Here is a 57,671-nt window from a genome sequence, read left to right as displayed (position 1 = left end):
ACAACGATATTATTTTGCTGTTCGATTTGGGCTGTGAGGGCAGTAGCCGTATCTTGATAGGATTTGCGGCGCGTCAGTGCTTCCCGTGCTAACACGTCGTTCCCTTGCTGTAGGGCAAGTTGAGCGCGACGATACCATTCTTCAGAGTTAGATTGAGCTTGGTGAGCCTGTCTTTCGGTGCGCTTTTGGGTAGCGATCGCCTGTGCTACAGCCTGTCGCAGTTGAACTAAATCTTCCTGCATATCCATGACCGTTTGCTCCAGAATTTTTTCTGGATCTTCCGCTTGCCCAACCAAGGCATTAAAATTAGCGCGAATAACTCTGAGGATGCGGTCAATCAATCCCATGACAGCTCTCCATTCTGATGAACGATTTAATTAGTGTTGTTCTGACTTAAAGCTAAATCTCTCCAACCCGTCACTGGCAAAAGCTAAATTGCTCAACAACTAATTTAGTTAGAGTATTAAACACATGGTATCTTACCTGAGATTCAGTTATTCAGTTGTCAGTAAAGAGTGGTAATGGGTAATTGGTAATTGGTAATTGGTTGTTGGTTGGTAGTTGTTGGTTGACAGTTATTGCACCTGAAGCTCCCCTGCACCTGAAACCCCTCTGCTCCCTTGTCCTCCTTGTCCCCCTTGTCCCAATGCGTGAATTTTGAATTTTGAATTTTGAATTTTGTCCCCGACTCCCCATGTCCTTAAATTCTTTAGGAAACATATTAGATACTGTCAAACAGGAAAGTCGCTGGCAAGAGCAGCCGCTTCAAAGGGTATTACAGTGCTGGGTTGAGGCTGTTGGGGCAATGGTAGCTACTCATACTCGCCCAGTTTCCATTCAAAGACAAGTTCTCTGGGTCGCGACTTCTAGTGCTGTCTGGGCGCAAGAACTCGCTTTCAGACGACAGCGGATTTTGGAGAAGTTAAATGCTCAATTACCGCAACCTTTGCTAGATATTCGCTTTTCTAGCGCTCAGTGGCAGCAGCTGGCAAAACAGGATTTATTAATTGGCGATCGCACTTCTTCTAGTTCTGGGTTGGGGCGCGCTCATCCGAGTTGGGTTGGCAACGATTCAGCCGCAAAGGGCGATCGCCAGTTGCGCTTTCGCCATCCTCAAGCAGCGTTTAGACACTGGACTGAAGTTACACAAACGCGATCGCGTCACTTACCCTTATGCCCCCAGTGTCACTGTCATACCCCTGTAGGCGAACTGGAGCGATGGGGAGTTTGTTCGATTTGTGCTGCTAAGCAGTGGTAGGAATTGCTGCTGGTATTTCATCAAAAGCTACTTTTATTAGGATCTTCTTTCAGTATTTATTTAAGTCCAAAAATACTTCTAGCGATAGAGGCGAGATGATTTGTAGTAAATTTACTGTTGGCTAAAATTCCCTCTTCAGTTTCGCGCTTTTAGAGCATTTTTCTTTGTGAAAGTCAATGTAAGTTTTACGAGCTTAAGATTTTCTTCCAATTGATCCCCAATTGTTTTGGCTTGAATTTAAGTAGTTATTATTTGAGCCTGCTAGGACAAGTCTAAATAAATTCTAAAATTATTTTTAGCTTTGAGAGCGCTAGAACCTAGAGTGATTCTTCAGTTGATGCCTCTGAATCCCTAAAACCCTAGAGGCAAAATAAATGCTGTAGACCCATCCACAACAGCTACTTATATGACCAGCTGCAATCCTGCAACTTCTGCCTGTCGTTATTGTCAGCACTACCAGCCAGAAGGACGACGAGGAGGTAAGTGTCAGATTCTCGAAGTGCCAGTTCAGGGCAATTGGAAAGCTTGTAGTTTAGCTGTAACTGCTTTTGCTTCTAATTGGGAAAGTTTAGTAGAAGAAATGATGTCTTTGACTTCTGCTTCAGTGCTTGCTGCGGCTCCTGTCGCAACTACTCTCAAACTGCCTGAGCCTGAGTTATTAGAAACAGAGTTCAGTCACGTTCGGATTCAGAGACAGCAACAGGCGTTACTAGCATAGCTGTATCTTTACGTAACGATCTTTCCGCTCCGGCTGAATACACCAAAGACGTAATTTAAACCTAATTTAATTTAAAAAAATTCAATTAATCATTTTAAAGCCTACATCGCATCCCAATTTCAGTGGTGCGATTTTTTTATTGAACTAGATTAAAAGTTGTAGAGACATAGTTATGGTGCGTCTCTACAACTTAAGATTAAGGCAACCAAGGATATTGGCGAAAATCTGGTTGGCGCTTTTCTAAAAATGCCTGCTTGCCTTCGGTTCCTTCTTCTGTCATGTAGTAGAGTAAAGTGGCGTTACCAGCCAGTTCTTGTAAGCCTGCTTGTCCGTCACAATCGGCATTAAAAGCAGCTTTGAGACAGCGGATTGCCAAGGGACTTTTTTGTAAAATTTCACTTGCCCATTGAATTCCTTCTGTTTCTAGTTGTTCGACGGGAACGACGCAGTTAACTAAACCCATTTCTAAGGCTTCGGTAGCATTATATTGACGGCAAAGAAACCAAATTTCTCGCGCTTTTTTCTGTCCGACAATTCGCGCCAGATAGCTAGCCCCAAACCCACCATCAAAACTCCCAACTTTGGGACCTGTCTGTCCGAATATGGCATTATCAGCGGCGATAGTGAGGTCGCAAACGACGTGCAGGACGTGTCCCCCCCCAATCGCATATCCCGCTACCAAAGCAATGACAACTTTGGGCATGGAACGAATTAGGCGTTGCAAATCTAAGACATTTAAGCGGGGAGTTCCTTCATCATCGACATAGCCAGCTTTACCCCTAACGCTTTGGTCGCCGCCCGCACAGAAGGCATATTTACCATCTGTATGAGGTCCAGCACCCATGAGCAAAATAACGCCGATGTTCCTGTCTTCCCGCGCATCGCAAAATGCATCGTACATTTCAAAGATGGTTTTGGGACGAAAGGCATTGCGTTTATGGGGACGGTTGATGGTGATTTTGGCAATTCCGTCTGTTTTGTGATAGAGGATATCTTCGTAGGTTTTGGCAGTTTGCCAGTTAACTTGCATGGGTTTAAGGTGCGATCGCATTTTATCGCTTGAACTATGGCTTGAAAATTTTATCTTAGTATCTGGCGTTAGCGGAGCTAAACGAAGTTAGGCTGCTTCAGGTTACTGCCCAGACAGTACTTGGAGGTTATTAGGTGAGGCGATCGCTCTCTAACTGCCTCGCATATCATCACGATTTGACTCCCTTTGTGTCGTTTTCCGTGCCAAGCCCAGAAATGCTCTTACTGCTGGAGAGGAATCATGCTGCCGCCAAGCCAGATAAAGTCCGGTTTTAGGGATCTGTTCCTGCAAGGGTCTGTAAATGACTCCGCTTCTGTGGAAGTTTTGCAAGGAGGCGGGAACGATCGCAATGCCCAGTCCTGCTGCAACTAAGCCGACGATAGTTTGCATCTGAACTGCCTCTTGAGCCACTTGCGGACGAAATCCAGCTTGTTGACACATGTTAATAATCTGCTCGTAAAAGACGGGTCCCATTTTGGCAGGAAATAGAATAAATGATTCCGAAGCCAATGTGGAGAGAGACAATTGAGTCTGGGCAGACAACGGATGGGTTTGTGGCAACGCCAAGACCAATGATTCTGGCAAAAAGCACTCCACACTCAAACCTGGCTCGCTGATGGCAGAACGAACAATGCCGATATCAACCTGTTTGTGATGCAGAGCTTGAATTTGCTCTTGCGTCGTCAGTTCATGCAATTGTAGTTCTACAGCCGGAAACTGTTCTCGAAAGACCCTTAAAATCTCTGGTAGTAACGTATACATTGCAGAGTCAACAAAGCCGATCGCTAACCGTCCAATCTCACCCCGCCCGATCCGTTGTGTCACTGCGATCGCCTGGTCGAGTTGCGCTAACACTCCATAGGAGCGCTCTAAAAACACTTTGCCTGCTTCAGTCAGATGCACTTGCCGCTTCGTTCTCTCAAATAGCTTGACTCCTAGTTCATCTTCCAAACCGCGAATCTGCTGACTTAAGGGGGGTTGGGAAATGCACAACCGCTGGGCTGCTCGACTAAAATGCAGCTCCTCAGCCACCGCGATGAAGTAGTGCAGATGCCGTAGTTCTATCACACTTATATGTCTAACCTATTAATCTTAGTCAAATATATATTGGACAGTCACATGAGTGTCTCCTATCGTAAGAAATATGAGGCGCGTCTCATCATTTTTGTATTAGGGAAAACAAATGAACTGGGACAAGAATCCTGTCGCTCCTAAAGTTTGGTTGATTACAGGACATACACCCACTAAAGCTCAAGATTTCAGTCAGGAGAGAGGCAAATGATTCGACTCGACGATCGAGTAGCCATTATCACGGGCAGTGGACGCGGTTTAGGAGCAGCCTATGCCCGTTTGCTGGCAGCAAGAGGGGCGCGAGTCGTGGTTCACGACGCAGGCGTTAACAAAGAGGGGACGGGTTCCGATCCAACGGTGGCAGCTGATATCGCCAACAACATTCGAGAAATAGGTGGAGTGGCGATCGCCAGTGACGTACTCCTGAATAGTCGAGACGACTGCCGCAGCCTAGTAGAAATGACAATAGAAAAGTTCGATCGCCTCGATATCTTAATCCACAATGCTGGATGGGTTGCTTATCAGTCAATCCAAGACCTGTCACCTGATTTTCTAGAACGCGCCATCAACATCAACATAGAAGCACCAACTTGGTTGTCTCAAGCTGCCTTTCCCAGGATGAAGCAACAACACTATGGACGGATTGTGTTGACGACTTCGGATCGAGCGATTTATCAGCAATATGCTCTGGGCGGTCTTGCAGCTTACGCGATGGGAAAAATGGCACAGATAGGTCTAATGAACGTGCTGGCGGTTGAAGGCAAAGAGCATGGCATTCTGGTGAATGCGATTTCGCCAGTTGCCAAAACGCGGATGTGGAATGTCCAGGATGAACCAGAAGATTTACGACCAGAGCAAGTGGCTCCAGGAGTTTTATATCTCGCTTCTGGTGAATGCCGAGAGTCTGGATTTATCTTAAGGGCAAGCAATGGTCAATTCACAGCCGTGCGCCCCATTGAGCGATCCAACGTGAACTATCCATTCAACCTTGCCGCTGTTGAAAGTTTTACTGCGGAGGATTTGGCTACTCGCTGGCAGGAGATTGCTGCGGATGTTGCGTTTTAAGGAGGAGGCTTGTACTTCGAGATGGGATGTAGGGAAACAATCGAGATGATTGGTAGGGGCGTAGTTGAAAGGATGTGGGGAAGGGGCGATCGCTTCTTTTAAGGGGAATTATAAGAGTCTACGTTTTAAAAGTCCCCCTTGTTAAGGGGGATTTAGGGGGATCGTTAATCTTGTTTCATCCAGCTGAACATGGCGCGTAAATCTTTGCCAACTTCCTCAATTGGATGTTCGGCTTCTTGACGGCGCGTGGCAGTAAATCCAGGTTTACCAGCTTGGTTTTCTAACACGAATTCCCGTGCAAATTGACCAGATTGAATTTCTTGCAGCACTTTCTTCATTTCTGCTTTCGTCTGGTCGGTGACGATACGGGGACCGCGAGTATAATCGCCATATTCGGCAGTGTTGGAAATGCTATCGCGCATTTTTGCCAAACCACCTTCGACAATCAAGTCAACAATTAACTTGACTTCATGCAGACATTCAAAATATGCCAATTCTGGTTGATAACCAGCATCAACTAAAGTTTCAAAACCTGCTTTAATTAGCGCACTCAAACCACCACACAATACTGCTTGTTCGCCAAATAAATCGGTTTCCGTCTCTTCTCTAAATGTGGTTTCGAGAATCCCAGCGCGAGTCCCACCGATACCTTTAGCATATGCCATAGCGCGATCGCGGGCTTGTCCGCTAGCATCCTGATATACGGCAAACAAACAGGGTACGCCTTGTCCTTGTTCGTATGTCCGCCGTACCAAATGCCCTGGTCCCTTCGGTGCAATCATGACGACATCTACATCCGTAGGAGGCACGACCTGAGCAAAATGAATGTTGAATCCGTGGGCAAAAGCTAAGACTTTACCTTCTTTCAGATGCGGTTCAATTTCTTGCTTGTAGACGCTTTTTTGCACTTCGTCCGGCAGCAGAATCATAATTAAGTCTGCTTTTTGTGCTGCCTCAGCCACTGGATATACTGTTAAGCCCGCAGCTTTTGCCTTTTCTGCTGACTTGCTGCCAGGATACAGTCCAACTATGACATTTATACCACTATCTTTGAGATTGAGGGCGTGGGCATGACCTTGAGAGCCGTAGCCGATGATTGCAACTGTTTTTTGCGCTAATAAATCTAAATTGGCATCTGTGTCATAGTACATCCGAGCCATAACAACAACTCTCCTTGGGGGCAAGCATCTAAAGTCTGCAAACTTTCTATGATACCTGAAAAGGGGTAATTGGTAATGGGTAATTGGTAATTGGTAATAAATTTGACTTTTGTACGGGCGGGTTTTGCCAAAAAATCTTTTGGAATTGATAGAAAACTCAGCTAAACCCGCCCGTACCAATTTTTAACTTTTGACTTTTTATCCCTTACCCCTTGGTTGATGATGTTCGTGCCAGTGACGGGCAATGTCGATGCGGCGACAGAGCCAAACGCGATCGCGCTGCTGAATATAATCGAGAAAACGTGCTAAAGCCGCAGTCCTACCAGGTCTACCAACAAGGCGACAATGCAACCCAATACTCATCATTTTGGGGGCTGTTTCTCCCTCGGCGTACAAAACATCAAAAGCATCGCGCAGATAGGCAAAGAATTGATCGCCTGAATTAAACCCTTGCGCCGTCGCAAAACGCATGTCGTTGTTGTCTAAAGTATAAGGAATGACGAGATGGGGTTTGCCATAGTCATGCACCCAGTAAGGCAAATCGTCGGCATAACTGTCGGAGTCGTAGAGAAACCCGCCCTCTTCTACTACCAACTTGCGAGTATGGGGGCTATTGCGTCCCGTATACCAGCCGAGGGGACGGCTTCCCGTTGCTTGGGTATGAATGGCGATCGCTTTTTGTAAATGTTCTCGTTCTAAATCCTCGCCAAAATATTTATAGTCAATCCAGCGATAGCCGTGACTGGCAATTTCCCAATCTGCTTCTTGCATGGCGGCTACTGCTTCGGGGTTGCGTTCTAACGCCATCGCTACCCCATATACCGTAACGGGAATGCCTCGTTGCGTAAACAGCCGATACAGCCGCCAAAACCCCGCCCGACTGCCATATTCATACATCGACTCAATATTCATGTGCCGCGCCCCTGCTAAAGGTTCTGCGCCAATAATTTCTGACAGAAAGGCTTCAGAAGCCATATCTCCATGTAGAATGCAGTTCTCTCCACCTTCTTCGTAGTTAATCACAAATTGAACCGCTACGCGGGCTTGTCCTTGCCATTTGGGATCGGGAGGGGTACGACCGTAACCAATTAAATCGCGGGGATATGGTGTAGGCATTGTGTCTGTGTACTCATACGAGAAATTTCAGCGGAAGCGATCGTCCTTATTTTCAACGATAGTACTCGCGACCTAGAGAAAAAAATCGGCAAAATAGAGGGAGCAACGATTTACACCAAACCAAAAAATACTAAACAAACAACCGCCAAATGAATGTTACCCCCACACCGCTAGAACCAGATGCACTAGAACCAGCTACATTCAGCCACGTTCCTGTATTGAGCCGAGAGTTAATCGCTGGTTTGGCGGTGCGAGCGGGGGGACACTATTTAGATGCTACCGTCGGAGGTGGGGGTCATAGTCGGCTAATTTTGCAAGCTGCACCAGATGTGAAGCTAACAGCACTCGATCGCGATGCAGCCGCGATCGCCGCAGCCCAATCTCAACTAGCAGAATTTGGCGATCGAGTACAATTTTTACGGAGTAATTTCGCGACTTACACCCCTCAAACCGCAACTTTTGATGGTATTATCGCCGATTTAGGTGTAAGTTCATACCAATTTGATACAGCGGCAAGAGGCTTTAGTTTTCGCCATGATGCGCCTCTAGATATGCGTATGGACGATCGCCAATCGCTGACAGCGGCGGCAGCGATTAACACCTGGGATGAAAAAAAACTAGCAGATATTTTCTTTCATTACGGCGAGGAAAGATTTTCACGCCGGATTGCGCGGCGGATTGTGGAAAAACGCCCGTTTCATACGACGACAGAACTAGCTGCTGCGATCGCCTCTGCTGTTCCTGGTGCATATCGTCATGGAAGGATCCACCCTGCTACCCGCGTGTTTCAAGCATTGCGAATTGCTATAAATGACGAACTAACCTCCCTTGAACATTTCCTGCAACTAGCACCAACTTGGCTCAAACCAGGGGGAAGTCTTATCGTTATTAGTTTTCACAGTTTAGAAGATCGGATTGTCAAAAATGCCTTCCGAGCGTCCGAGCTATTACAAATTATTACTAAAAAACCACTCATTGCCCAAACAGATGAACTAGCCCAAAATCCTCGCTCTCGCTCAGCTAAGTTACGAATAGCAACAAGAAGAGATGGTAATGGGTAATGGGTAGTTGGTAGTTGATTGTCAGTCGTCAGTTGTCAGTGAAGAAAGGATGTGGGGTGTGGGGTGTAAAGATTTTAAATTTCTTTCTCCCTCAGCTTCCTCAGCTCCCAATCGCTCCCTCAGCTCTCTTTTCCCTTAGCTTGATTTTCGATGCGATCGTTCACAAATCCTTCACATCTTTTGCCTAAGCTCTAAACTAATTGGACTCAAGAGCTACAAAATGCAGGTTTGATGAGGGATATTCAAACTCCGCGATCGCATACAAAGGAAAACAAGTCATATGGATTCAGGCTGGAAACATAAAACTAAATTTCCGCTTCGTTTATATCTCAAACAACTATTTTTTGGTTCTCTAGATAAAGTTATTCTCAGCCCTACTGCTTTTTGGTATGCGTACCAGATCGAGCTTTTAGAGAAATGTTGGCTACAAGATATAAGCCAGCAATTAGAAGACTATTTATATGATAATTGGGACTTCTTTTTAATTGAAAACCACTGGGACTTTTATTGGATGTATCAAGTAGAACGCTGTTGGGAACGAGATTGCATAGAATTTTTAGAAAATTGTTGGCTGCAAGAAGAATAAAGTCAAAAGTTAAAAGTCACAAGTCAAAATCGAGGAGACAGGCGACAAAAGACAGAAGTTATGACTAACCACCGATCGTTGGTCACCGAGCGCTACTCACTTCCCAATAACTACAAATTGCCCAAAAGGAATGAATTAGAATGAGAATTCTCAAAGTTCAAACATTGCGGGGTCCAAACTACTGGAGCATTCGCCGCCATCAACTAGTTGCCATGCAACTAGACTTGCAAGAATTGGCAGAAAAACCATCTAATGAAATTCCAGGTTTTTACAAGGGTTTAGTTGAAGCACTACCCAGCTTAGAGGGACATTTCTGTTCTCCTGGGTGTCGCGGCGGCTTCCTAATGCGGCTACGAGAAGGCACGATGATGGGTCATGTAGTCGAACACGTAGCCTTAGAACTACAAGAACTAGCAGGAATGCCAGCAGGCTTCGGACGTACCCGCGAGACGGCTACTGCTGGGGTTTATCACGTTGTATTTGAGTACGCAAACGAACAAGCCGGACGCTATGCAGCCCGTGCCGCTGTAAGGCTGTGTCAAAGTATTGTGGATCTGGGATACTATCCCAAATCGGAACTAGAACGAGATCTTCAAGATCTCAAAGCACTTCACCAAGATGCGGCTTTGGGTCCTAGCACAGAAGCAATTATTCAAGCAGCAGAGGCGCGAGATATTCCTTGGATGCAACTCGGGGCGCGTTATTTAATTCAACTCGGCTATGGCAAACGGCAGAAGCGCATACAGGCAACTTTAAGCGGCAACACGGGTCTTTTAGGTGTCGAACTTGCCTCTGATAAAGAAGCTACTAAATATATTCTCAGCAATGCTGGCGTACCCGTTCCTAGAGGTACGGCGATCGATTATTTTGACGAACTAGAAGATGCGATCGCCTCTGTTGGTGGTTATCCCATCGTTATCAAACCGCTAGACGGCAACCACGGTAGAGGCATTACACTCGATATTCAAACCTGGGAAGCCGCAGAAGCCGCCTATGATGCAGCCAAAGCAGTTTCTCGCTCCATTATTGTCGAGCGCTACTATCAAGGGCGCGACCATCGCGTAGTTGTAGTTGATGGTAAAGTTGTTGCGGTTGCCGAACGCATTCCCGCTCATGTTGTGGGAGATGGTAGGAGTACGATTGAGGAATTAATCGAAATTATCAATCAAGACCCCGATCGCGGCGACGGACACGATAATATCCTCACCCGCATTCAGCTCGATCGCAATAGCGATCGCCTCTTAGCACAACAGGGCTACAGCTTAGATAGTATTCTAGACCGAGATGAAATTTGCTATCTACGAGCTACAGCAAACCTTAGCACTGGTGGTATTGCTGGCGATCGCACTGATGAAATTCACCCCGAAAACATTTGGCTAGCGCAACGTGTAGCAAAAATTATCGGTCTAGATATTGCCGGAATCGATATTGTTACCCCAGATATCAGCCGTCCTTTGCGAGAAGTGGGTGGCGTAGTGGTAGAAGTGAATGCCGCGCCTGGTTTTCGGATGCATACCCATCCCAGCCAGGGTAAGCCTCGCGATGTTGCAGGGGCAGTTGTCAATATGCTGTTTCCTCCAGGTAAATCCAGCCGCGTTCCCATCCTTGCTGTCACCGGAACTAATGGCAAAACCACAACCACGCGCTTACTTGCCCACATCGTCAAACAAACTGGTAAAACTGTTGGTTACACCACAACCGACGGGACGTATATCGGCGATTGTTTAGTCGATCGAGGCGATAATACAGGTCCTCAAAGCGCCCAGTTAATTCTACAAGACCCCACGGTAGAAGTTGCTGTATTAGAAGCAGCACGAGGCGGAATTTTGCGCTCTGGTTTGGGATTCAATGCCTGTGATGTCGGAATTATTTTGAACGTAGCTGCCGATCATTTAGGAATTGGCGATATTAATACAGTCGAGCAACTAGCTCACCTCAAGAGTGTAGTTGCAGAAACCGTATTTCCCCACGGCTATGCTATTCTCAACGCTGACGATCCTTTAGTTGCAGCAATGGCAAAACGGGTGAAAGCTCAAATAGCCTACTTTTCACTCAACCCAAATAATCCCATCGTGCGAGAACACGCTCGACATGGCGGCTTAGCGGCAGTCCATGAAGACGGTTATTTGTCAATATTGCAAGGAGAAATCAAACTACGACTCGAACAAGCAGTCAACGTACCGCTAACGATGGGCGGACGCGCCAACTTTGCGATCGCCAATGCCTTAGCTGCGAGTTTGGCAGCATTTACCCAAAAAATCCCCTTGGGACAGATTAAAGCTGGATTGCAGACATTTCAACCATCTGCCAGCCAAACCCCAGGTAGGATGAATTTATTTGAGTTAGGCGATTATCACGCATTAGTTGACTACGCCCACAACCCCCATAGTTACGAAGCATTGGGTAGCTTTGTCCGCAACTGGCAAGGAGAACGGATCGGCGTAGTTGGTGGACCTGGCGATCGCCGCGACGAAGACTTCATCACCTTGGGCAAACTCGCTGCCGAAATGTTTGACTTTATTATCGTCAAAGAAGACGACGATACGCGCGGTCGTCCCCGTGGCGATGCCGCAGACTTAATCGAAAAAGGCATCCGTCAAGCCAATTCCAACTGTCGCTATGAATCCATTTTGGCAGAGACAAGAGCTATTAACACCGCTCTTGACATGGCTTCCCGTGGTAGTTTAGTAGTCGTCCTCCCCGAAAGCGTCAGTCGTGCCATTCATTTGATTGAAGCGCGAAAGAGTGGCTAGTGACTAGTGGCTAGTGGCTACCGACCTCTTTTCACGCACCACGCACCACTCACTACACCCTACACCCTACACCCCACACCCCACACCCCAAGTTATGACCCCTCAACCCGCCCTTCTCGTTCTTGCCGATGGTACTGCTTATCATGGTTTATCTTTCGGTGCTACTGGTACTACTGTTGGCGAAGTCGTGTTTAATACTGGCATGACTGGGTATCAAGAAGTCTTAACCGATCCCAGTTATCGCGGTCAGATCGTCACGTTTACCTACCCCGAATTGGGAAATACGGGCGTGAATACAGATGATGAAGAATCAGATCGCCCGCAAGTGAAAGGTGCGATCGCCAAAAATGTCTGTTACCGTCCTAGCAATTGGCGCTCTACTGGCAGTTTGCCTGACTACCTCAAACAGCACAACATCCCTGGAATTTACGGCATCGATACCCGCGCCTTAGTCCGCAAGATCCGCGAAGTAGGATCGATGAATGGCGCTATTTCTACAGAAATTCTTGACGAAGCAGAGTTATTGCAACTCGTCCTCGCTGCCCCCAGTATGGCAGGATTAAACTTGGTCAGTGAAGTTACCACATCCACTGCTTATGAGTGGGCTGGAACTACTGATTCTGTATGGGAATTTAAACCAGTATCCCCAGATGGCGAGACTCTCACCGTTGTTGCCATTGACTTTGGCATCAAACGCAATATTCTGCGGCGACTAGCGAGTTATGGCTGTCGCGTCATTGTCGTTCCTGCTAATACGCCACCAGAAGAAATTCTGAAATACAATCCCGACGGCATCTTTCTTTCCAATGGACCTGGTGACCCCGCCGCCGTTGCCGAAGGACTTGAAACGACAAAAGCCCTTCTTTCAGCCCAGAAACCAATATTTGGTATTTGCATGGGACATCAAATACTAGGTCGGGCGTTAGGGGCAGAAACCTTCAAGCTAAAATTCGGTCATCGCGGTTTGAATCAACCTGCTGGCTTACAAAGGCAAGTCGAAATTACCAGTCAAAATCACGGCTTTGCGATTGATGTGGATTCCATTCCCGCAGATGTCGAAATTACTCATCTCAATTTAAACGATCGCACCGTAGCAGGGTTGCGCCACAAATCCCTACCTCTATTCTCAGTCCAATACCACCCTGAAGCTAGCCCTGGTCCCCACGACGCAGATTACTTATTTGCCAATTTCGTCGAATCCATGCGCCAGTCACGCACTGTAGGAGTGTAAAAGTCAAAAGTTAAAAGTCAAAAGTTAAAAGTCAAAAATCAGAAGTGTTTCACTAGTTGTTAACACTGATAACTGTTAACTGATTCTTGATTGGAGTAGCTAAATACTTAGCGATCGCACTTACCATAGTCCGAGGACACTGGGGAGGCATAGTTTGCCGAAACGACTGATAATAATCTTGACGCGATTCTTCAAATAGACACCGCAGTTCCACCAACGGATTCTCATGGCGATCGACACGCAAATCCAGATAGGGATAAACATCTTGATGCACCACATACAGCGCTGCCGATTGCCGTCCTCGCTTATCTCCCCCAGCCGCCTCGCCAGCCTCCAAAGCATGTAACAGGCGATCGCAAAACTCCATTTCCGCTTTGGCTTGATAGGCATCTGCCATCGCTATCAAAACTTGTTCGCCTACCAGCATATTTCCGGCTACAGAAAAGTAGGGATATGTCAAGTGTCCCGCCCAACCAACGCAATCTTCACCCGTCCAAGCTGCCGTATGACCTTGGCGATCTACCAAATGTAGCTGACGCTGGTGACAATTGAGATCGTCTTGCAGCAAAAGCTGTAATGTATCTTCAGCCGAAACTCCATGTTCTAGCAATTGCAGGCTGCAAATTCCCAACAACGGGTTAGTTTGACCTTGAGTCGCGATCGCCCCTATAGTTGCCTTAGCATGAGGTACGAGCGCCCCTACAGCCAGATGCTTAGTTGCCACTGCTACCCCAGTCATTTGCGTTGCTGCATCCCAAGCCACAATTGAGAAGGTCATAATTCCAGAGCGCCCGCTAGTCAAGTCACGTACATGAATGTTATTCCCAAATAACATTTATTTGCGATCGCTTACTGTTTTGGATTTAACAATTTTTAGGAAATAGTAACTATATGACTTTATCCATAACTTTGCCGCAGTGGGATGGATATGGATCTAGAGAGAGGCAACGGTATAAGTTTAGTTTTTTTTGGCTCGGCGATTGGTGAGAGCACATCTGTCTGGTGAGAGCATATCTATCTAATTATGTATTCGTGCTTGTGTTACTAAACATAAGGTTGAGCTTTTCTTCCCCAAATTTAGGGCAAATCTTTTAAGTGGTTGGGCAACAGGATACTGTCACGTTGCAAGATACTCTTAACGTAAGTATCAAGATCGTATGGCTGTAGTTTTGTCTGGGTTCTAATATAAAGTGGATGTCGAGGCGAACCGTCAATGTTTTGTACCCAAGTCATGAGGGGTCCCGTCCAGAGTTTTAGGCGACAAGATGCTTCAACTAACGCAGGCAGAAAGTGAAGCAAGTGACGACGATCCTTTGGTGTACGCCCCCAAGCTACACATACACTATCTCGCTCTGGAATCAGTTCTTCTTTTAGTACCTTGTCCCACGTTTGATAATTATCTACACCTAAAGGGTTTTCATGCACCCAAATATCAGAAGGGTTAGTAGCACGAACAGCTAGAAGATTTAAAACCAAAAGCCGACCGTATTCTTCATTTTCGGCAAGACGACATACACGCGAAATAGTTGGATCGTTTTTTTCCTCATCCGCTGTTGATGGATTTAGCATACAGACCAATAGGATGCGGCTGTTTGGTGCTGCGGTATCCCGTGAAAGCAGATAACGATAGCTTGTATTCATTTCACACACTCAAACTTGTTGAAATGTTTACTTCCGTTTGCCTGAATCCTCCTTGGGGTTATAACCTGGTTGAGGAGGTGAGAGCGTTTTAGCAGGCTGAGTATTATTAATATTTGAAGGGAGATACCTATCTAACAAATATGTTATGGCAGATGGAACCAATGGAATAAGAGCAACGCCAATCGCTATAACAACACTAAAATAAACAGCCTGCTGAACTTTGTGATTCTCCATTTTGCTCTCTACATTATCTAGGCGTTTTACGAGATTAGGAATGGATGACACTAAATCAGGAGCATTCATGAAGTCACTTGGAATTGAATTAAAACCATCTCCTTTATAAGGCTTGTCGTCATCTTCATCCAAATCTGCATACCATATAGAAAAAAATCGGTCACCTTTTTTCACGCGAAAGTGAAGAGGTCCAGCATTATACACAGCGAAAATTAGCTTACCCTTGTATCCAGGATCGACGTGAAAACCGGAAACATTAATTAACCCATGTTTTTTTACTTTAAACTTGATTGAAATAAATGCAATTGCATCGTGAGGAACTTCGACTGTTTCAGCAGTTATAAGAAATGCAAACTGCCCTGGAGGAATATTAGTTCCTGCATCTTTAAGACTAATTACTTGTCGATCTTTCAGAGGTGTATCGGGAAGTGTTGAAATATAAACTTCTTCACCTAAGCATAGTTGGTACGAAGCCGACTCAACTTGAGCCTCGTTAAATGGTTGAATCAAACCAGGAAGACGAGACTTCAGGGTTTGTGATGACCAAAAGCTCATTCTTCTTCCCGCAAAATATTATCGAGTGGATGCTTTTTCTCGACAGAGGCTAGGCGGTGAGTAGCTTCTTCTAAAAGAGAAATGTTACGCAAACTAGCTTCGCGCACCAGAAGAGAAAAAAACTTTTGTATAGTCTTATTCCAAGTTGCCCGAATCGGATAGTCTTCTTGGTGATCTGTCGCTTCGCATCCCTTAGCTAATTCAGCAAGAAGCTGGATATACGTATTAATAAAGGTGGCGCTAGTATTGCCTAGATCGTCAATTACTAAATCGATTGATAAGGGGATTCCTAGAAGGTTGCTTGCAGAGGCAACCATGATAAATGCATCAATGAATGCTCTTTGATTTTCTGGTGCTGAAAGGGGTAACGAGAAAAGAGGATAAAGATATTTGGCAAGATGTAGGGCAATATGATTCATTCGCCGAGAAATATCAAGTACAAAAATTTCATGATGATAAGTTTTATCATGTTCCATTTGTAGCCGTTGATAGGCATTTAATTTCTCGGTTGAAATTAGCTGTTTTAGCATGACATTTACAATAATCTCACTCTCTAAATACAGCCTGTCTTCTTGAATTAAATCAATTGGGCAGGCAATAGGGTTATGAAACAATTTTATATAGACAACTAATATTTAACCACATGGATTGTTATAGTGATAAGCTAACTTGCATCGAATCACGATTCAATGCTCTACTTGACGTAAGGCTTACGCTCGGTACTCCCAGTCACCTTATCCTTCCTCTAACCAAACCTAGCAATCTTATGCTTTCACTAGCTAGGATATAACTCGACACCCTAACGATAGAATCATCCCTAAAACTCCTCCTACGCCAAGATTACGAGTTTTAGAGCGGCAAAGTTATCGGAAGAATCGTAAATTAAGTGGTAAGTGGTGCGTGAAAAGAGATAAAAGCTGAAGTTCTGCCCCACTCACTACTCACCTATGAAAAATCAAATCCAACCTTTGCTGTGCGGCTTGTAACGCCTCGGTAGGGGTGCTTTTCCCCAATAAAACAGCTTCTAACGCCCTACCTAAATTTTCTGACAAGCGACTGTAACCGGGAAAAATCGGACGCGATCGCCCGTATTTTGCTTGTGCTAAAAACACTTCTACGGCAGGCTGTTTTTTGATGAAATCTTGATATTTCTGGCTTTCCCTTGACTTCATATTGACGGGTAAATATCCCGTACCAATTGCCCAATCAGTTTGAAATGCTTCACTGACAACATACTCGGCAAACTTTAATGCAGCTCGTTCGCGTTCGGGCGTAGACTTGAATACAAATAGGTTTTCTCCACCAATTGCAGTTGCTTGGCGATCGCCTTTGGGAATCGGAAACACGCCAAAATCTATTCCTGTGGTTTGGAACTGTCCCAGCGTCCAGGGTCCAGTCAATTGCATCGCGACTTTTCCAGCTAAGAAAGCATCGATTTCAAATCCTCTTTCTGGTAAAGATAGAACGACAGAACCATCATCGACTAAATCGCGCCACAATCCCAGCGAGGCGATCGCCCCCTTGTCGTCTGCTATATTTACATTTGCTGGTTGTTGGGGATTGTTACTTGCCAACTCGCCGCCACCACTCCACAGAAAGGGTAGCCACAGAAAGACGCTAAATTCTCCTTTCCCTAACGGCAAAAACATTCCGTGTTGGTCGATCCGCTTGTCTCCGTCTTTGTCGATGGTTAATTGACGCGCAACTTGACGCAATTCTTCCCAAGTTTGCGGTAGCTGAGTAATTCCTGCGGCTTTCAATAAACTGGGACGGTAAAATACACCTACATTGTTTACCCCAAAAGGCACAGACCAAGTATGCCCTTGATACTCCATCGTCGCAAACAGGCTAGGATCGATTTCATCCTTGACGGGAGAAGTTTGCAGCAGATCGTCCAAAGGACGAATTGCATCGAGTTCCACCAACTGTCCGGTTAGCGTCGCATTAAACCACAGTAAATCTGGCGGTGCATTTCCTACTACTGCTGCCAAAATTTTCGGTAATTGTTGTTCTGCTTGCCCAACATACAAAGATTCTACTTGAATGTCAGAATGCTCTCGATTGAAGCGATCTACCAGCGTTTGCAAAACATCTCGATTGGGTGGTGGATTGACTCCTTGCCACAGCGTAATTTTGGTGACTCTAGAATTACCAGGTGTCGCCTGACATCCTACTAAAGTTAGGGTTACTACGAGTAAGAGGAGAAGAAATTTAGTTTTGACTAGATAGCGATTGAGCAACTTCACTAGTTTTTTCAATTGACTTTTAAGTTTTATTGTCAAAATTTTAGTCTAAAATTGCCTTCTGTAGATAAACGCGGGTAAATAGGTATTTTTGATATATTGTTAGATATATTCTGAGTATATTTTTAAGAAAAATCATTGCGAATATAGGTGTAAGCCTTGCCAAAGGATATGCGAATGAATGCAAAGCGAAAGATATCTTTTATCCCAATTTTATATGCAATTTTGATTGTCTATGCGATCGCGACTTTTTTACCCTTTGCTTGGGCGCTTTCTGCTTCATTTAAACCCTTATCTGAAATTATTGCTGGCGGCTTGAACTTGATTCCGCAAAACTTTACTTTAGAAAATTATCAGAAGATTTTTCTAGAAGAACCATTATTTGGTCGTTGGCTGTTTAATAGTGTTGTAGTTGCTAGCACTGTCACTATTTTTAATCTTTTATTTAACTCAATGGCTGGTTATGCTCTTGCGCGTATTCCATTTAAGGGAAATCAGATCCTATTTTTCAGTATCTTAGCAGTTTTAATGGTTCCAGCTCAAGTGACGCTAATTCCTAGTTTCTTAATTCTCAAATCTCTAGGTTGGCTAAACTCATATCAGGGGTTAATTGTTCCGAATATTGTCAATGCGACTTTCATCTTTATGATGCGACAGTTTTTCGTGAACTTTCCCAAAGAATTGGAAGAAGCTGCTGCCTTAGATGGTTTGGGATACTTAGAAACTTTCTTTCAGATTGTTTTACCTTTAGCTAGACCAGCTTTAGCAGCCCAAACTATATTTATCTTTTTAGGCTCGTGGAATAACTTTTTAATGCCGTTAATGATTGTTTCTACTTCAGAAATGTTTACTTTACCTTTAGGGTTGAATACATTTAAAGGACAATACATTAGTTATTGGAACTATATCATGGCTGCGTCTATGGTATTCACTTTACCCGCCTTGCTAATTTATGCCTTTTTCAATCGCTACTTTATTCAAGGGGTAACTTTCACGGGTGGAAAGTAAGTAGGGTACGTTAATTAACGCACCCTACCATATACATATCTTTCTGCTACTTTCCAATAGCGAGAAAACCGCTTTAGATCGATGTAACCATCGTATTCAAAAAATAGCTCGGTTTCGAGAACTTCAAGTTTTAGCGATCGCTCAATTTCATCACAAATTATTTCAAATCTGGGACTAGGACTATCGGCTGTCACGACTAAATTAGCATCATGTTCTTTGGCAAAAGCTAACACTTCTTTCGCCACATCACCTCGTCTAATCACCACGGGTAACTCCAGCAAGCATTCATAGATAAAAGCAATCCGTTTCAAACTTAACTGCCACTCTTCAATCAAAGCCTCATCCCAAACCCAAATTGCAGGCGAATTGGCATATTCTTGCAGTGCAGGATTTTTCGGACTCAGACAATCTCCGTGTATCCAGATAATCGGTTGGTTCATGGTAATGGGTAATGTGTAATGGGTAATGGGTAATGGGTAATGGGTAGTTGGTGGTTGTAGTTATCCTCCTTGTCCCCCTCGTCCCCCTCGTCCCCCTCGTCCCCCTTGTCCCTTCCCGCGCTGCCAACTTTGACTGTTGGGTTGTTTGTTAAATTCTGCCTTGGGAAACAATCGCTGTTCTATTTGTTCGTAACTGCCTTCAAAGTCACAATGTCCGTAGAGGGGACATTCGCGACAGTAAACACCATTCGTATAACGTTCCAAGTTTTCGCGGTTAAAGAAATAGGGTTTGTGGCTAAACGTACTCGCTACCCATTGCCAAGACATATTGTTACTCGCCGGATCTCCATCTAATAAGTGTTCGAGAAACCATATTCCCCCGACTTGCCAGCGGATACGTCGCCAATGCACCATATAAGCAGCCATCCACATCCGGGCGTGATTGTGTAAATATCCGGTTTGACGCATTTGTTGACTAAAACTGTCGATACAAACTAGCCCCGTCGTCCCTGTGGCGATGTCTTCTGGTAGTTCAGGGGCGTATTCTTTGGCAGTGTAACCAGTTTTATATTCTTCTCGATCTTCCCAAATTCCATTTCCTAATTTGACATATAGGCGTTGCCAATAGTCGCGCCAGCCGAGTTCGTTAATTAACTTGGTTGCTTCATCTGGCTGCTGAATTTTGTTCAGGACATATTTCTTAACATCAGCGAGACTCAAAACTCCATAACGGAGATAGGGTGAGAGACGAGTTACCGCACCCGTGAGAAAATTGCGAGTTTTGGCGTAACCTGCCGGATCTACTGTTTGTAAAGCTTCTTCAGCGGCTTTGCGCCCCCCGACAGTCTCGCTAATCGAGTCATCTCGGCTAGCAGCAGTAGGAAATTGTTCTTTTAAGTAGGCTACCAGTTCTTCACGACTGGTAAATTCGCGTTGCATATCCTTCATATCAGTTGTCGGTTATCAGGAAATCGTAGGGGCGGGTTTAGCAAGAGATTCACGGCTGGCGGCGAGAAATTTTTGGTCAAAACCCGTCCGTACAGCAGTAGTTGCGAATTGCGTAACGCTCCGCTTCGCCTTTGGCTAACACGTAGCGAGGCGATCCCGTAGGGGTAGTGTAGCGCAGCGTAAGAGTGTAAATCGCGCATTGAATTGTCTCCCCGATCCAAAACTCAGGTAGGGTAAACCGAATTAGGGTTGGGGGGAATCTTTAGTTAAGTAAAGAGCGATCGCGTGGTTTAAGCCATTAAGATCCTGATTAAAGAACATTTCACCACAACACTGATTTAGTATGCGGGAACAAGGCACAATCAGCATCCACACTGAGAATATTTTCCCCATTATTAAGAAATCTCTCTACTCCGACCATGAGGTTTTCTTGCGGGAATTGATCTCTAACGCAGTTGATGCTATCCAAAAGCTGAAAATGGTATCCCGTGCTGGAGAGTATTCCGGCGAGATAGGCGAACCAGAAATTCAAATTGCTATAGACAAAGATCGCAAAACCCTGTCCATCTCCGACAACGGTATCGGGATGACGGCGGAGGAAGTGAAGAAATACATCAACCAAGTGGCTTTCTCTAGTGCAGAAGAATTTATTCACAAGTATGAGGGGAAAGACCAACAGATTATCGGTCATTTCGGCTTGGGTTTCTACTCTTCCTTTATGGTGGCGCAAAAAGTTGAAATCGATACCCTGTCTTATCAAGCAGGTGCGCCAGCCGTCCACTGGAGTTGCGACGGTTCCCCAGAGTTTATTTTAGAAGACTCATCCCGTAGCGATCGCGGTACGACGATTACCCTGCACTTAATGGAAGACGAGCAGGAGTACGTAGAAGATGCACGCATCAAGCAACTTGTCAAGACTTATTGCGATTTTCTGCCTGTTCCCATCAAATTGAATGGCGAGGTTATCAACCAGCAGAAAGCACCTTGGCGAGAGTCGGCGAATAATCTCACCAAAGAAGATTATTTAGAATTTTACCGCTACCTCTATCCTTTTCAGGAAGAACCCCTGTTGTGGGTACATCTCAACACCGACTATCCTTTCATCCTCAACGGGATTTTGTATTTTCCCAAACTCAGACCGGATGTGGATGTCACTCAAGGACAGATCAAACTATTCTGCAATCAAGTCTTTGTTAGCGACCATTGCGAAGAAATTATCCCGCGATTCTTGCTACCCATGCGGGGAGTGATTGACAGTACAGATATTCCCCTTAACGTTTCTCGTAGCGCTTTGCAAACAGACCGGACAGTCAGGAAAATTGCCGATTATATTTCTCGTAAAGTTGGCGATCGCCTGAAAGAACTTTATCGCAATAGCCGCGAAGAATATATCAAAGTTTGGCAAGATGTAGGTACGTTTGTCAAATTTGGTTCCCTCAACGACGAGAAATTCAAAAAACAAGTCGAAGATATCGTCATCTACCGCACAACCTATGAAACGCCTGTAGAGGCTGCGTCCTCACCTGCGACAGAAACACCAGTCGTCCAAGTGCAAGCAGAAGAGGGAGACGCATGGCAAGACGTACAACCAGCAGAATCTACTCCCGACTCTGGTACGGGCGTGCAGCAGAACACCCCTACAACTTCCCCATACACCACGCTGAAAGAATACCTAGAACGTAACAAAGAACGTCACGAGAATCGCGTTTACTATTGCACCGATGAAGTTACTCAAGCAACTTATGTAGAACTGCATAAGAAGCAAAGTTTAGAAGTCCTGTTCATGGATTCCTTCATCGACACGCACTTTATTTCTTTCCTAGAAAGAGAGTATTCAGACGTTAAATTCTCTCGCGTTGATTCCGATTTGGATCAAACCTTACTAGACAAAGATAAAGCTGGAGAAATTGTCGATCCGAATACGAACAAAACCCGCAGCGAACTCATCAAGGAATTGTTTGAAAAAGCCTTGAATAAACCCAAACTCAACATTCGTACTGAAGCATTAAAATCTGACGATCCGCAAGGTACACCCCCAGCAATGGTGTTGTTACCTGAATATATGCGCCGCATTCAAGAAATGAGTGCTTTTGTCCAGCAGCAAACAGCACAGTATCCTGACGATCATATCTTGCTAGTTAATACCGCGCATCCGCTGATTCAAAACTTAGTCAGCCTCAGCCAAGGTAGTATTATCCAAGGTGAAGGGCAGTCGCCAAGTGCCGAATTAGCTAATTCAATTTGTCAACACGTTTATGACTTGGCATTGATGGCACAAAAAGGATTTAATGCTGAAGGAATGAAATCTTTTGTCGAGCGTTCTAATCAGGTATTAACTCGTCTGACAGATCGCGCTACTAGCGCTTAGGGCAACTCATAGTCGCCTTGCCCAAATTTGGCGAAGCTTGTAGTAAGGTGCGTTTTGAAAACGCACCTTACTACTATAGACGGGAAAACTTCTTTGCCTCTGAATTTTACTATACACGTATCCACCATTTTCGCCTGCTTCAAACTCCAAAACAGACATGTTTAGTAAACCCGCCCTTACGGGATATATAGTCAATCAAATAGATTTGGTATGATTACCGATATTTATACTGTCATCTGGAAAGAGTGGCGCGAACTACTATTTCAACGCGGTAGTATTAAAACAACAATTCTAAGTTGGCTACCTTTAATCTTAATATTTGGCTTGCTCATGCCCATTCAAATTGGTACATTTTGGGTAGAATCTCCCTTTACAATTGCTTATTGGGGATGGCTACCAACTCTACCAGTTATGGCGCTAATTGCTGATAGTTTTGCTGGAGAAAGAGAAAGAAACACTTTAGAAACTTTATTAGCAAGTCCTCTCTCAGAAGTAGCAATCCTATTCGGTAAAATTATTACAGTTGCAATCTATGGTTTATTATTAACGTTAATAGTTTTAATAACAGGTTTGATCTCTGTTAATTTAACTCATAACACGGGAGAAATCTTACTCTACCCAATAGGAATAACTTTAACTGGAATTGGATTGGGAATTTTGACAGCTACAGCTATGGCAAGTATAGGTGTCATTGTCTCTCTCCGCAGTCCTACAGTCAAACAAGCAGCCCAACAATTAGCTTTTGTTTCTATTGCCTTAACTTGGATTCCACTTTTGAGTTTGAGCCTTATTCCAACTCAATTACAAACAAGTCTTTTAAAAGCTGCCAGAAATACTAATATGACTCAAATAATTTTGATAGTATTAATTATTTTAGCAGCAATTGACGCGGGATTATTGTTAATAGCAATCAAAAGATTCAAGCGATCGCGCTTAATTCTCGATTAGATAGGATGCGTTAATTAACGCATCCTACGGTTTAACTAAGGTTGGCAGATTTACGCGCAGTTTCTTGAACATTGCTTCCCTCGCTTGATTAGCTAAAGTATCATCTAAAGGTGCAAGTGCAATTGATTCTTGATATTTTTGTTTCAAGGCAGTTTGAATCAACCAATCAGCTAAAAATGGATTTTTAGGTAACAGGGGACCATGCGAATAAGTCGCGATCGCATTTTGATAAAATGCGCCTTCTGTACCATCTTCGCCATTATTTCCTAACCCATATACTACCCGTCCCAACGCCTCTACTTGACTTAACTTTGTCCGTCCGCCATGATTTTCAAAACCAATCAAGTAGGGTGGCAAACCTGTCATTGCTACTAATTCCTGCGCTAACTTTTTAGCCGTAACTTCAATAACTAAATTACCGATACAACGACGCGCATTTAATCCAGGATGGATAGAAACAAAATCAAATAATCCCAGTCCCTCAATTCGCTGTCCTTCACCTGGTTCGTAGTAATGTCCTAATAATTGTGGCGCACCACAAGTAAAAATTCCTGGCGTACCGTTTTCAATTTTTTCTCGTAACGCCTCAGCTTTAGCACCGCGCAAATCGCGCATGACAATTTCTTGCTGTCTATCTTGCGCGCCACCACCAACAAGTATATCGACTTGGGAAAAATCTTGAGCCGTAGAATCCCGATCCAAAGGTAATATTTTCACTGTATAATTGCGCCATTCACAGCGGCGCTGAATACAAATAACATTACCGCGATCGCCATACGTACTCATTAAAGTTGGATACAACCAGCCAATTGTAATTTCCATTTCCAGATTCATATATATTTCTTGCTCAATTCCAGGTTAAATAAAGACTTTTATACTTCTCGATCTTGCTTGCAACTAGCTGAGTATTTTGGAGATCGGGACAAAATTCAGCTACTTCTTTAGCAAATTTTTCAATATCTGTAGGTGGTCGTACAAATTCTAGGCTCAAGCTACTTTTACTAGCAAATATAATTTCAAATTCACTTACTTCTTGCCATGATTTTAATTTATTAATTATGTCTTTAGGAGATATATCATAATTCCACCCATTAGTCTGATGAATCTTAATAATATCCCAAGGTTCTTCACCCTTAAAAACTGCAATTCTTAACTCTGCTTGTGTGACATAATTTAAAACTCTAGAAATGTATTGGTTTAACCTGTTTTTCTCTGGAGTCAACCCAACTCGATTTTCGCAGCTTGTCAGATAGCCGTGTGGATTCAATAGTTGTTTTAGCTTGACAAAAATATCCCGGTAATCTATATAAGATGGGATGATAATAGACAAGCCTTCTACTAAAAGATTGCCTCCATAGTTGTAGACTCCGTAAACATCTTGCTCAAATTCGAGATAGTAAGCTGGCAAAATTTCATTTACACAACTCAATTCGCTATCTTTGAGATACACCTCTTGTTTTAAAAGAATTTTCTGCATTTTGACTTGACACTCTTGCTGAATTGCCTCTAAAACAAACTCATCATAATCAAGCTCGGCAGCTAAATCTTTTTCCGATTGAGATAAAAGCATAGTCAGTTATCAGTTATCAGTTATCAGTTGTCAATCACCCATTACCACCCCTTACAAAATCTTCCTTCCCGTCAAAATCTCCCGCACTTCCAACATGGCAGAATATGTAGGCAAAATGTGTAAAGTCTCATTTGCTGGAGTTTGTGCTAAAGCAGTGGCGATCGCCTCTTTTAAATCTTCCTTCACAACCAAATTCATTTTGCTATCTATCTCCGGCTGACTGTAACGCAAACGCAAAGCCATATCGTAAACGCGATCGCCACTGACTATTAAAGTCCCTCCTCGTTCGACTAACTTTTCTGTATCCACATCCCAAATCCACGAAACATCCGTACCATCGGGTATTCTGTCATTCAAAACCATCAACACAGGCGCAAGTTGACGCGCCTCTTCTATTTTCCTCTCGCCTCTTACCTCATTCACTGCCCGAATTGTCTCATTCATCCCCACAGGATTTTTAGACAAGAGAATGCGAACGTGTTTGCCGCGAACTTGCAACTCCTCAGCACGTCCAAAAGCCGCCTGAAAGTTAGCTATAGTATCGCGGATTATCGCTTCATCTACGCCAAGTTGCTGTGCTGCTAACACCGCCGCTAGAGTATTGTATTTGTTATATAACCCAATTAAAATTTGCTCCCATTCCCGACTATCGATCGCCAGAGATGGTTTGTGAAAACCACAGTTAGGACAGTTATAATCTCCCTGGTGTGAAAGATAAACCCCTTGATAAACCAAGCGAGTACCGCAACTAGGACAATAAATCGAGTCTACAGCATGGGGAATTTCATCAAGATAATGTTCTGGTTCGCTCAAGCCAAAGAATAAAACATTTTGATTGAGTTGTTGACCCATGTAAGCCAAGGTAGGATCGTCAGCATTGGCAACAATAATCGTTTCTGACGGTAAAGGTGCGATCGCCTGTCCCCAACGCCTGCTAATTGTATCGACTTCCCCGTAGCGATCGAGCTGATCGCGAAACAAGTTTAACGCCAGAATTAGCCGAGGTTTCAGGGGTGCTAACACCTTGGGAACGATATTTTCGTCTACTTCCAAAATGGCAAAATCTGCATCTAGCGTACCGATGGGGTTGGTATTTTGTAACAGCGCCGTCATCAAGCCATTTTCTAAATTTGCCCCCGCTGCATTGTGGACAACCCGCCAACCTTGACGTTCCAACATCGTGCGCAGTAGTAGGGATGTAGTAGTTTTACCATTTGTCCCAGCAATGAGAATGACTCCTTGCTTCACCTGACAACTTAGCAGTTGCAACAATTTCGGCTGAAGACGACGGGCAATTTCTCCTGGTAAAACGCTAGCCGCACCTAGACGTAGCGATCGCACCCCAAATGTCACGGTTTTTGCTGTCAATACAGCCGCACCCAAGCGCAGTCTATCCATCAATTGCATTTTTCCCACAGCTCGATCTCAATCCGGTTGTATTACTGTATTGTTTTACTGCCTTTTTGGGAAAAGAGGAGGGCTGTTGTTGATTTTTAACGATCTATCCCAAACAAACTGTAGGGGCGCACAGCTGTGCGCCCCTACAAATACATATCCACCGAGATTAGCTATCCGAACCGCGATTGAAAGAGGAATTAGCCAAAAGATCCGATCGCGTGACTGGGGCAGCATAGTAACTAGCAATAATCGCTACCATAAACCACCAAATCGTGTTGATTTCAGGACGATACCAGACAGTATCGGCAATATTGTGAACCAGAGTTCCAAACAATGCCGCGATCGCCCCAATTAACCAAAATGCTTCTCGACTGCCAGCTTGCCGCAAACGGCGCAGTTGTTGCAATCCTGAATTGAAGGTGACAACTAGCAACCACAACAAGCAAGCTAAACCAACAAAACCAGTTTCTACGGCTACTTCCAACAAGATCGAGTAGGCACTCAGGGCATTATAACGAGGTAGTTGGTAAAGCGGATAAATTTTGTTAAAGGCAGTGTTTCCAGGACCGATCCCTAAAATTGGACGATCTTTAATCATCTCAATCACTGCGATCCACACGTTGATGCGAAAATTGTTGCTGCTATCGCCCCGTCCGGCAAAGATACTCAAAAAGCGATCGCGGATTGGTTCGACAAACAACACCCCACCTGTTAACAGCAGCGCCACACCACCGATGAGCAATGGTAGCGACCAAGTACGCCAGAATGGGGGGAAATGGACGCTCAACATATATACCAGCAGCACTAACACGGCAAAAATCGCTACGAGTAGTCCCATCCAACCGCCACGACTAAAGGTCAGGACGAGACAGGCGCTATTGACAACAAACATTGTTAGTGCTAAGAGCTTAGGAACCCAGCGCTGCCAAGCAAAGACAGCAACCAGACTCAAGACCACGGCTGGTAGTAGATAACCAGCCAGCAAGTTAGGATTGCCGAGATAGCTGTAAACGCGGGTAATGCGGGTGAGATTAGATTGAGTATCTACCCAAGTTGCTAGAGCATTTGCCCCATAAAACCACTGCTGCAAACCGTAAATGCTAACAATCAGCGCTACGTGGAGGTAGAGGGTAATCAGCCAAGAACGAATGCGGGGCGATCGCAAAATCCTCGCAGTCAAGGCAAATAGAACTAAATACAGCGTCAACTTTTGCCAACCTACAAAAGCAGCGGCTTTGACGGGTGATAGTGCTGTAGCTACTGTAGAGATGCCCCAGTAGAGCAATACTAATAAATGAATTGGAGTCAGAGTATTGGCACGCTCTGGAGCATAACGCCGTTCGTCTGTCAAAGTCAGCAGTACCCAGAAGCTAGCACAAGCAAAGAGCAACACGCCAATTAGGTCGTTAGAGACAAATGGCGCAAGCGCAAAGACCAAACTGACTAATAAAGCTGCTAAGGCTTCCGACCATTGCATCAGCCAGCTTCCCTGTCGCCAAGTACTAAATAGTCCGACAACAGAACGGTGTAAGTAGCTTGCACGTCGCCATTCTTGCAGTGGCAAGCTAGATAAAGTAAATTGCTGCCAAACTGAATTCATAAGCATGAGCTGCGGGATAGAGATTGGTCTATCTTAAGTCAACGCTAGGCTGACTTGACTTACCATAATTGCGAATTTCATTTGCTTTAGCTTAATACACAATGTCAGTCACAATTATCTCTATGAGTTTACGATTGTCATTGAATACATTTCTGATGGTATCTATTAGTACTCATAAGTTGACACGAGAATGCTGAGTACTCTCAGTTACGCGCGATCGCTTTCCCACAAGTTTGTTTGATTTCTAGCAATTATCAAAGGCTACTTATGCCCACGCAGTAAAGTTGTTCTCTACAATTTTTCAGTTGGCTATAGCAAGTATAAAGTTATATCCACAGACGGATATGAAATGTTAAAAAAAGTCATCAATAATACATTTTGATTATATATATTTAAAGTATATTTATGAATTCGCCAGTTTTCTCTAATCCTTCCTAACTTTTGAAGCTATTACCTATAAAAAATGCAGTGCATTTTGGAGAATAAATCTACCCGGAACAGTAAAATAAAGTATCGCTAGTAGCGAGAGGATGTTGTCAAATTACTACTCATAAATATAAAATCTTACCAAATTCTTAAAGGGCAATTGACAACCAAGTGTTAAACACGAAATGAAGTCAATTGAACGAAATTAACTCTGCAAATGTTCTACAAATATGAAACACGGCTTGTGGTTGCGAAAGAGCGTTCGACCAACTTTGCTTAGTTTTGCTATTATCGCAACAACATTATTCAACCCATCTGTTGTGCGGGCAGATAACTGGCGGGTGGTATTCGAGGATGAATTCAATGGTACATCTCTCGATCCGCTCAAATGGGATACTTGCTATTGGTGGCATTCGGGAAGGGGATGTGCCAATCATGGAGCGCAAGAACTCCAATGGTTTTTACCAGAGGAAGTCATAGTACAAGATGGAATTTTGCGTTTACGCACTCAAAAACGCATTTGGAATGCTTACAATGCTACATTCCAGTATACCTCTGGGATGATTTCTTCTCACCAAAGGTATGCATTTCAGTACGGCTTTGTAGAAATACGTGCCAAAGTACCTAAAGGTAGGGGTTTTTGGCCTACCATGTGGCTTGCCGCAGAAGATAGAAACTGGCCTCCAGAAGTGAACATCGGGGAGTTTTTTGGTTTAGATACGAAAAGCGTGCTGATGGTCTTGCACTACATAAACGATCGCGGCAAGCCAACATACTCATCTTTATCGTGGGGTAACAACTTTGATTTTTCAGAAAACTACCACGTTTACGCAGTGCTATGGGAACCAAATGCCATAATTTGGTACGTAGATGGGGTAGAGCGGATGCGCTATACAAACAGCGAAAATATTCCGCAAAAACCAATGTATGTTTTAGCAACTCTAGCAATTGGTCCAATTTGGACGAATAAGCTTCCAGATGACTCCACGCCGTTTCCTAGCTATTTTGACATTGACTATATTAAAGTTTGGCAACGCCAATAAGGAACATTGCTAAGGCTAACAACTGTATAACTTTTAAAGCCGATCGCATTTTTACTTCAGATGAAAGTGCGATCGCCTCGAACTGAATAAAGTTAAATTTCGGTATTAGCTTGCGCCAATGTTAGCTCGGGAAGACTGACGACATAACGATAGCCGGATTCTGGAGTCCCTAAAATATCAATTTGACCACCGTGTAGTTCTGCTAAAGCGCGGCTGAGCAACAAGCGTAGGCTTTCACAAGAACGATTGAAGCTATTGACATTGACTAATTCTGTCTTGTCTTCCCCACGATCGTCATGCTCGTGCATTGACCTCTTGCTTTTTGACTCCTGCCTTTCATCGCCAGTACGAGCAGCATGAAAAGCGGGAATTTGTCCTAAGTAGGGATCGACGGGGGTTAATCCTTCTCCTAACCAAGGATGAGAAACTGAAATTGCTAGATTCAAAAGATTGCTTTGTCCCATAGTTTCACCCACGCGATCGAGCGTAGAGTTGCCTTTATAGGAAATGTGAATGCGAATCGCACTCCCACTTGTAGCAGCTTGAATCATACTCGATATGAGGTGGTATATCAGCTGTCTTACCTTGTCTTTATCCAGCACCCACATGCGACTTTTAGCAGGCTCCAGCGATAGTCGTAATTTTTGTTCTTTGCGTTTGGCGACCTCATCTAAGGTATTGAGTACCTGCTGGCAGAGCATTTCGATATCGACAGTAGTTAGATTGAGACTCAGGGAATATTCCTCTACAACTCCCAATTGAGAAACTTCATTAACTAGGGAGAGGAGATATCGACCGCTATTTTGAATAATTTCGAGATATTCTTTCTGTTTCGTCGTCAGAGGACCGTAAATTTCTCGTCCTACGACATTTGCCATTCCTAAAATTGATGTTAAAGGAGTTCTGAGTTCTTGGGTGAGCTGCTCTAGCAACTTGAGTTTGACTTGGACAATGGAAAGGGCTTCTGGTAAGGCAGTAGGGGGAGAGAAAGAAATTGCTGGTGCAGGGTTGAGAATTTGCGGTGCAATCTCGATCGCCCCCTGCTCTAGTGGCTCCAACTGTTGCATTTTGAGCAGGCGATTGCGCTCGAATTCACTCATACTCCAACGAGCCATGAGTTCGAGAAATTTCATCTGTTGGATGCTGAAATTGCGAGGTTCTAAATCCATCACCGCGATCGCACCCAAGCATAAACCGGAGGAGTCAATCAATGGAACTCCCAGGTAAGCAAGAATACCGTAACGCTGGACTAGGACGCTGTTGGCAAAGGCAGGATGAGTGCGGGTATCGCCAACGTTAATTATTTGACTCGTTTCAACAACTTGGGTACAAAAAGATTCGTGGATTGGTAACTGTCTTTCCTGCGCTAGTGGATTCATCAGCCCCAAACGCGACAAACCCACTGCTGATTTAAATACGTGGCGATTGCGGTCTAAAAAGCCCAAAATGCAGATCGGTACTTCTAGCAGGTGGGCAGCGGTTTGAGTTGCTTCCTCAAAAACTGGCGTAGTTTGAGCTTCCAACAAACCCAGTTCTGACAACGCCTTCATGCGCCGATCAATCATTGGATCTACGCCAGTATCCCATCGACACACTAATTTGTTTTCTGGCTCCACCATTTACCAATCCACCTTACACTGCAAGAAAGCGATCGAACTGCAATATCAATGTTGTGCTGTATCTAACCCTGATTTCAGGGATATCTACTAGACTTAAGATTCCCGATTTTTATTCAGGATCAACAATTCATCACAGAAAGATTTTGCTAACTCTTAAGGAGTTGGTAATTGGTAGTTGGTAGTTAGTTGTTGGTTGTTGGTGATTGTTCTCCTTTGTCTTCCTTGTCTCCTTGTCCCCCTACTCCCTGCTCCCAGCTCGTCCCTGCTCCCTTTTCCCCCAGGCTGGATGGGAAAATAGTGTTGCGATCGCACGATTGCCGCGTAGCTGATTTGACAAAGGTAGGTGTCCTATGGGAGCGTCAAGGCTCCAAGTAAATCCATCAGGGTAGCGCGTCCAGGTGTTACCGTTTTTCCAGCCAATTTTTGCCCATAGCTTTTCCCAGTTTTTGCCTAAAGTTAACCAGAGTCCTCGCTGCACGGAAAAGCCAAATTTTCCTTCAGAGTAAACTGACCAGAGGGTATCGACAGTTTGCAAATCGAGAATGGGAAATCTTTCGACTTCTGTAAAATATAGCCACTTGCGCTGTACGGCAGTTGCGCCAGCTAGTTCGCAAAGTTTTTGTAGTGTCGCGCGGTCTGCTGCTTGGAAGTCTCCCTCAATCAACAATTGTTGTAGGGAACTGTAATCGATATTAGATTGCGATCGCAGTGTCACAATTCCGGCGGGAAAGTGAGTTTGCAAAAATTCCCGTGCCGGAGAAAACTCGGAATGATAGAGGAGTTGGTAGATTTTGCCATCAATCCAAGTCGGTAGGCGATCGCGGCGTTGTAGCAAAAATTCCATCAACACTTCTAAACCTGGCTCGCCTAGTGTTGCTAGCTGTTGAATCAGTTGCTGTTGAACTTTTTCCGACCCAGACGAAAGCTGCAAGCGGAGAGCAGAAAAGTCAATGGGAATATCTGATGTCGTGGTTGGGTTAGTCATGCTCTCACTAGAAACGCACAAAGTTCAGCACCGATCGCTAATTTTAACTATATTACGGAGAAGTCAGAAGTACAGAATTCGGAATTCGGAATTAGCGATCGTTCTCCTCTGCTCCCTACTCCCTACTCCTACTCCCTACTCCCTACTCCCTACTCCCTACTCCCTGCTCCCTGCTCGCTGATTACATTTCCTTGAGTCAAAATCTGCTAGCGTTCCATAACAGCATCGTCAGATGGCAAAATAAAAGTTTCTAGACTCCTGGTGTAGCAATCCATGTACGAGAAGATCACTCCTCCTACTACTGGTTCTCGAATTACCTTCAGTAATGGCGAACCAATCGTTCCCGATAATCCAATTATCCCCTTCATTCGCGGAGATGGTACGGGGGTAGATATTTGGCCCGCCGCCCAAAAGGTGATGGATGCTGCCGTACAAACTGCCTATCAGGGCAAAAGACAGATCGACTGGTTTAAAGTCTACGCTGGAGATGAAGCTTGCGAAGTATACGGCACATACCAATATTTGCCTGAAGATACACTCCAGGCAATCAAAGAATTTGGCGTGGCAATTAAAGGTCCGCTCACGACACCGATTGGTGGTGGTATTCGATCGCTTAACGTAGCACTACGCCAAATTAACGATTTATATGCCTGCGTTCGCCCCTGTCGTTACTACCCGGGAACGCCTTCACCGCACAAAAACCCAGAAAAGCTGGATGTGATTATTTATCGCGAAAACACGGAAGATATTTATCTGGGCATTGAGTGGCGGCAGGGAAGCGAAATTGGCGATCGCCTGATTAAAATCTTGAATGAAGACCTCATCCCTGCTACCCCCGAACACGGTAAAAAACAAATTCCGCTCGATGCAGGGATCGGCATCAAGCCCATCAGCAAGACTGGTTCTCAACGCTTAGTCAGACGCGCAATTAAACACGCTCTTCGGTTGCCTCCCAATAAACAAATGGTGACTTTGGTGCATAAAGGCAACATTATGAAATACACCGAAGGCGCTTTTCGCGATTGGGGCTACGAATTGGCAACATCTGAGTTTCGCAACGAGTGCATCACCGAACGCGAATCTTGGATTCTTGGCAACAAAGAACACAACTCAGATCTCAGTACAGAAGACAACGCCCGACAGCTCGAACCTGGCTACAATGCTTTGACTGCCGATAAAAAAGCCCAAATTTGCCAGGAAGTCGAAGCGGTGTTGAGTCAAATTTGGGAGACGCACGGCAACGGTCAATGGAAACATAAAATCATGGTCAACGATCGCATTGCTGATAGTATTTTCCAACAAATCCAAACCCGACCCGATGAATACTCCATTCTCGCTACTATGAATTTGAATGGAGACTATTTATCCGATGCAGCAGCGGCGGTTGTCGGCGGCTTAGGGATGGGTCCAGGAGCGAATATTGGCGACGAGTGCGCTATTTTTGAAGCGACTCACGGCACTGCACCAAAACACGCTGGACTCGACAGAATCAATCCTGGTTCGGTAATTCTTTCCGGCGTAATGATGTTGGAATATATGGGTTGGCAAGAAGCAGCAGAATTAATCAAGAAAGGAATTGGAGATGCGATCGCCAATCGTGAAGTCACTTACGATTTAGCGCGATTGATGGAACCCCCAGCTCAACCGCTTAAATGTTCTGAATTTGCCGACGCGATTATTCAGCATTTTAGTTAAAGACAAATTTGTAGGGGCGCACAGATGTGCGCCCCTACATTTATCGTCCCAATTTATGCTGTGCGTCTCTACATTTATCGTCCCAATTTATTTGGAATCCCTTCACAGCCACCAGGAATGGTGGCTCTGGTTTTTTCGCCTCCCCAAGCACAGCAGTAATAACGTAAGGATTCAGACATTCTCTGGGCATCGGCAAAATCGGCATTCTCAATGACTGCCCCCGTCTGTTCTCCTGTATTGTAGTTGGGAGCGATATTGCGACTGCGGGGTGTAGCAGTTTGGGCATCACCGTAAAATAAACGAGTACTTTTGAGGTCGGCACTCACTAGCTGTGCTTCATACAAAATGGTACGGGAAAAATTTGCTTTTACTAAGTCGCAATTGTTCAGATTTGCCGCAATCAAATTTGCTTCTGAGAGATCCGTCCAACGCAAATCGGTCTTAGAAAGATCTGCTCTAGCTAACATTACGCCTAAGTCTATAACTCGAATACCATAGTTACGGTCTTCAGAATAACCGCCTTCACCGTTGAGAATGGCTCTACCTAAGCGAAAATCTCGTTGTAAGGGAGTCAGTAACTTTGATTGAGATAAAAAGCGAATAATTTTAGCTTTACCGCTAGCATCGACGCTACTAAAAATAGCAGCCGTACGCCCTTCAGCGATCGCCCGTTCTTGGGGCCAATCTTCTAACATTCCCTCTTCATCTAATACTAAATCGGAAATTCCCTGAAAATAAGAATCGATGGTTTGCTGTTGGGTAATTAAATTTTGCTGGACTGTTAGCAAGTTTTGTTGAATTGTCAAGTCTTTGGAAATTACATATTGTCGCCAAGCTACATAAACGGCAATAATTGCGATTAAAATTTGTCCTAACGCGCCAAAAACTTCACCTAATGCCCCGATCGCATCCCAGTTTAATTTGGTCGCCCAATCGATAATTGCACGACCGATATTTCCAAATTGGAATAAGCCGACTACGGCGATAGATAGACCGACTCCCGCCACAAATAGCGATCGCTCTAGGGGGGAAAATATGTCTGAGACTGCTTTTATCGTCCAAGGTAAAAGTACCCCCAGCGAAAGTAACAACGCTAGCAGCGTGCCTACCCAGCCAATCCACAAAAAGTTATTAAAGGATAGTCCAATCCAAACGAGCGCGATCGCGACTAAGGTAAGTAAAGAAGCCCTGGGATGTGCCGTGCGCCAACTCGTGCGTTTGACGATGAGATTTGATGCAGAAGTCGATTGTTGTTGGGCATGAATTGCAGCAATTGCTGCCAGTGCTTGCTGAGTTGCCAAGTTCTCATTCGATATATCGTTGTCTTGGAAATCATCTAGATCCAAAGACGAACGCGATTGAGTCACAATCTCTGGATTTGGAGATGATGCCTGATTGTTATTATCTGAGTTGTTTTGGCTAGTCATGCTCGATTATTTGCAGCAGGCTGAAGGGCTTCTCGCTTTCATATGTTAACTGCTGCCAAGAACGGAACGATCGCGCCTCGGTATCAAATTTGCTATGATTTTGGCGCGATTGTTCGCTCTATAACCTTCCAGCCTCAATTTGCCGCACTACTGTTAGCGCTGAATAACTTACACCTGCTGTGCCTTCCCCTGGATGCGTAGAGTCGCCGACTAACCACAAATTTTTGACAGGCGTGCGGTTGGCAAAACCAAAGGGTCCAAATGTCGGGACTCTCTGACCGATCCCGCCTACTATACCGCGATCGCGTGCTGTATAACGGGCAAACGTGCGCGGTGTCGCTGCTTCCTGATGTAAGATCGTTTCTGGCGTGAGGTGAAAGAATTGTCCCAAACGGGCGATCGCTTCTTGAGTATATTTCTCCTTCATCGCCTCATAGTCTTCACTGCGCCACCAAGGTTTCAGATCGACAAAGGACGAGGCAATAATTGTACCTTTTCCCTCTGGAGCGCGTCCGTCTCCCGCTCGACTGACGGAGACAAATAAAGAATTATTTTCCCCGATCGCAACGGAGCGATCGTACATGAATTGCAAGTGCGGCGGACATCCTGACGGAATCGCAGTTTCATCTACGCCGAGATACACGACAAAAGCCCCCGATGCTTCGGGTAATTTATCGACACGTTGCTTGTAACCTTGGGGGGCATTTCTACCCAACAACTGAACTAAGTTTTGTACCGTAACGTTAGCCACGATCTCGTCAGCGGCTTCTGTCCCTACTTCTTTAGTTTTTTGGTGGCGCACCAAAACACCTTTGACTTTGCCGTTTTCAACTAAAACTTTCTCTACACTATGGCGCATCAGCAGCTTGCCACCATATTTTTCTAAAGCTTCTACCAAGCGATCGCTCAACACCTGCATACTACCGTGGAGGTGAGATAATCCTTGGGGTGATTGGGAAACACTTAATGCTGTAGCCGCATAAAGTAAAGCTGTTTCTTCTGCATCGACTTGGGAGTAAAGTTTTAATTGCAAATCTAAAAATGTCCGCAGCCGCCAATCGTCTTCCAAACCGTGTCCCCGTAAAGCATCGCCCACGGTCAAAAAGGTATAGGGTAAGGTAGTTAAAGTCCCTGGACGAACGGCTTGCGTCAGTTGCCACAAATCCCAGATGTTACGGGGTGGTAAAACCGGATCGCGGGCTTGAAATGCCCAACTCGCTTGAAATAGATTGTCTATTAATTGCCAAAAGCGATCGCTACCTGGAAATTGTTTTTCTCTTTCGGCTTTCCATTTGGCGCGATCGCGCCAAACATTAATCGGTTGATGCTCTCCTGGTAAATATACCGCACAAGCAGGATCGCAAGGCGTTGCTTCTGGTAGATCGATGTCTAATTCGGCAAAGATGCGGTGGTGAATTCCGCCTGGTTCTAAACCAGCTACCTGAGTCGCACCGACATCGAAGGTAAATCCTTTCCGTTTAAAGGTCGAGGCACACCCTCCAGGGACGATCGCCTGGTCTAAGACTAAAACCTGATAGCCGCGACGGGCAAGCAGCGCCGCCGCCGTCAAACCACCAATTCCAGCACCAATGACGACAACACGCGATTTGCGATCGCTCGCTAACCTACTTAGCATGGATATAAAGTCAAAATAAAACCTACTCTATCTTTATATTAAGTTATGTTAATGCTTGCAAAGAAGCCACTAGTCAGAATGTTTTTTGTTCGCTGTCTCCTTGGCAGGGAGCGCACGAGCAGTGACCAGTGACCAGTTAATTCTCGACTTACGACTTACGACTTACGACTTACGACTTACGACTTAATCTTATGTCCGAGCGCAATTGGGAGACACCGCTGACTAGCAATACTCTAGAACAGCGGTATGAGATTATACAACAATTAGCAAAAAAAGCAGGCAGGCGCACGTTATTGGCGCGTGACAGAAAAACTGAGGAGTTAGTTGTTGTCAAACTTCTGTCCTTCACTAGTGATTTTGAGTGGGATGCACTGAAATTATTTGAACGGGAAGCCAAAATATTACAAGCAATCTCTCATCCTACAATTCCCCGTTATCTAGATTATTACGAACTCGATTTCAATAACGGTAACAAGGGTTTTGCTTTAGTACAAAATTATATTTCTGGAAAATCTTTAGAAGACTATCTTAAATCTGGACGTAGCTTTGATGAAGCAGAAATTAAACAACTAGCGAAAGCAGTACTAGAAATTTTGACTTATTTGCATGGCAGACAACCGCCAGTCATTCACCGCGATATTAAACCGAGTAATATTTTACTCGGCGATCGCTCTGGTCATAACATCGGACAAGTCTATTTAGTTGATTTCGGTTCCGTGCAAACTTTAGCGGCAAAAGAAGGCGGAACGATGACAATTGTAGGAACTTATGGCTATATGCCACCCGAACAATTTGGCGATCGCACCGTTCCTGCTTCCGATCTTTATAGTTTGGGTACAACTTTAGTTTATCTAGTAACGGGGACGCATCCGGCAGATTTACCGCAGAAAGACGGACGAATTCAGTTTGAATCGTTGGCAAATCTCAGTCCTGAATTTACTCAGTGGTTGCGGCGGATGATAGAACCAAGTTTAGAACGTCGCTTTACTTCTGCTGAGAATACATTGCAGGAATTGATTCAACCTCAGTCTGTGAATCTCGTTCCTTTGCCTTTTAAACAACCTAGTGATAGTAAAGTCAAACTAACTAGAAAAGCAGATAGGTTAGAAATTCTACTTCCTGCTAAAGGTTGGAATTTTGGCGTAGGATTTACTACAGCTTTTGTCAGTTTTTATAATCTCATTCTGCTTCCAGCAACAGGCATAGTTTTTTCTCCATACTTGAGAATTAGCCATCCTTTAATATGGTTAATTGTTGGAGGTTTATGGTATGGAAATTATATTTTAATCTCGGGAGTTCTTAAGTATTTATTAAAGCGAGTTAGACTCAAAATCAGTTCTCAGGAAATCGAGCTTGCTCATGAAATATTCGGCTGGAAGTATCGCCAGATTTTCAATGCAAGTAAACCAAAGGTGACGGCATTAAAGTTAATTTACGGATATCACGGTAACCGCCGATACATGCATATTTGGATTGGTAAAAATAGGTATGAGTTATGGGGTGATTCGATTCTAACCGAACCCGAAATGGAATGGTTGGCGCAAGAAGTTAGTAATTATTTAGGGATAGAAATTTCTAGAGAACCTAATTTTTACATTCCCGAAGACAATTAACTTTACAATAGTTTGCGATTGGCGAGCGCTCGCTCACTGCTTCTGTCATAATAAATTTGCTAAATCGATATAATATGGTACGTCGAGCTATTTGCCTAGTTTTTACCCAAAACTAATATGAGAGATACTTTTATCTCATCTGAGTGAATATAAATACTCGAACGGCATCGTATTTAATACTAATAAGTTACAATAACTTCCTAGATTACAAAATAGTTTTAAATTAATATATTATAGATTGGTCTATTCTCCTTACATACAGCCGATAACAGTAAAATTATTGAGTCATGAATTCTACATATTAAGAAAAATTTTTCATTTGTGGGATGGCTTCAATCGCTAAATCGCTAAATTTAGATACATGATTCTTTCCTTTATCTTTTGCATTTGATAACTCACGATTGGCTTAAGTTTTCTATATTTTATTGTTCAATAGATTGCATTAACGAATATTTGTAAAAACCAGAGTTTACAAAACGGCAAGCTGATAAGGTTTATCTGTGAGTCGAGCAGATATCGTTTATTACAAGCTAACAAATAGCTTGTTTATGACGATATACAGCTAATAACTAACTTTGGAGGATTACTGAATGCTAAACATTACCGAAATTAAAGAATTGAAAATTCTGCAAACAGATGATGAATGTGTAGTTTCAGGTGGAGCAACAGCAAGTGCATTTGCTGAAGCTACTGGATCTGCAGAAGGTCCTAACTCTGCGATTTGGGAAGGCTTTACATTTACCTTTGCTTCTGATTCTGGCGGCACTCGAAATCCGAATCACATAGCACGCGGTGGATCTCGCTCTGGTTCGTGGGCTAACTAGTCCTAACTAGAACAAACTCTAAAGTGAGATACAATTCCCGCTTAGTGTCTAGAGAACGCCCAGGCTTCGTTATGTAATTGAAGCACTATCTTTGAATGCTTTCACAGTCTTGCTGAAAGCCTAACTAATCGTAATACTAATGGCTTTCAGCACTCTGTTTTTTTGCACTGAGAAACTGCCAATCGTAAGAACACAAATAAAACTTTTAAGATCGGGGTAAAGAATATTAATTTATTGTGAGTTCGCACAGGTAAACTAGCTTACGTTAAGCTTCTTAGCATTTATAGCTATGTGGCTACTCATTGTATCTGCTCGCAAGACTATAAAGTCTTACTAAATAAGTACTCCAAAAACGCAGTTGTGACTCGCTTGTTAATCATCATCCGATCCTGACAAATTCTAAAAAACGTACAAACTTTTATTATATTTATTACTCTTGTTTTTTAAAATATAGTATTGTTTTCAATAACTAAATTCAGAGGTAACAGCAGTGTTGAATCAAATAGATCGATGTCAAAATATTGAATTGTTCACAGATATAACTGCAACAGAAGAAGCTAGCATTAACGCAGGAGTCGGTAGTTTTATAGACATTTTCACTGGTGGTGACGGTAATAAGTTTGCCTTTGCTAGAACTCAAACTAGAAGTATTTCTAGAAAGTTTTCTAATGGTAGTGGCATATCAATTTCATTTGGCTATGGAATTGGTATAGGATTAGATGCCCCAACAGATTGAACTCAAACTACTCAGCTTGAACTGAAACTGTAACTCTCTTCTGTCATACAAGCGAGAGAATTAGCTAAAAGTCTTACTGTATCTGAGGTTTGCCTTTCTGTCTTTATTTAATTGACAAAATAGAAAACTTGCACCGTGTAAGAATTTTAGAATTTGTTTTCGAGCAAGTAATAGAGGAGGGATAAGGTGGGCAATGCCCACCACAATCTTTATATATTCAAGCTAAAATTTCCAAGTTAGTTGCAATCCGACAACATCAACATCACTTTCAATTTTTCCTCTCAAGTTACCGCTAGTACTGCTAGATAAATCGATCTCACTATCATCAACAAATAAGTGAGCGTAACCGACATCAAAGCTAATAGCATCAGAAGCTTTGAAACTAGCACCGATCGCTAACCAAGTACGATCATTATCGGGAATTCTAGGCGATCTATAAGTACTATCTACCGGACTCGGATCGTAAGCAACACCAGCACGTAATTCCCAAACTGGACTTAATGTATAGTTAATCCCTAAAGAATAGCGAACTGTATCGTGCCAGTTTTCCGGCTGCACGTTATCCGGTTCCGCTGGGTTGTCAAATGTGACGCGCAATTCTTCAAACCGACTCCAATTCGTCCAAGTTACGTCACCTGTCAGTGCAACGCGAGAACTAATTTGATGATAGGCATTGAGAGATAGAGTATCGGGTAGGTTCAATTCAGCGTCGATACTACCATCTTGAAATCGTCCAGTCGCAGTTAAAGCTGACACCGCAGCAGGAACGTTAAAATCAGCCTCCCCTGCTAAATCGTGGGTAATCGCCGAACGATAAGCCAAGCCGAGGCGCGTTTTCCGATTGGGTTCGTAGAGTAACCCCAAGTTATAACCCCAACTCCAATCATCGCCTTCTAATTCGACAGAACCATCAGTTGCTTGAGGCGCGGTACGCAATCTCGTAGCACCAATCAAACCAAAATCGATCGCATTTGACAGTTTGGCTTCAGCATATTGTAAATTGATGCCAGCACCTAAAGAAAGGTTGTCTGTCAGTTTTGCCGCAATAGTAGGATTAATATTAATTGTGACGAGTTCTGAATTAATCGCGTAGTAGCGCCCAACCCAATCGCGATCGTACCTCGTCTTCAGACCAAAAGGCGAATTCACTCCTAAACCTAGCTTGACGCGATCGCTGGCATTCCAGACAGCGTAGAAGTTAGGGACAAAAATATTCACGCCGCCGTCTCCGCCATCTCCACCTGTAAAAGGTGCGTCAGTGACAACGACCGAACCTCGATCTTGAAACAGAGCTGTAGGAAATATATAGTATCCTGCCGCGATCGCCGAATTATTTGACAGACGAGTTAATCCAGCAGGGTTGAAAAAGATCGTACTGGCATCATCTGCCGCTGCACTATTAGAAAAAGCACTGCCTAAACCGCGTACGCTTTGTTCGAGAATTGCAAAACCTGATGCTACAGCAGTACTAGTCGTGCCAACAAATTCTAACGCCAAAAACAGCGGCAACAGCGCTGCAATTGACTGCAACGTTCTCCTCACTCTGACTCCTCGTTCTGATATTTGAATAAAGCAAAAGCAAATATATACCTTCGAGCAGTCACGCTTATAGTTGTGAAGCTAAATGAACAAATAATTATTAGATCGTTACATTTCAGTCAGGTTTCAGCGCCAATCTAGAAAATAGAACTGGCAGCCAACAACAAAAAGTAGCCAGGGAGCAGGGAAAGACACAAGATCTAGAAATAGCTGAATAGTCGATCGCCTCTACGTTGCGAGATGTATTTTCCTACGACTTTCCCCTACAGTACTGATAACAAATGCTACCTCTTGATGTACTGCAAGAATTCGTCCTTAAGGCGCATTAAAAATTATGATGAAGTAAGTTAGTCTGGCAGAGCTACATCATATTTTGTAACTTACTATTCCGTCAGCGTCTGCTTTTACTTTCACAGTAGAGTTAAGTTGGATTTTCTACAGGTGAGGGTGTAAGGTAAAACAAACGATCTGACAACAATATGGCTTATCTGAGTGTAACTACTTAGAATAGTACGACCTTTATAGATAAAAGTTTTTCTAATGTTGAAATTTACAATATTTAACTCAAAATTTGACTAACTATAGGGGAGCGAACGGTTAATGTTGTCTTTGCACTCTCAGACTCAACTACACTGATGGAGTAAAAAATTACAATGAGGATTCGACTGGAGCGAAAGTTAAGTTCATGCCCCCATCACCTATGTTGTACTGTCTGCGATCGCATGTTTGAATCAGGTAGAGTCCGCACGCTCCTGCACAATGACGAAGGATTCATTCAAGGTGACATTTGCCCCGAGTGCATCAAGCTATCTGTCGAAACCATTCAACATAAAATTAGAGAGCGGGCAATGCTGTTACTGGAAGAAACAGACGACAGTAGTAATACGACTTTCTCACCTCAAGCACGGGCAATGGAATTGCTAGACTGCTCTACCGAAAACGTCAAATATCCCCAGTTTTATCATTGGTGGTTGGTACAGCTAGAGATCTTCTCGCGTAAATCCTCAGATACCAGAAATGTTACAGGTATAGAAAATTGGGAAGACAAAGGGCGATCGCGTAAGGCGCAAGATCGCAGTTGGAGAGAGCGATTGCGGACGTTTTTTGAAAAAGATGAATCGGAAAAATAGAGGCGATCGCCTCGTGGAATTTCTCAGTTTTTCAAGCTGAGTTTTTAGAACTTACGCCACAGCTTGTTTATCCACTGCCAAAATTTCAGAAAAACTTCTTCAAACCACAACATGGCGCGATCGAGCCATGCCAAGATTTGCTCTAGTGGATGTTTAACATAACCCATTAAGGTTGCAGGGGTTTCAATCCAGTCTGGTTTTGACTGCATGGATGAGTTTCGAGTCTCCGGTGTAGAAATATTGCTCGGCTCGGCTTTGTGCAGCGATTGTTTGCCTTTGCTAGTTCTACGAATTTCAGCGCTTTTTGCTCTGGTTTCGATCCCCTCAACCCCCCTTGAGAAGGGGGGCGATATCCTTTTAACCATGCCTTTAGGCGCTCTCATTTTGGAGAGAAATTGACCTAACTTGCCGCGCTCTTGAGGAAAAGTATAGTCAACACTAGGATGAGCGGGGAGGGCAAAAGTAGGTACGGCGCGATCGCCTGTCGTTTCTGGCGTAACCGATCTGAAGAGATCGCTAGCCGTCAGCCAGGGATCTTCTAGATCTTCCTCGGCTGAACCTTCACTAGCAGGAAGTTTGGCAGTTGGGCGACGAGCGGGAAATTTAGGATTTACGGGGATCGATCTACCTGCAAGCGGGGAAACTCCCTTATGAGTCATACCAGGTGTTAAGGGGCGTGTAGTAGCGCGATCGTCCGTTCCAAAAAAGTAATCGATCGCCGCCCAAATCAGAGATAGAATTCTTGTCGCGTAAGTTTTGCTACTTGTCTCAGTTCGCACGTTTGCTGTAGGGCGCTCCAAACCAGCCAGATCGGTACTTTGAGAGAAAATACCTTGATAGAAGGCGATCGCAGCTGACTTAACTCGGACGAGATGATGAGATTCTACCTCAGCCACAGTATGGTCTAGAGAAGTCAGCCACGGGGGAGTTGGGAGGGGCGGGTTTCTAAACCCGCCCGTACTATGGAGTTGAGATTGATGCCCAATTTTTTGACGGTATTGCCAGTACTGAGCGATGGCAGTCACGATCTGCTCTTGTAACGCCGCCTGCTGCTGAGAATCGATAACATCCAGAGTTTGATTTTGTGCTGTCACTAATACCAAGTTGCGACTATCTAGCTGTGAAGCAATACCTTGGATGGGGTAATTGGTAATTGGTAATTGGTAGTTGGTAGTTGGTAATTGGTAGTTGGTAGTCGCTCCTAGTCTCCTAGTCTCCTCTGCCCCTCTGCCCCTCTGCTCCCCTGCTCTCTTCTCCCCGACTCCCGACTCCCGACTCCCTGCTCCCTTCACATACAGCAAAACTTGCCGAATCGGAGTATCAACCGTTGGCGATTCCTCTTGCATAACCGCGTCATCAGCTGGTAACTGACGCAGGGTTGCTTCAACTGCTTGATGTACTTGATTTGCCGTCGATCGCCTGGACTGTAACAGTAGAAATATGGGATACATTCCCACAGCTGCAACCCAACTGGCAGTAGATTGGAGATTGCGCCAAGCGCGATCGCACTGCTGGGTGAAGCGACGCGATTGCTTGTGAACGAATCTAAACAGTCTGCTTTGATAGCGCGCGGAGGAAGCAGGAGCCATAGACTAAATACGGACGAGGAATTATAAATTATGAAACGAACGATCTAAAAAATGAATGAGTATTTTATCCTTGAGACGACTAACATTCATGTTGGCGCAGATGTGCCGATCTTATCGAGAAACAGATCCTTTTGTAACGTTTATTGCTAACTGAAATCTTAAAATAGATCGATTCTTATCACTCCTCAACCGTGCTTTTATCTTTATAATTTAGTGTTTTGATATTTTCGCGTCCTCCGAACTGGGCTAGATCTATGACATCTTTTGCACCACACTCCAATTTAGAGGTAATTGCACAAGCGATCGCCCAGTTACGCCTCTGTAATCAAGTCGATCTCCAGATGAATTGGTTGGGGTGGCTGGAGCCAAAATCGGAGAAGTCGTTAGGGGCGCACAGTTGTGCGCCCCTACCAACCCTTTGCTCCCTCAACACTAAAGGACATATTGCCTGGGAAAAAGGGAAAAAAGTTTTGTGGTTGCAGCAAAAGTTAGTAGTTCCAGCACAATTACAGGGCTATCCTCTGGCTGGCTTATCGCTACGACTGGCTTTAACTTGGTGGGCGGAATTGGCGCAGATTTATGTCAACGACGAATTGGTACAAGAGGGAGATTTATTCGATTGCTCGGCGAGAATACTCCTCAATCCTCGCGTGACTCCTGGGGAAGAATTTCATGTAAGTTTACGGCTGGTAAGTCCAAATCACGACGATGGAGCCTTGGTGCGATCGCTGTGTCTTTACGAATCAAACGATCCAGTAGATCCAGAGCCAGGTTTTGTGGCAGATGAATTAGCCATTCTCCAGAAACATTTAGAAACCTTTGAGCCAGAACAATTATCCACGTTTGCTACTGCTGTCGCTCAAATCGATTGGTCGAGTTTACCAGATAAAGACAAATTTGGGCGATCGCTCCATGCTTTACGCCAAAATCTCCAATCCAAAATCCAAGTTGTGTTGGAACCGCACCAAAAGTACAACCCAAAGTCTAAAATCTTTCTCCTCGGACACGCTCACTTAGATTTAGCATGGTTGTGGGCTATCAGCGAAACTTGGGAAGCGGCTCAGCGCACGTTTACTTCCGTTCTCAATCTGCAACAAGCTTTTCCCGAACTCACTTTTTGTCATTCTACTCCCGCTCTTTACGCCTGGATCGAACAACACCGTCCCGATTTATTTACCGCAATTCAGCAACAAGTCAGAACTGGACGTTGGGAAATTGTCGGCGGTTTATGGGTAGAGCCAGAACTTAATACCGTCAGCGGAGAATCAATTGTCAGGCAGCTATTGTACGGACAAAGATACGTGCAAGCAAAATTTGGTCAAATTTCTTCTGTTGCTTGGTTGCCAGATAGTTTCGGCTTCTGCGCGACTCTACCGCAATTTTTAGTTTTGGGGGGAATGGAATATTTCGTCACCCAGAAATTACGCTGGAATGACACGACTCAATTTCCCCATGAAGTCTTTTGGTGGCGATCGCCTGACGGTACGGATATACTTAGCCTCATGTCTGCGCCCATCGGTGAAGGCATCGATCCGGTCAAAATGGCAGTCTATGCTTGCGACTGGGAAGCCAAAACTCAATTACCACAATTTCTCTGGCTACCTGGTGTCGGCGATCATGGTGGTGGTCCTACCCGCGATATGCTTGAAGTAGCGCGACGCTGGCAACAATCGCCCTTTTTTCCCGATTTGGAATTTACCACCGCTGAGGAGTATTTGCGGGAAATTCAGGAGTCGGTAGGGGCGGGTTTGGAAACCCGCCCGTACGGGAGTCGGGAGTCGGGAGTCGGGGAAGAGAGCAGAGGGGCAACCACCACCTACCAATTACCAACTACCAATTACCCATTACCAATTTGGCAAAATGAACTTTATTTAGAATTTCATCGCGGCTGTTATACATCTCATGCCGATCAAAAACGATACAACCGTCGTTGCGAAGATTTGTTATATCAAGCAGAATTATTCGCAACTTTGGCAATGCTGACGGCTGAGATGGCATATCCTAAAACAGAAATTGAGGACGCTTGGAAAAAAGTCTTATTCAATCAATTTCACGATATTTTGCCTGGTTCTGCTATTCCTGAAGTTTATGTCGATGCTAACCAAGATTGGCAAGCAGCAGAGCAAACGGCAACTGATATTTTAAACCAATCTTTGCAGGCGATCGCCGCTCAAATTGATTTTCCTCCATCTCCCCATCCCAAAGCACAGCCAATTGTTGTTTTTAACTCCCTCAATTGGGTGCGATCGCAAGTTGTTGAACTTACAGTTCCAAATCTACAAGATACTAACTGGCAAATTTGTAATTCAACGGGAGAAAGCGTTCAATCTTACATTAGCGTTGCTGAATTTACGGGCGATCGACAAACATCTACTACCATTATTTCTTTTCTTGCCAAAGATATTCCTTCCATTGGTTATCGCCTTTATTGGTTATGTCCCCGCACACATTTCATTGCATTGAGTTCTCAGGAAGTAAATTATACCGAATATATTATTCAAAATGAGTATCTGCGCGTTACTGTAGATTCTCATACGGGAGATTTATCCAGCATTTTTGACAAAATCAATCGATGGGAAGTCCTCAATGGTGCAGGCAATCAACTACAAGCTTTCCAAGACAGCGGACAGTATTGGGATGCATGGAACATCGATCCTAATTATGCTCAACACCCCTTACCATCTGCTGAACTTATAAGTATTAACCAACATTGCGATCGCAATTTTCTACAAAGTTGCGTCAGTGTAGCTCGAAAAATCGGTCAATCAATTTTTCGCCAAGATTACATTTTAGAAACGGGTTCTCCCGTCCTCACAATTAAAACTAGCGTTGACTGGCAAGAACGTCATGTAATGGTAAAAGCTGCTTTTCCCCTGAATGTATCAGCAGACTATGCTAATTATGAAATTCCCTGCGGAGCAATTTCTCGACCGACGCAACCCCAAACTCCCGCAGAAAAAGCAAAATGGGAAGTACCAGCTTTACGTTGGGCTGACATAAGTACGAGCGATCGTGGTGTCAGCTTGCTCAATGATTGTAAATATGGCTACGATTACCAATCGGATCGACTGCGTTTAACATTATTGCGCAGTCCTATATGGCCCGATCCCGAAGCAGACATAGGCTTACATGAATTTACCTATGCACTCTATCCCCATGCTGGTACGTGGCAACAAGCACAGACAGTCAGACATGGTTACGAACTGAATATACCGTTGCAAGTTTTACTATTGCCTGCTGCGACTGCTACATCAGGAAAGATCCCAGCTACTACAAACTTTTTAACAATATCAGCCGATAACTTAATTTTGATGGCGTTCAAGCCTTCAGAAGACGAGCCGCAAGAGTTAATTTTGCGGTGCTATGAATGCCACGGCGATCCAGCTCGATTAGACCTACAGAATTGCTTAAATTTAAGCGTAGCCGACAATCTCGATCTTTTAGAAAGACCTATAGCTACTAATCCAGCCGACCGAAAAGCGAAGAGCATTTCACCATGGAAGATCGTCACCTTAAAGCTCAAGGCTAGATGAAACGGAGCAACTGCGATCGCTGGCGATCGCGGTGGGCTTCTGGAGAATATAGAGACTGCCTGCTGCCCACCAACAATACAAAAGTATAACTATCTTTAATCTTCGTGTTCTTCAAACGGATCTCTTAACTCTTTTGCTGGAGGACCGAAGGAGGTATACACTGTCCAGCCAGTAATGGCAATCAATACGGCAGCCAAGGAAATGCTAAGAACTGTTGCGGGTTCCATCATAGCGATAGATTATGAGTACTCTTCCTATACAATATTACAGAACGTTAAAAAATGCTTTCGCAATTCATCATAGGTGAGTCATGGCACAACGGACTTGGTTGGGAGAAATCCTCAGACCCTTGAATTCAGAGTATGGTAAAGTTGCTCCTGGTTGGGGGACGACTCCCGTAATGGCGATTTTCATACTATTATTTTTCGTCTTTCTCTTGATCATCCTGCAAATCTATAACCAATCATTGCTGATTGAAAGACCTGATATTGCCCCCAATTGGACTGGTTTAGGTGGTTAATCGTTAGAAAACTGAGAGTTATTAACAATACTTATAACTTACATTCCACCCAGAATCGATCTGGGTTTTTTTTTGAGATATGAGGAATAAAGTACAGACGTGACAACTTTGTAGAGACGTTACATGTAACGTCTCTACACTGACAACCGATCGCTACTCAATAGTTACTGTTCGCAGCCTATACTAGGACTGGGGGAATAGACTTTGCAGGAGGTTTGTTTATGAATGTCTTCGGGATTGGACTGCCAGAAATGGCTTTAATTTTTGTAGTTGCACTGCTGATCTTTGGACCCAAAAAGCTGCCGGAGATCGGTCGGAGTTTGGGGAAGGCAATTCGCAGTTTCCAAGATGCTTCTAACGAGTTCCAGTCAGAGTTTAAGCGCGAAGCGGAACAAATAGAACAGGCAATGCAGACAACTGCCGAACTAGAACCAAAGCAAATTCCGCCAGCAGCAAAAGAAGAAACCGTTTCTACCAATACGACAACTTCTTCAACGCAGCAAAGCTAGACAAATAAAAGTTAGATCGATAGGTGTAATGACAGAAGCGATCGCCTCTAATTCAACTTCCAATCAAGTTCTTATTGTGCCGCAACTCATTGTTGGTTTGGGAAACCCAGAGCCTAAATACGACCAAACCCGCCACAATATTGGTTTTGCTGCTGTTGATGCGATCGCTCGTGCTTGGCAAATTCCACTGGCAGACAATCGCAAATTTCAGGGCATATTTGGTGAAGGTAGGAGTAATGCCGGTAAAATCCGCTTACTCAAACCCTTAACATATATGAATAACTCCGGTCAGGCAATTCGCGCCGTCACAGATTGGTACAAGCTACCACCAGAATCGGTACTGGCAATTTACGACGATATGGATCTCCCCTTGGGAAAAATTCGTCTGCGCTTATCCGGTTCGGCTGGCGGACACAATGGAATGAAAAGTGCGATCGCTCACTTAGGAACGCAAAACTTTCCCCGGCTGCGAATCGGTATCGGTAGACCTCAAGGCAACATTACCAAGGAAGGCGCATCAACTATATCTTACGTGCTGGGACGCTTTTCCTCAGCCCAAGCCCCATTAGTAGCTGAAGTTTTGCAAATGGCGTTAGAAGCTGTAGAACTAAGCTTGAAACAAGGAGTAGCGCAAGCAATGAACCGCTACAACAACCGCAATATCTTATTAGACGCGAAGGATACAAAACAGGCTGTAGGTAACTAGCGATCGCCTATCTTGTATCCTTATCTCACCTTTTATCTAATAGAGTGACTTACTTCCTTCAATTCAGTTAAGTAACGTCACCAATTAAGAGTATATTAAATTTAAATTTCCGCTCTATTTATCTCATCCGTCGCTTGCGTCGAGCTGCAACAGCTTTGCGTTTGCGTTTCTCTTGGGGTGTTTCAAAATGGCGATGATATTTTACGTCCGCCAAAATTCCTGCTTTGGATACTTGGCGCTTGAATCGCCGTAATGCCGAATCAATTCCTTCATTTTCTCCGAGAAGCACTTGGGTCATTCTATCTCTTTCCTCAAAATCATCAATTCAATTGTAGTCTTCCCTAAAGTTCGTTTGTTCGGTGACTACATACCATAAATAGTGCTGAAAACAAGTTTAACATTATCGTTGTTGCCTTAACTAGGGATAACCAATGCTGGAAGAGAGCTGAGGGGGATAAAGGGGACAAGGGGGACAAGGGAGACAAGGGGGAGAATTCTGGTTCCACCAGCCACTAGTCACTAGTCACTGATAACTGATAGCTGACAACTGACATTTTGGGCAACATAAATACAGTTGCTCTCTTGTCCTATCGATGCTCGATCTCATTGCTGCTGCTTTTGAACGCCAAGATTATGACACCGCAGCCCAGTTATTACAGCAGCTGCGGCATAGTTCTCCCGCAGACCCTTGGGTACAATTTTACTCGGGTAGATTAGATGAAATATCTGGCAAATTAGATACAGCAGCAGAGATTTATCGGCAACTGTTACTGAGTTCGGGTCACGTTCACGCTAGGATTATGGCGCAAGCGCGTCAGGGTATAATCCGCATTGAATCACTTATAAAGGCACAACGCCAGCAGGCGATCGCCCAAGCTATTGCCGATCCAGATAATATGCAAAAAGGCGTATTGGTATTAGAACCGATTGCTAGCGATCGCAAATCTGAAGTCGCTGGCAATTTAGCCCAAATTATGCAAATTGACCCTTATACAGCTCGACTTCAGCTACCAAGTCGCGGTTGGCGGCTGTATCGTACAGGTGCAATTGGCGAATTACAATTTTTCGGTCAACGACTTTTAGCTGCTGGCATACCATGTTTTTGGTCAACTTTGGCAGAAATCGAACAGATCCAAGTTTTCCAAGCACGATATTTTGAAGTCGCTCCAGCAGCCAGCGTTGTTTGTCAAAATGAAGCAGATGAGCTGAGTTTTCTGAGCTTTCAATGGTCGGAAGTGACTCATAAAGTGACGGGATTATTACCCCTTTTCGAGCAAGTTGTAGACATAAATGTACGTGGCAAGCTACAACGCAAAACTCAGACTCAAGACTACGCGCAATTCTGCGATTTACACTTATGCGATCGCGGTTATATCGTGCGACTATGCGATCGTAATTATATGTTCCACAATGGCATTCCTTTCTCCGAGGAGCAAACGCACAATCAAACGACTGTCAGAATTAACTGGAATCATCTACAAGACTTTCTCGACCAAAAGCTCGAATGCGCCAATAACTGGTCTGATTTTACCATTTTTGCCAATACAGCTTTGGATTGGAGCGATTTACTCGCTCCAATTTCATCTCACATCCATCTTTTCCGCCGCGATCCCACTAACTGGGATGCAGCATTCCATCTCTACAGTGGATTAGTTTTCTTAAAAGGAAGGAAAAATTAATGTAGAGAGGCGATCGCCACATCCTACATTTTTTACTTCAATCTAACCAGGAGTCTTAACTTGGCGTGCCATATCCAAGAAAGAATTCATATTTGCTCCTGGGCGACGACGGCTGTTAGAAGCAGACGGCATCAGGTAGTTGGGCGCAAATGTAGATGTAGCAGCCTTACCATTGCTATCAGCAACAGCTTTCACTGGTTTGGTTGGCTTGACAACCTGAGCTTTGACTCCCTCAGCAGTTTGCACCAATTCTACTTCTGCTTTAGGGGGTTGTTTTTTGGTAGGAGCCTCAGCTTTTGCCGTTTCTGCTTTAGCGGGTGCAACCGCATCAGCAGTTTTTACCTTCTCTGATGCGGCTGGCTCTGCTTTAGCGTTAGACTCAGATTCTTTGGTTGTTACAGCAGTGACGAGTTCTGACGCTTTTGCTTTAACTTCGTTGGTTGCTGAAGCAATTGATTTAGCAGCAGCTTTTAGTTCTTTGGGGACTTCTGTTTCTTCTAATTCAAGAAAATAACCATTACCCTTGCGTGGCTTATTGGGTTTACCTTCCAAGGATTTCTTGCCACTGAAAAAACCTAGAAAGAAGGACACTATCCCACTCAGTATTTTTTTGATCGAACCGAACATTTGCAATACTCCTGGCTTCTGACGATGAGATTAACGGCAACTTCTGAAAAACTCAACTAGACTGCGATCGCAACACAAGATCGAGCGTGCTGCTCCCTGCTATCTGACAGCACTTGTTTCCTTTTATACTATTTTGCCTACAGTTGAAATTGCTTCACTAGGCTCAATATCCCTAGATGCTTCTTGCAGGTCACTCAAATTTGGATCTAATTAGGATTAATTATGAAATTTTTTGGGAATTTTATGCAAGATTAATATTTATTTCTTAACATTTATTTACTTGAATCGACTCAAGTATTATTACTTAGTCCATTAGGAGTAGATAAACGCAGTAATTATTGATGAAAGTTTACATATTTTTAAGAAAACAATGGTTGTTAGTTGATGGTAAACGCTTCGCTACACTTCGTGAAGACAGTTGACAGTTCGCTCCTCTACCCCTGAAGCCCCTCTGCTCCCTGCTTCCTCATCTTTGCCACTGCTGTAATATGTAGTCATAAAATATCTCGCGATCGACTCGCTCCATGACTTGAACTTTGCGCCCGCCAGGTTGAATTTTGGTGCGACCTTGGCTTGCACCTGTAGTGATAATTGTGGTTTCCCATTCTCGCAGTTGATAAATCTCTGGATGAGCCAGATATGCTGTGGCTAGCACGTCCCAAAAATAATAATCTTGAGGAATGACCAAGGCGTAACACTGTCCTACCAAGTCTGAAAGGGGATAATGACGCTGTTTGCCCATTTGCCGCACGATCGCGGCTGTGACTGGAACATTATTTGTTAAATCGAGAGGACACATCACGATCGGAATCTGTGTTTGCCAAATGCGATCGACAGCCATTGCATCCCAGTAAGCATTCCATTCCGCCGAGCCATCCTGTCCTGGTTCGATGCTTTTTTCCACATTACCAGGAACATTCAGCGCTCCACCCATCCAAACCAGGCGTTGAATCTTAGCTTCGATTTCTGGAGCTGTATCTAAAGCAACTGCAATAGTGGTCAGGGGACCAGTTACCATCAAGGTCACGGGTTCTGGTGCATTCAGCAAGGTATGGATCGTAAACTCCTGACCTGTTTGCTCAACCAAAGACGTGCGAATGGTATCTTGCTGGTTGAGAATGGGTAGGCAATCGACAATGAGGGAATCGCGACGATAGAGACGGGGGAAAGGATTAATCCCGCGTACGGTACTAGCTGCAACTGGAATGCGATCGCATCCCATGAAATCGAGAATTTTACGGGTAGCACTGACGGCGGCGCGAACGTAACAATCTGCTGGAGTGACAACAACACCCAGACATTCAACTCGTTCCATCGTCATCAGTAGCATAGTTGCTAGATAATCATCTACACCACCGTCACAATCCATAAGTACGAGTTGTTTAGACATAAATTGGAGAATTATTCATGGACGAGTTTATGGCAGCCGCGATCGCTCAAGCACAACAAGGGTTAGCAGAAGGAGGTATTCCCATCGGTTCGGTACTAGTCAAAGATGGCAAAATTGTCGGTCAGGGACACAATAAGCGAGTTCAAGACGGCGATCCTGTCACCCATGCAGAAATCGATTGTCTCCGTAACGCAGGTAGAATCGGTAACTATAAAGGTACAACTCTTTATTCCACATTGATGCCTTGTTATCTCTGTGCTGGTGCTGTGGTGCAGTTTGGGATTAAAAAAGTGATTGCGGCTGAATCTGCCAACTTTGCTGGAGCCAAAGACTTTATGGAGGCACATGGGGTAGAAGTTATCGATTTAAATATGTATGAGTGCAAGCGAATGATGGGAGATTTTATTGAAAAAAATCCTTCTCTTTGGAATGAGGATATTGGTGAATAGAGTACAGCATAGCGCCTCGGACTCTACTCGATCGCAAAAAATAAGAGCGCCAGATCTGGCGCTCTCATTGTTTTATTTAAGTTGATTTAAGCAACTTGCGAGTGTATTTCCTCGTCACTCGGTATCCAGTTAGCTGATAAGTCTTCAACTACACCTGTTTGTCCTAATTCCCTATCTCTCACGACTCTGACTATTAAGGTTGGCTGATAAACTCCATCAATAATCTGGTGTCCGTAACCGATGACAGCGCCAGATTGGCCGCTAGCGTGATGAATAACGCGATCGCCGACTTGAAACATGGCTCACTCTCCTTATTTGAGGATATGGTTGTCTGCTGTTTCTTGTCTCGAACCTGGATCGTTAAATTGATTAAATTGTGATTCTCCTTCTATACAATTTGCCGTGGATTATATGTTGAGGTCAACTTCGATTTATGGGTTGTTTGCCAAAATATTTTGTTCGCACTGACGAACACTTGACCTACAATTGACGCAAACGAACTGCCCAGACAACACTCAATCAAATGAGAGAAAGTAATTTCGATTGGCAGCTACTAATATTGACTTTACTCTTAACTTTATTCCAACGCCACAATATCAGACGCAATTTAACGAGTCAACAAGCTGAAAATATTTTGTAATCAGTACTACGTGTTATTTGATAACTCAGTAGTATTTAAGTATTTCTTTAGTTCTGCTTTAACTTTTATGTACTCAGCCTCAAGCTCAGAGACAATTTCTCTACTCTTTGGCAACTCAATTGTGCCATTACGCCCGATAATTTCTAATTGCTTTGATAGCTGACTGAAATACATTGCGCCCAAAGTAGCGCTACTAGATTTGAGAGTATGGGCTGCTCGTTGTAATTCTGTAGCATTTACAGATGCGATCGCAGTTTGAATTGTTTGAATTAATTTTGGTGCATCTTCTAAATAAGCATCAACTACCACTGCGATCGTTGCTGCTCCACCTTCCCCCGCCATCTCCTCTAATGCTTGCAAAGCCTTAGTATCGATTGCAGGAGATAAAGGTGGTGCGTGGTGCGTGGTGAAGCGGACGGTTGCGGAGCTGTCCTCCGCAATAAAACCGCGTCGTGGTGCGTGACTAATTTCTCCCTTGTCCCCCTTGTCCCCCTGCTCCCAGCTCGTCCCTGCTCCCAGCTCGTCCCTGCTCCCATCTCCTACGGGATGACACTGACTCAAAGCCTGAGCCAAATGCTCGATCTTCACGGGTTTAGTTAGGTAATCGTCCATACCAGCATAGAGACAGGCTTCGCGATCGCCCTGCATGGCATTTGCAGTCATGGCTACAATTCGCGGTTTCTGCGGATGGAACCACCGCTGGCAGATTTGTCTTGCTGCCTCCAATCCATCCATTTCTGGCATCTGTACGTCCATCAACACGACATCGTAAGGCTGACGTTGCAGCGCGGCTAGAACTTCCAGTCCATTGTTAGCAACATCTGCCCGATATCCCATTTGCTGCAACATTAACAACGCTACCTTCTGATTTACCGTATTATCTTCAGCTAATAAAATATTTAAAGGATGAGTTTGCGCTATTTGAGCGCTAAGAGTTGAGGATTTAGGCAGAAATGGTGCAACTTGGGATGGCTGCGACTGTTCGCTCAAAATTTGCAACAGGACGTTATAGAGTTGAGATTGTTTGACAGGCTTTGTCAGACAGGCAGATAACTTGACTGCTGCACTTTGACTGGCGACCTCTGGCTTACCCATAGAAGTCAACAGGAGCAAAGGTAGCTTGCGATAGCTAGGGTGTTGGTGGATGGTTATCGCTAGGCTCAAACCGTCCATCTGCGGCATTTGCATATCTAACACTGCTAAATCGAACGGATCTCCACGTTGCAACCATTCCAATGCCTCTGCACCAGAAGCAGCCGCACGGGGAAGCATTCCCCAAGATTGGGCTTGCAACATCAGAATTTTACGATTGGTGGCACTATCATCCACAATTAGCAAACGCTTACCGTGCAATTGCGGTAAAGCACAGGAACTCTCATTTTGCACGATATTGGGTGCTGCTACCGCGATCGTAAAGTAGAAGGTAGAACCAACACTGACTTGGCTCTCTACCCACATTCTCCCGCCCATCATCTCAGTTAATCGCTGAGAAATGGCTAAACCCAACCCCGTTCCGCCATATTGACGAGTGGTGGAAGTATCGACTTGACTGAAGGATTTAAATAACCGATCCATGCGATCGACAGGAATTCCAATCCCAGTGTCTTTAACGGCAAATTGAATTTCATAGAATGTCGGCATGAGATAGTTGGCAGTCTGCGGCAGTTGCTCTTTTTTTCTTCCCTCCAGATACTCGCTACTATTTACCTCTTTAGTCGTGACTGAAACTACAACTTCTCCATGCTCCGTGAACTTCACTGCATTGCTCAGCAGGTTGACTAGAATTTGACATAGCCGCGTCACGTCTCCCACAATCATATCTGGTGTTTGTGGATCGAGCAGGTAAGCCAGCTCCAGATTCTTTTCCGCAGCTTGAGGAGCTAGCACGTCGAGAGAATTTTCAATGCAAACTCGCAAATCGAAGGGTTGTTCTTCCAAATCCAATTTGTCTGATTCAATTTTGGAAAAGTCTAGAATGTCGTTGATGATTGTCAGTAAAGCATCGCCGCTTCTGCGAATCGTATCTACAAAATCTTGCTGCTGGGGAGTTAGAGATGTATTGAGTAGTAAACCTGTCATGCCAATGACTCCATTCATGGGAGTACGGATTTCATGGCTCATGTTGGCGAGAAACGCACTTTTAGCTTGATTAGCAGCCTCAGCTGCGGTACGAGCCATCTGAGTTTCCAACTGCAAAACTTCCAATGCTGTTTTCGATTCTACAAGTTGCATACTAGCGGCTTCTGCTTGCTCTAAGGCTGCCTGTAAAGCTGCCGTTCTCGCGGCTACTTCTCGTTCTAGCTTCGTATTTTGCTCTGCCAACTGGGTATCCCGATGGGCGATCGCATTTGCCATTTTGTTAAATGATGTCGCTAGATAGCCCAATTCATCTTGTCTATCGGCATCTAGTTGGACATCTAAGTTTCCCGCCGCAATCAGCTCTGTGGCTGTCAGCAATCTCCTTAAAGGTTTAGCAATTTGCTGGCGTAAAGTGACAAATATTAAGGCAACTTCTATTAATAGCGATAATAGTCCTAAGATCGGGATAAATTTAGCATTAGACCATGCTTGCTGGAGCAAAGTTGACTTGGGAAGGACAACTACGAAATACCAATTCAGAGTGGGAATGCTAGTAACAGCAAGATACTCGTTATTCTTGACGTTATCTATGACTGTTTGTCCGGGTTGAATATGCTTAACTAACTTAAAAATAGTTTGCAAATGCAAATCACCCGCTCGTTCGAGATAAAATTTACCCTGACTAGCTTGAATTTGTGACATTAAATCTGGATGAGCAATTAGGCGACCGTCGGAGTGAAAGATCATAGTGTAAGATCCTGGCAACCACTCGTTTGTCATTTTCTTAACTAGATCGTCGAGCAGAATGTCGTTATCAGTTGAGGCTAAGCGTCGCTCGTCCTGAGTTGCTGCTGCTAGAGCCAAAAAATCGCTCTCTTGCCGACCTCGTTCAATTACATATTGTTTGAGATCTTCTCGCACATGAGATTCTAAATTCGATAAAACATGAAGATAACCGAGCGCACTAGCAGCAATAATAACAAGAGTTACTCTTACTGTTATTTTTAATAATGTTCGCCGTGCTATCTTGCCAATTGCTATTCGACTAGAAGCCATATCTTAATTTCCAATCCGACAAATGCTTCACGCTACGTTCGCATTTAGTATTCCCGAAATCAGCGATTGGTTATCAGCACAGTAGGGTGCGTTAGCATGATGGCGTAACGCACCCTACTGGTGTGGCAAGGCTAAAATAGTGCATTAAAATCAGCTGTTTCTTCGGTGACAAAAATCGGATAAAGATGTTTAAGTTTGACGCGAGCATCTTCAGTAGTA

The 57,671-nt window shown here is 44.3% G+C and carries 51 protein-coding genes (1 of these 51 running past the window's edge); 22 read left to right on the top strand and 29 right to left on the bottom strand.

The window, feature by feature from the left end:
• On the bottom strand, positions 1-347 hold the 5' portion of the coding sequence (locus tag H6G17_RS01675; protein WP_192153638.1) for a PspA/IM30 family protein. It extends 346 nt beyond the left edge of the window; only the first 347 of its 693 coding nucleotides appear in the window; it begins with the start codon at positions 345-347; its stop codon lies off the left edge, out of view.
• 347 nt (positions 348-694) lie between these two features.
• Here H6G17_RS01675 and H6G17_RS01670 point away from each other — a divergent pair, with 347 nt between their 5' ends.
• Together H6G17_RS01670 and H6G17_RS01665 are read left to right on the top strand one after the other, a co-directional pair.
• A complete protein-coding gene (locus H6G17_RS01670) occupies positions 695-1,258 on the top strand; it encodes a DUF721 domain-containing protein (protein WP_192153637.1) in 564 nt (187 codons plus the stop codon).
• Positions 1,259-1,664: 406 nt separating this feature from the next.
• Positions 1,665-1,976: a hypothetical protein gene (locus tag H6G17_RS01665; RefSeq protein ID WP_192153898.1), complete on the top strand. Its 312-nt coding sequence runs from the start codon at positions 1,665-1,667 to the stop codon at positions 1,974-1,976.
• A 196-nt stretch (positions 1,977-2,172) separates the two neighbouring features.
• Here H6G17_RS01665 and menB read toward each other — a convergent pair whose 3' ends face one another.
• Together menB and H6G17_RS01655 are read right to left on the bottom strand one after the other, a co-directional pair.
• Positions 2,173-3,006 (bottom strand): 1,4-dihydroxy-2-naphthoyl-CoA synthase, encoded by an 834-nt coding sequence (gene menB / locus H6G17_RS01660; protein WP_192153636.1) that lies wholly within the window; start codon positions 3,004-3,006, stop codon positions 2,173-2,175.
• Positions 3,007-3,156: 150 nt separating this feature from the next.
• Positions 3,157-4,071, bottom strand: coding sequence for a LysR substrate-binding domain-containing protein (locus tag H6G17_RS01655; RefSeq protein WP_192153874.1), 915 nt, complete (start codon positions 4,069-4,071; stop codon positions 3,157-3,159).
• Positions 4,072-4,284: 213 nt separating this feature from the next.
• On the opposite strand from H6G17_RS01655, the gene H6G17_RS01650 reads away from it, so the two are divergent.
• Positions 4,285-5,142 carry an SDR family NAD(P)-dependent oxidoreductase gene (locus H6G17_RS01650; protein WP_192153635.1) on the top strand — a complete coding sequence of 286 codons (858 nt, stop codon included), beginning with the start codon at positions 4,285-4,287 and terminating at the stop codon, positions 5,140-5,142.
• Between the two features lie 164 nt (positions 5,143-5,306).
• On the opposite strand, the gene ilvC is transcribed toward H6G17_RS01650, so the two are convergent.
• Both ilvC and puuE read right to left on the bottom strand, forming a co-directional pair.
• On the bottom strand, positions 5,307-6,302 hold the full coding sequence (ilvC, locus tag H6G17_RS01645) for a ketol-acid reductoisomerase (protein WP_192153634.1): 996 nt from the start codon (positions 6,300-6,302) through the stop codon (positions 5,307-5,309).
• Between the two features lie 198 nt (positions 6,303-6,500).
• Positions 6,501-7,418, bottom strand: coding sequence for an allantoinase PuuE (gene puuE, locus H6G17_RS01640; protein ID WP_192153633.1), 918 nt, complete (start codon positions 7,416-7,418; stop codon positions 6,501-6,503).
• Positions 7,419-7,567: 149 nt separating this feature from the next.
• Between puuE and rsmH the strand changes: the two genes are divergently transcribed.
• From rsmH to carA, 4 genes are all read left to right on the top strand, one after another.
• Entirely contained in the window at positions 7,568-8,479 is a 912-nt protein-coding gene (gene rsmH / locus H6G17_RS01635) for a 16S rRNA (cytosine(1402)-N(4))-methyltransferase RsmH (RefSeq protein WP_192153632.1), read from the top strand.
• Between the two features lie 280 nt (positions 8,480-8,759).
• The gene (locus H6G17_RS01630; RefSeq protein WP_192153631.1) at positions 8,760-9,065 is read left to right on the top strand and encodes a hypothetical protein; all 306 of its coding nucleotides are present in this window, start codon (positions 8,760-8,762) and stop codon (positions 9,063-9,065) included.
• Between the two features lie 140 nt (positions 9,066-9,205).
• Positions 9,206-11,818, top strand: coding sequence for a cyanophycin synthetase (gene cphA, locus H6G17_RS01625; RefSeq protein WP_192153630.1), 2,613 nt, complete (start codon positions 9,206-9,208; stop codon positions 11,816-11,818).
• 94 nt (positions 11,819-11,912) lie between these two features.
• Positions 11,913-13,049: a glutamine-hydrolyzing carbamoyl-phosphate synthase small subunit gene (gene carA / locus H6G17_RS01620; RefSeq protein ID WP_192153872.1), complete on the top strand. Its 1,137-nt coding sequence runs from the start codon at positions 11,913-11,915 to the stop codon at positions 13,047-13,049.
• Between the two features lie 52 nt (positions 13,050-13,101).
• Here carA and H6G17_RS01615 read toward each other — a convergent pair whose 3' ends face one another.
• From H6G17_RS01615 to H6G17_RS01595, 5 genes are all read right to left on the bottom strand, one after another.
• Positions 13,102-13,827: a DUF1028 domain-containing protein gene (locus tag H6G17_RS01615; protein WP_192153629.1), complete on the bottom strand. Its 726-nt coding sequence runs from the start codon at positions 13,825-13,827 to the stop codon at positions 13,102-13,104.
• A gap of 299 nt (positions 13,828-14,126) precedes the next feature.
• The gene (locus H6G17_RS01610) at positions 14,127-14,690 is read right to left on the bottom strand and encodes a DUF1643 domain-containing protein (RefSeq protein WP_192153628.1); all 564 of its coding nucleotides are present in this window, start codon (positions 14,688-14,690) and stop codon (positions 14,127-14,129) included.
• 27 nt (positions 14,691-14,717) lie between these two features.
• On the bottom strand, positions 14,718-15,479 hold the full coding sequence (locus tag H6G17_RS01605) for a dUTP pyrophosphatase (RefSeq protein WP_192153627.1): 762 nt from the start codon (positions 15,477-15,479) through the stop codon (positions 14,718-14,720).
• Entirely contained in the window at positions 15,476-16,093 is a 618-nt protein-coding gene (locus H6G17_RS01600) for a hypothetical protein (protein ID WP_192153626.1), read from the bottom strand. The genes H6G17_RS01605 and H6G17_RS01600 overlap by 4 nt, the downstream gene beginning before the upstream one ends.
• A gap of 327 nt (positions 16,094-16,420) precedes the next feature.
• Complete coding sequence (locus H6G17_RS01595; protein ID WP_192153869.1) at positions 16,421-17,725, bottom strand: extracellular solute-binding protein; 1,305 nt, start codon at positions 17,723-17,725, stop codon at positions 16,421-16,423.
• 174 nt (positions 17,726-17,899) lie between these two features.
• On the opposite strand from H6G17_RS01595, the gene H6G17_RS01590 reads away from it, so the two are divergent.
• Complete coding sequence (locus tag H6G17_RS01590; RefSeq protein WP_192153625.1) at positions 17,900-18,730, top strand: carbohydrate ABC transporter permease; 831 nt, start codon at positions 17,900-17,902, stop codon at positions 18,728-18,730.
• A gap of 14 nt (positions 18,731-18,744) precedes the next feature.
• Here the strand turns inward: H6G17_RS01590 and H6G17_RS01585 are convergent, their stop codons facing one another.
• From H6G17_RS01585 to H6G17_RS01575, 3 genes are read right to left on the bottom strand one after another with little or no spacing between them, the layout of a single operon-like run.
• Complete coding sequence (locus H6G17_RS01585; RefSeq protein WP_192153624.1) at positions 18,745-19,170, bottom strand: hypothetical protein; 426 nt, start codon at positions 19,168-19,170, stop codon at positions 18,745-18,747.
• Between the two features lie 60 nt (positions 19,171-19,230).
• Positions 19,231-20,109 (bottom strand): FAD-binding domain-containing protein, encoded by an 879-nt coding sequence (locus H6G17_RS01580; protein WP_192153867.1) that lies wholly within the window; start codon positions 20,107-20,109, stop codon positions 19,231-19,233.
• Between the two features lie 5 nt (positions 20,110-20,114).
• Positions 20,115-20,318 (bottom strand): hypothetical protein, encoded by a 204-nt coding sequence (locus H6G17_RS01575; RefSeq protein ID WP_192153623.1) that lies wholly within the window; start codon positions 20,316-20,318, stop codon positions 20,115-20,117.
• A 143-nt stretch (positions 20,319-20,461) separates the two neighbouring features.
• On the opposite strand from H6G17_RS01575, the gene htpG reads away from it, so the two are divergent.
• A complete protein-coding gene (gene htpG / locus H6G17_RS01570) occupies positions 20,462-22,486 on the top strand; it encodes a molecular chaperone HtpG (RefSeq protein ID WP_192153622.1) in 2,025 nt (674 codons plus the stop codon).
• Positions 22,487-22,696: 210 nt separating this feature from the next.
• Positions 22,697-23,434 carry an ABC transporter permease gene (locus H6G17_RS01565; RefSeq protein WP_192153621.1) on the top strand — a complete coding sequence of 246 codons (738 nt, stop codon included), beginning with the start codon at positions 22,697-22,699 and terminating at the stop codon, positions 23,432-23,434.
• Between the two features lie 24 nt (positions 23,435-23,458).
• Here H6G17_RS01565 and H6G17_RS01560 read toward each other — a convergent pair whose 3' ends face one another.
• The 4 genes from H6G17_RS01560 to H6G17_RS01545 form a co-directional block, all read right to left on the bottom strand.
• Positions 23,459-24,268: a type 1 glutamine amidotransferase gene (locus H6G17_RS01560; protein WP_192153620.1), complete on the bottom strand. Its 810-nt coding sequence runs from the start codon at positions 24,266-24,268 to the stop codon at positions 23,459-23,461.
• A 13-nt stretch (positions 24,269-24,281) separates the two neighbouring features.
• Positions 24,282-25,004, bottom strand: a complete 723-nt coding sequence (locus tag H6G17_RS01555; RefSeq protein WP_192153619.1) for a DUF4253 domain-containing protein — start codon at positions 25,002-25,004, stop codon at positions 24,282-24,284.
• A gap of 51 nt (positions 25,005-25,055) precedes the next feature.
• The gene (locus tag H6G17_RS01550) at positions 25,056-26,411 is read right to left on the bottom strand and encodes a Mur ligase family protein (RefSeq protein ID WP_192153865.1); all 1,356 of its coding nucleotides are present in this window, start codon (positions 26,409-26,411) and stop codon (positions 25,056-25,058) included.
• A 157-nt stretch (positions 26,412-26,568) separates the two neighbouring features.
• Positions 26,569-28,002: an IctB family putative bicarbonate transporter gene (locus tag H6G17_RS01545; RefSeq protein WP_192153618.1), complete on the bottom strand. Its 1,434-nt coding sequence runs from the start codon at positions 28,000-28,002 to the stop codon at positions 26,569-26,571.
• 656 nt (positions 28,003-28,658) lie between these two features.
• Between H6G17_RS01545 and H6G17_RS01540 the strand changes: the two genes are divergently transcribed.
• A complete protein-coding gene (locus H6G17_RS01540; RefSeq protein WP_192153617.1) occupies positions 28,659-29,471 on the top strand; it encodes a glycoside hydrolase family 16 protein in 813 nt (270 codons plus the stop codon).
• A gap of 92 nt (positions 29,472-29,563) precedes the next feature.
• Here the strand turns inward: H6G17_RS01540 and H6G17_RS01535 are convergent, their stop codons facing one another.
• Together H6G17_RS01535 and H6G17_RS01530 are read right to left on the bottom strand one after the other, a co-directional pair.
• A complete protein-coding gene (locus H6G17_RS01535; protein ID WP_192153616.1) occupies positions 29,564-31,090 on the bottom strand; it encodes a GAF domain-containing sensor histidine kinase in 1,527 nt (508 codons plus the stop codon).
• Between the two features lie 238 nt (positions 31,091-31,328).
• Positions 31,329-32,075, bottom strand: a complete 747-nt coding sequence (locus H6G17_RS01530; protein ID WP_192153615.1) for a GUN4 domain-containing protein — start codon at positions 32,073-32,075, stop codon at positions 31,329-31,331.
• Between the two features lie 273 nt (positions 32,076-32,348).
• On the opposite strand from H6G17_RS01530, the gene H6G17_RS01525 reads away from it, so the two are divergent.
• Positions 32,349-33,770, top strand: coding sequence for an NADP-dependent isocitrate dehydrogenase (locus H6G17_RS01525; RefSeq protein WP_192153614.1), 1,422 nt, complete (start codon positions 32,349-32,351; stop codon positions 33,768-33,770).
• A 74-nt stretch (positions 33,771-33,844) separates the two neighbouring features.
• On the opposite strand, the gene H6G17_RS01520 is transcribed toward H6G17_RS01525, so the two are convergent.
• Positions 33,845-35,197, bottom strand: a complete 1,353-nt coding sequence (locus tag H6G17_RS01520) for a pentapeptide repeat-containing protein (protein WP_192153613.1) — start codon at positions 35,195-35,197, stop codon at positions 33,845-33,847.
• Between the two features lie 118 nt (positions 35,198-35,315).
• The gene (gene crtD, locus H6G17_RS01515) at positions 35,316-36,833 is read right to left on the bottom strand and encodes a C-3',4' desaturase CrtD (RefSeq protein ID WP_192153612.1); all 1,518 of its coding nucleotides are present in this window, start codon (positions 36,831-36,833) and stop codon (positions 35,316-35,318) included.
• A gap of 191 nt (positions 36,834-37,024) precedes the next feature.
• Between crtD and H6G17_RS01510 the strand changes: the two genes are divergently transcribed.
• From H6G17_RS01510 to H6G17_RS01500, 3 genes are all read left to right on the top strand, one after another.
• Positions 37,025-38,446, top strand: coding sequence for a serine/threonine-protein kinase (locus tag H6G17_RS01510; RefSeq protein WP_192153611.1), 1,422 nt, complete (start codon positions 37,025-37,027; stop codon positions 38,444-38,446).
• Between the two features lie 590 nt (positions 38,447-39,036).
• Positions 39,037-39,270 carry a hypothetical protein gene (locus H6G17_RS01505; protein ID WP_192153610.1) on the top strand — a complete coding sequence of 78 codons (234 nt, stop codon included), beginning with the start codon at positions 39,037-39,039 and terminating at the stop codon, positions 39,268-39,270.
• Positions 39,271-39,760: 490 nt separating this feature from the next.
• Entirely contained in the window at positions 39,761-40,006 is a 246-nt protein-coding gene (locus H6G17_RS01500) for a hypothetical protein (protein WP_192153609.1), read from the top strand.
• A 222-nt stretch (positions 40,007-40,228) separates the two neighbouring features.
• Here H6G17_RS01500 and H6G17_RS01495 read toward each other — a convergent pair whose 3' ends face one another.
• Positions 40,229-41,548 carry an outer membrane protein transport protein gene (locus H6G17_RS01495; protein ID WP_192153608.1) on the bottom strand — a complete coding sequence of 440 codons (1,320 nt, stop codon included), beginning with the start codon at positions 41,546-41,548 and terminating at the stop codon, positions 40,229-40,231.
• A gap of 650 nt (positions 41,549-42,198) precedes the next feature.
• On the opposite strand from H6G17_RS01495, the gene H6G17_RS01490 reads away from it, so the two are divergent.
• Entirely contained in the window at positions 42,199-42,675 is a 477-nt protein-coding gene (locus H6G17_RS01490; protein WP_192153607.1) for a hypothetical protein, read from the top strand.
• Positions 42,676-42,719: 44 nt separating this feature from the next.
• On the opposite strand, the gene H6G17_RS01485 is transcribed toward H6G17_RS01490, so the two are convergent.
• Complete coding sequence (locus H6G17_RS01485; protein WP_192153606.1) at positions 42,720-44,264, bottom strand: hypothetical protein; 1,545 nt, start codon at positions 44,262-44,264, stop codon at positions 42,720-42,722.
• 254 nt (positions 44,265-44,518) lie between these two features.
• On the opposite strand from H6G17_RS01485, the gene H6G17_RS01480 reads away from it, so the two are divergent.
• Complete coding sequence (locus tag H6G17_RS01480; RefSeq protein WP_192153605.1) at positions 44,519-47,797, top strand: alpha-mannosidase; 3,279 nt, start codon at positions 44,519-44,521, stop codon at positions 47,795-47,797.
• A gap of 95 nt (positions 47,798-47,892) precedes the next feature.
• Here the strand turns inward: H6G17_RS01480 and psbN are convergent, their stop codons facing one another.
• A complete protein-coding gene (gene psbN, locus H6G17_RS01475) occupies positions 47,893-48,024 on the bottom strand; it encodes a photosystem II reaction center protein PsbN (protein WP_041462633.1) in 132 nt (43 codons plus the stop codon).
• Positions 48,025-48,107: 83 nt separating this feature from the next.
• Between psbN and psbH the strand changes: the two genes are divergently transcribed.
• The 3 genes from psbH to pth all read left to right on the top strand — a co-directional run bounded on the left by psbH (position 48,108) and on the right by pth (position 49,532).
• Positions 48,108-48,317, top strand: a complete 210-nt coding sequence (gene psbH, locus H6G17_RS01470; protein ID WP_015157035.1) for a photosystem II reaction center protein PsbH — start codon at positions 48,108-48,110, stop codon at positions 48,315-48,317.
• Between the two features lie 221 nt (positions 48,318-48,538).
• Positions 48,539-48,826 (top strand): TatA/E family twin arginine-targeting protein translocase, encoded by a 288-nt coding sequence (locus tag H6G17_RS01465; protein WP_192153604.1) that lies wholly within the window; start codon positions 48,539-48,541, stop codon positions 48,824-48,826.
• 28 nt (positions 48,827-48,854) lie between these two features.
• The gene (pth, locus tag H6G17_RS01460) at positions 48,855-49,532 is read left to right on the top strand and encodes an aminoacyl-tRNA hydrolase (protein WP_192153603.1); all 678 of its coding nucleotides are present in this window, start codon (positions 48,855-48,857) and stop codon (positions 49,530-49,532) included.
• Positions 49,533-49,650: 118 nt separating this feature from the next.
• Here the strand turns inward: pth and rpsU are convergent, their stop codons facing one another.
• Complete coding sequence (gene rpsU, locus H6G17_RS01455) at positions 49,651-49,830, bottom strand: 30S ribosomal protein S21 (protein ID WP_015157038.1); 180 nt, start codon at positions 49,828-49,830, stop codon at positions 49,651-49,653.
• A 295-nt stretch (positions 49,831-50,125) separates the two neighbouring features.
• On the opposite strand from rpsU, the gene H6G17_RS01450 reads away from it, so the two are divergent.
• Positions 50,126-51,211 (top strand): tetratricopeptide repeat protein, encoded by a 1,086-nt coding sequence (locus H6G17_RS01450; protein ID WP_192153602.1) that lies wholly within the window; start codon positions 50,126-50,128, stop codon positions 51,209-51,211.
• Positions 51,212-51,253: 42 nt separating this feature from the next.
• Here H6G17_RS01450 and H6G17_RS01445 read toward each other — a convergent pair whose 3' ends face one another.
• Entirely contained in the window at positions 51,254-51,838 is a 585-nt protein-coding gene (locus H6G17_RS01445; RefSeq protein WP_192153601.1) for a hypothetical protein, read from the bottom strand.
• A 466-nt stretch (positions 51,839-52,304) separates the two neighbouring features.
• The gene (locus H6G17_RS01440; RefSeq protein ID WP_192153600.1) at positions 52,305-53,228 is read right to left on the bottom strand and encodes a nucleoside hydrolase; all 924 of its coding nucleotides are present in this window, start codon (positions 53,226-53,228) and stop codon (positions 52,305-52,307) included.
• Positions 53,229-53,245: 17 nt separating this feature from the next.
• Here H6G17_RS01440 and H6G17_RS01435 point away from each other — a divergent pair, with 17 nt between their 5' ends.
• Positions 53,246-53,677 carry a nucleoside deaminase gene (locus tag H6G17_RS01435; protein WP_192153599.1) on the top strand — a complete coding sequence of 144 codons (432 nt, stop codon included), beginning with the start codon at positions 53,246-53,248 and terminating at the stop codon, positions 53,675-53,677.
• An 86-nt stretch (positions 53,678-53,763) separates the two neighbouring features.
• Here H6G17_RS01435 and H6G17_RS01430 read toward each other — a convergent pair whose 3' ends face one another.
• Both H6G17_RS01430 and H6G17_RS01425 read right to left on the bottom strand, forming a co-directional pair.
• A complete protein-coding gene (locus H6G17_RS01430) occupies positions 53,764-53,976 on the bottom strand; it encodes a hypothetical protein (RefSeq protein ID WP_192153598.1) in 213 nt (70 codons plus the stop codon).
• A gap of 347 nt (positions 53,977-54,323) precedes the next feature.
• The gene (locus H6G17_RS01425; protein WP_192153597.1) at positions 54,324-57,452 is read right to left on the bottom strand and encodes a response regulator; all 3,129 of its coding nucleotides are present in this window, start codon (positions 57,450-57,452) and stop codon (positions 54,324-54,326) included.
• Positions 57,453-57,671 lie beyond the last annotated feature (219 nt).

The sequence above is a fragment of the Chroococcidiopsis sp. [FACHB-1243] genome, assembly GCF_014696895.1.
GTDB lineage: Bacteria > Cyanobacteriota > Cyanobacteriia > Cyanobacteriales > Chroococcidiopsidaceae > Chroococcidiopsis.
This window is presented reverse-complemented; position numbering and strand designations above follow the sequence as displayed.

What these genes read in the sequence shown, in the direction of transcription:
- H6G17_RS01545 (WP_192153618.1), bottom strand. Translation starts at nt 28,002, where the DNA reads ATGAATTCAGTTTGGCAGCAATTTACTTTATCTAGCTTGCCACTGCAA.
- H6G17_RS01585 (WP_192153624.1), bottom strand. Translation starts at nt 19,170, where the DNA reads ATGAACCAACCGATTATCTGGATACACGGAGATTGTCTGAGTCCGAAA.
- H6G17_RS01490 (WP_192153607.1), top strand. Translation starts at nt 42,199, where the DNA reads ATGAGGATTCGACTGGAGCGAAAGTTAAGTTCATGCCCCCATCACCTA.
- H6G17_RS01555 (WP_192153619.1), bottom strand. Translation starts at nt 25,004, where the DNA reads ATGCTTTTATCTCAATCGGAAAAAGATTTAGCTGCCGAGCTTGATTAT.
- H6G17_RS01630 (WP_192153631.1), top strand. Translation starts at nt 8,760, where the DNA reads ATGGATTCAGGCTGGAAACATAAAACTAAATTTCCGCTTCGTTTATAT.
- H6G17_RS01560 (WP_192153620.1), bottom strand. Translation starts at nt 24,268, where the DNA reads ATGAATCTGGAAATGGAAATTACAATTGGCTGGTTGTATCCAACTTTA.
- pth (WP_192153603.1), top strand. Translation starts at nt 48,855, where the DNA reads ATGACAGAAGCGATCGCCTCTAATTCAACTTCCAATCAAGTTCTTATT.
- H6G17_RS01615 (WP_192153629.1), bottom strand. Translation starts at nt 13,827, where the DNA reads ATGACCTTCTCAATTGTGGCTTGGGATGCAGCAACGCAAATGACTGGG.
- H6G17_RS01535 (WP_192153616.1), bottom strand. Translation starts at nt 31,090, where the DNA reads ATGGTGGAGCCAGAAAACAAATTAGTGTGTCGATGGGATACTGGCGTA.
- H6G17_RS01505 (WP_192153610.1), top strand. Translation starts at nt 39,037, where the DNA reads ATGCTAAACATTACCGAAATTAAAGAATTGAAAATTCTGCAAACAGAT.
- H6G17_RS01445 (WP_192153601.1), bottom strand. Translation starts at nt 51,838, where the DNA reads ATGTTCGGTTCGATCAAAAAAATACTGAGTGGGATAGTGTCCTTCTTT.
- H6G17_RS01605 (WP_192153627.1), bottom strand. Translation starts at nt 15,479, where the DNA reads ATGAGCTTTTGGTCATCACAAACCCTGAAGTCTCGTCTTCCTGGTTTG.
- puuE (WP_192153633.1), bottom strand. Translation starts at nt 7,418, where the DNA reads ATGCCTACACCATATCCCCGCGATTTAATTGGTTACGGTCGTACCCCT.
- H6G17_RS01525 (WP_192153614.1), top strand. Translation starts at nt 32,349, where the DNA reads ATGTACGAGAAGATCACTCCTCCTACTACTGGTTCTCGAATTACCTTC.
- H6G17_RS01425 (WP_192153597.1), bottom strand. Translation starts at nt 57,452, where the DNA reads ATGGCTTCTAGTCGAATAGCAATTGGCAAGATAGCACGGCGAACATTA.
- cphA (WP_192153630.1), top strand. Translation starts at nt 9,206, where the DNA reads ATGAGAATTCTCAAAGTTCAAACATTGCGGGGTCCAAACTACTGGAGC.
- H6G17_RS01580 (WP_192153867.1), bottom strand. Translation starts at nt 20,109, where the DNA reads ATGCAACGCGAATTTACCAGTCGTGAAGAACTGGTAGCCTACTTAAAA.
- H6G17_RS01540 (WP_192153617.1), top strand. Translation starts at nt 28,659, where the DNA reads ATGAAACACGGCTTGTGGTTGCGAAAGAGCGTTCGACCAACTTTGCTT.
- H6G17_RS01465 (WP_192153604.1), top strand. Translation starts at nt 48,539, where the DNA reads ATGAATGTCTTCGGGATTGGACTGCCAGAAATGGCTTTAATTTTTGTA.
- H6G17_RS01665 (WP_192153898.1), top strand. Translation starts at nt 1,665, where the DNA reads ATGACCAGCTGCAATCCTGCAACTTCTGCCTGTCGTTATTGTCAGCAC.
- psbN (WP_041462633.1), bottom strand. Translation starts at nt 48,024, where the DNA reads ATGGAACCCGCAACAGTTCTTAGCATTTCCTTGGCTGCCGTATTGATT.
- psbH (WP_015157035.1), top strand. Translation starts at nt 48,108, where the DNA reads ATGGCACAACGGACTTGGTTGGGAGAAATCCTCAGACCCTTGAATTCA.
- H6G17_RS01610 (WP_192153628.1), bottom strand. Translation starts at nt 14,690, where the DNA reads ATGAATACAAGCTATCGTTATCTGCTTTCACGGGATACCGCAGCACCA.
- ilvC (WP_192153634.1), bottom strand. Translation starts at nt 6,302, where the DNA reads ATGGCTCGGATGTACTATGACACAGATGCCAATTTAGATTTATTAGCG.
- H6G17_RS01480 (WP_192153605.1), top strand. Translation starts at nt 44,519, where the DNA reads ATGACATCTTTTGCACCACACTCCAATTTAGAGGTAATTGCACAAGCG.
- H6G17_RS01435 (WP_192153599.1), top strand. Translation starts at nt 53,246, where the DNA reads ATGGACGAGTTTATGGCAGCCGCGATCGCTCAAGCACAACAAGGGTTA.
- rpsU (WP_015157038.1), bottom strand. Translation starts at nt 49,830, where the DNA reads ATGACCCAAGTGCTTCTCGGAGAAAATGAAGGAATTGATTCGGCATTA.
- H6G17_RS01510 (WP_192153611.1), top strand. Translation starts at nt 37,025, where the DNA reads ATGTCCGAGCGCAATTGGGAGACACCGCTGACTAGCAATACTCTAGAA.
- H6G17_RS01575 (WP_192153623.1), bottom strand. Translation starts at nt 20,318, where the DNA reads ATGCGCGATTTACACTCTTACGCTGCGCTACACTACCCCTACGGGATC.
- H6G17_RS01550 (WP_192153865.1), bottom strand. Translation starts at nt 26,411, where the DNA reads ATGCAATTGATGGATAGACTGCGCTTGGGTGCGGCTGTATTGACAGCA.
- H6G17_RS01450 (WP_192153602.1), top strand. Translation starts at nt 50,126, where the DNA reads ATGCTCGATCTCATTGCTGCTGCTTTTGAACGCCAAGATTATGACACC.
- H6G17_RS01670 (WP_192153637.1), top strand. Translation starts at nt 695, where the DNA reads ATGTCCTTAAATTCTTTAGGAAACATATTAGATACTGTCAAACAGGAA.
- H6G17_RS01565 (WP_192153621.1), top strand. Translation starts at nt 22,697, where the DNA reads ATGATTACCGATATTTATACTGTCATCTGGAAAGAGTGGCGCGAACTA.
- H6G17_RS01650 (WP_192153635.1), top strand. Translation starts at nt 4,285, where the DNA reads ATGATTCGACTCGACGATCGAGTAGCCATTATCACGGGCAGTGGACGC.
- H6G17_RS01485 (WP_192153606.1), bottom strand. Translation starts at nt 44,264, where the DNA reads ATGGCTCCTGCTTCCTCCGCGCGCTATCAAAGCAGACTGTTTAGATTC.
- H6G17_RS01440 (WP_192153600.1), bottom strand. Translation starts at nt 53,228, where the DNA reads ATGTCTAAACAACTCGTACTTATGGATTGTGACGGTGGTGTAGATGAT.
- htpG (WP_192153622.1), top strand. Translation starts at nt 20,462, where the DNA reads ATGCGGGAACAAGGCACAATCAGCATCCACACTGAGAATATTTTCCCC.
- H6G17_RS01530 (WP_192153615.1), bottom strand. Translation starts at nt 32,075, where the DNA reads ATGACTAACCCAACCACGACATCAGATATTCCCATTGACTTTTCTGCT.
- carA (WP_192153872.1), top strand. Translation starts at nt 11,913, where the DNA reads ATGACCCCTCAACCCGCCCTTCTCGTTCTTGCCGATGGTACTGCTTAT.
- rsmH (WP_192153632.1), top strand. Translation starts at nt 7,568, where the DNA reads ATGAATGTTACCCCCACACCGCTAGAACCAGATGCACTAGAACCAGCT.
- H6G17_RS01430 (WP_192153598.1), bottom strand. Translation starts at nt 53,976, where the DNA reads ATGTTTCAAGTCGGCGATCGCGTTATTCATCACGCTAGCGGCCAATCT.
- crtD (WP_192153612.1), bottom strand. Translation starts at nt 36,833, where the DNA reads ATGCTAAGTAGGTTAGCGAGCGATCGCAAATCGCGTGTTGTCGTCATT.
- menB (WP_192153636.1), bottom strand. Translation starts at nt 3,006, where the DNA reads ATGCAAGTTAACTGGCAAACTGCCAAAACCTACGAAGATATCCTCTAT.
- H6G17_RS01590 (WP_192153625.1), top strand. Translation starts at nt 17,900, where the DNA reads ATGAATGCAAAGCGAAAGATATCTTTTATCCCAATTTTATATGCAATT.
- H6G17_RS01520 (WP_192153613.1), bottom strand. Translation starts at nt 35,197, where the DNA reads ATGACTAGCCAAAACAACTCAGATAATAACAATCAGGCATCATCTCCA.